Origin of the sequence: Stenotrophomonas sp. 57, from assembly GCF_030291075.1 — a bacterium.
Classification (GTDB): Bacteria; Pseudomonadota; Gammaproteobacteria; order Xanthomonadales; family Xanthomonadaceae; genus Stenotrophomonas.
Genome location: NZ_CP127407.1, coordinates 171,001 through 227,135, shown reverse-complemented (window position 1 = coordinate 227,135; position 56,135 = coordinate 171,001). Strand labels below are relative to the sequence as shown.

The following is a 56,135-nucleotide window of genomic DNA, read 5'->3' as shown; positions in this document are numbered from 1 at the left end:
CGTGCGCAGCCATCGTCGCGTGCAGCTGACACCCGCCGGCGAGCTGCTGCAGGAACGGGCGCGCGCCATCGTGCAGCAGGTGGAAACGGCGGTGGACGAGGTGCAGCGCGCGCAGCGCGGCGAGCAGGGTGAGCTGCACATCGGCCTGACCCGGGCCACGCCGCTGTCGCCGCAGATTCCGCGTTCGATCCTGCATTACCGCCAGCAGTATCCGCAGGTACGGCTGCAGCTGAGCGAGATGAACACCCTGCAGCAGATCGACGCGCTGCTCGACGGCTCGCTGGACGTGGGCATCATCCGCAAGCGCGCGCTGCCCCCGGAACTGGTAGCACACAGCCTGTTCGTCGATCCGCTGGCGTTGATCGTGCATGCCGACCACCCTGCCCTGCATCGGCTCTCGAAACAGGGCACGCTGTCGCTGCGCGACTTCGCGCAGGAGCCGTTCGTGGCGTTCCGGCGCAGTGCCGGCGCGGGCATCCATGACCACATGATCGCGTTGTGCGCGGCTGCCGGATTCACGCCACGCATCGTGCAGGAGGCGGGTGAAGCCTCGACGCTGATCAGTCTGGCCGCCGCGGGCCTGGGCGCAGCCATCCTGCCGTCGTCGTGCGATCACATCCGGGTGGAAGGATCGCGCTTCGTGGCACTGGCCGATGCTGGCGCGCATTCGGAAGTGCAGCTGGCGTGGCACCGCGAACGGGTAACGCCTCTGATCCGCAATTTCGCCACGCTGCTGCGCGGGGCGTTCGCCGATAGAGTCGACGGTTAGTCGACTATCGCGCGCAGCGCGGGGTTATCGCGATCTGATCGAAGAGCAGTCGACTGACAGTCGACGCTACCGTACGCGCTGGATCACGCCGTCACCGGCTGCGGCGCGCGCTGCTGCAGCGCCCAGACGATGCCGCCACCGATCAGGGTCAGCACGGCGGCGAACGCACACACGCCAGGCCAGTCCCAGGCGGCATAGGCCAGCCCACCCACGCCGCCCAGTACGCTGGAGCCGAGGTAGTAGGCGAACAGGTACAGCGCCGAGGCTTCCGCGCGCATCGCACCGGCACGGCTGCCAACCCAGCTGCTGGCCACCGAATGGCCGCCGAAGAAGCCGAACGTCACCAGGGCGATGCCCAGGGCCATCGTGCTCAGCCACGGCATCGCCAGCAGCGCGATGCCCGCGCCGATCAGCGCGAACGAGATCGAAAGGATGCGGCCGCGGCCATAGCGCGTGGCCTGCTGGCCCATCCACGCCGAACTGAAGGTGCCCACCAGATACACGCTGAAGATCAGCCCGACCACGGTCTGGCTGAGGTGGTACGGCGGCGCCAGCAGGTGATAGCCGAGGTAGTTGTACAGGGTGACGAACACGCCCATCAGCACGAACGAGGTGGCGAACAGCCACGGCAGGCCCGGGTCTGCGAACAGCATGCGCCAGCGCGAGGGCAGCTGGCGCAAGCCGCCGCGGCGGGCCTGGAAGTGCCGCGACGGCGGCAGCTGCAGCCACAGCAGCACGGTGCTGGCGATGGCGATGATCGAGACCACGCCGATGCCCCAGCGCCAGCCCCAGTGGTCGGCGATGATGCCGGCCAGCAGGCGTCCGCTCATGCCACCGATGGCGTTGCCGCCGATGTACAGGCCCATCGCCAGGCCCAGCGCGCGGCTGTCCATTTCCTCGACCAGGTAGGTCATCGCTACCGCCGGCACGCCGCTCAGCGCCAGGCCGAGCAGGGTGCGCAGCACCAGCAGCGTGGTCCAGTCATCCACCAGCGCGGTGCTCAGCGACAGGATGGCCGAGGCCAGCAGCGCGGCGATCATCAACGGGCGGCGGCCGACCGCATCGGAGAGCAGTCCCGCCAGCAGCATCGCCACCGCCAGCGTGCCGGTGGTCAGTGACAGCGACATCGCACTGCCGGCGGCGGACACGCCGAAGTGGCGGCTGAACTCGGGCAGCAGCGGCTGCACCGTATACAGCAGGCCGAAGGTGGAGAAGCCGGCCAGGAACAGCGCCAGCGCAGTGCGGCGGAAGGCCGGTGTGCCCTGCTGGATGCGGGTGTCGGAAGCGGGGTCAACAGCGGGGGGGCGCCGTTCGACGGCCGCGGCGGTTTCGCCTGTCATGGGATCGGTGGGCCGGTGGGGCGGCCGGGTGTGGGAGGGAACGGGCCCAGACTAGGCCCGTTCATCCAGTCGATCCATAACCCGATAAGTCAGGATTGATATGCCTGACGTATTGATTCAGCTTACAGGCGCTGCCACTCGAAGCCGTCGCCCCGGCGGTAATACACCGCCACCGCCCGGCCATAGACCTTGTCCGCATCGACGAAGCCGAAGAAGCGGCCATCGAAGCTGTTGCCACGGTGGTCGCCCAGCACCAGCAGCTTGCCAGCCGGCACCACCAGATCCGCAATGTCCGGGCCACCGCCCATGTCCAGGTCGAGCCGGGCACGGCGCTCACCGAAGGCTTCCACGTCCTGCAGGTCGGCGATCTGCAGTGGCTGCCCATTGATGCTCAGGTGGCCCTCGCGCATCTGCACATGGTCGCCGGCCACCGCCGCCACGCGCTTGATCAGGCGGGTGCCATCGGCCGGCGAATCGAACACCGCCACCTCGCCGCGCTGCGGGGTGCCGGTGGCCATCAGTTCCTTGGCGGTGAACGGCAGGCGCAGGCCATAGGCACGCATGTCCACCACCACCCGGTCGCCGGGCTGCAGGGTCGGCTGCATCGAGCCGCTGGGCACCACGTAATGGTTGGCCAGGGTATCGCGGGCGGCGGCGAGCAGGCCGAGCATCACCAGCAGCGGCAACGCCTCCTTCTTCAGCCAGGCCAGCGCGCGTTCGGAAAAGGGACGGCGGGCAACAGCATCCATGGCAGGCTCCGGGTGGGTGGTAGCTGCATCAGACCACATCCGGGCCGAAGAGGTTCCCGCGCCGGCGTGTTGTAGAGCCGAGCCCGCGCTCGGCGGCTCTTCGCGCGTCGGTGCACGCCAGCCGAGCGTAGGCTCGGCTCTACAGGAAGGGTTACGCAGGTTTTATGCGCGCACCCGGCCACAGGCATCGCACCTTTACGGCCAGCACGCGCATCGTGTGCCCACCGCGCCGCAGGGCGCATTCCGCAAGGTGTTGTATGACCCTCCTGGTGATCCGCCACGCGTCTTCGTCGGCGCCGCGCCCGCAGCTGCCGGCGCAGCTGGCCGGCCATCGCGTGCTGTGCAGCGACTGCGCCAGCCTGTCCGAAGTGCGCCAGTGCCTGTGCCAGCCGCAGGCGCGTTCGGCCGACTGGGTGCTGCTGGATGTCGGCGTGGCCGACGAGGCGCAATGGCAGGCCGAGGGTGGCGCACTGCAGGCGGCGCTGGAACGGCTGCCGGCGCAGTACATCGAGCTGCAGTCACCCAGCGAGCCCGACCTGGATGCGCGCCTGCGCCTGCAGCACGGCCCGGCCGCAGTGGTGGTCGACCAACGCAGCCAGCAGGCCGGCTATCCGCTGTCGCTGGCCATCGTCGGCCGTCGCCTGGCGCAGGAGGGCTGAGCCATGTCGATCTTCATCATTCGTGGCCCGGAAGCCGCCGGCGCGCTGATCCGCACCGCGATGCCGCTACCGGCGCCGGTACTGAAGACGCTGGTGCATCGGGCGATCGACGCCGGCACCAGCGTGGCGATCCGTGCCTGTGGCTCGGAACAGGAACTGCTGGATGCACTGCGCGTGGCGGACCACAGTCGCGGCGAGGTGACGCTGCTCGATCCGGGGTCATGTGCCAACAGCCTGCGCCTGCAGCGGTTGCTGCCCTATCTGCACAACGCGTACGTGGAAGTGCATGACGACGGCGCAGTGGCCGAGCCGTGCCTGCCGGCCGGTGTCGGCCAGCGCCTGGGCATTGCGGCCGGTTACGGTGCACAGAGCTATGTGCTGGCGCTGGATATCGCGCTGGACCACCTGGGGCTGGCCGAGCAGGCCAACCGGGTGCACGTGGGGACGTGATCTGCTTGTATAGAGCCGAGCCCATGCTCGGCTGCATTTCCAGGAAAAACCAGCCGAGCATGGGCTCGGCTCTACAGGGGCGGGAAAACCAGCCGAGCTTGGGCTCGGCTCTACACAAAGAAAAACGGCGGGGTTTCCCCCGCCGTTTTCTGTTTCTTATTTCAGCCCGCGGAACTTCAGCAGCGGTTCCACCGACGGGTCCTTGCCGCGGAAATCGCGGTACAGGGTCGACAGCTCCACGCTGTTGCCGCGCGAGAGGATCTTGTCGCGGAATTCCTGCCCGTTGGCCGCCGTCAGGCCACCGTGTTCGGTGAACCACTGGTAGGCGTCATGGTCCAGCACCTCGGCCCAGAAGTAGGCGTAGTAGCCGGCCGAGTAACCGCCACCCCAGATGTGGTCGAAGTAGGTGGTGCGGTAACGCGGCGGTACCTGCGGCAGGTCGACCTTGAACTTCTTCAGCGCGCTGGCTTCAAAGGCGCCGACATCCTGCAGCGGCGCATCGGCCTTCTGCGTGTGCCAGGCAAGGTCGAGCAGTGCGGCCGACAGGTACTCGGTGGTCGCATAGCCCTGGTTGAAGCTGCGTGCCTTGAGGATCTTGTCGACCAGTTCCTGCGGCATCGCCTCGCCGGTCTTGTAGTGCTTGGCGTAGTTGGCGAACACCTTCGGATCCAGCGCCCAGTGCTCGTTGAACTGCGAGGGGAACTCGACGAAATCGCGCGAGGTGGCGGTGCCGGCGATCGACGGGTACTTCACGTTCGAGAACATGCCATGCAGTGCGTGGCCGAACTCATGGAACATCGTGGTGACGTCGTCGAAGCTGATCAGCGCAGGCTGGCCGGCGGCCGGCTTGGTGAAGTTGCAGACGTTGTAGACCACCGGCTTGGCACCGGTCAGGCCGTCCTGTTCGACGAACACGTCCATCCAGGCGCCACCGGACTTGTTGTCACGCTTGAAGTAGTCGGTGTAGAACAGGGCCAGCGAGGTGCCGTCCTTGTCGAACACTTCGTACACCTTCATGTCCGGGTTGTAGGTCGGAATGTCGGTACGCGGCTTGAAGGTGATGCCGTACAGCTGGGTGGCGGCGTAGAAGACGCCGTTCTGCAGCACGTTGTCCAGTTCGAAGTACGGCTTGATCTGCGATTCGTCCAGATCGTACTTGGCCTTGCGCACCTGCTCGGCGTAGAAGTCCCAGTCCGAGGCGGCAACCTGGAAGCCACCCTTCTGCGCGTCGATCACCTTCTGGATCTCGCCGGCTTCGGCGCGGGCCTTGGCGGTGGCCGCCGGCACGGTGTCGGTCAGCAGCTTCAGCGCGGCGGCCGGGGTCTTGGCCATCTGGTCGCCCAGCTGGTAGTCGGCGAAGGTGTCAAAGCCCAGCAGCTTGGCCTTCTGCGCACGCAGCTGGGCCAGGCGTTGCACGGTCTGCCGGGTGTCGTTGGCATCGCCGCGCTCGGCGCGGGTTTCCGAAGCCTTCAGCACGGCGGCGCGCTGGTCGCGATCGCTCAGCGAACCGAGCACCGGCTGCTGGGTGGTGTTCTGCAGCGGCAGCAGGAACTTGCCATCCAGCTTGCGGTCCTTGGCGGCGGCCGCCGCGTTGTTGATCGCATCCTCGTCCAGGCCGGCCAGCTTGGCCTTGTCGTCGACGACCACGGCGGCCGCGGCGGTGGCTGCCACCAGGCGAGTGTGGAACTGGGTGGAGAGGGTGGTCTCTTCCACGTTGAGCTTGCGCAGCGAGGCCTTGTCGGCGTCGGACAGCTGTGCACCGGCGCGCACCAAGCCGTCGTAGTAATGCTCGACCAGGCGCTTCTGCACCGGATCCAGTTCCAGCGTATCGCGCTGGTCATAGATCGACTTCACGCGCGCGAACAGCTTCGGGTCGAGGTTGATCTCGTCCTGGTGCGCAGCCAGCTTCGGCGCCACCTCTTCCTGGATCTTCTGGCGCGCATCGTTGGTGTCGGCCTGGACCAGGCCGAAGAAGATGCGCGACACGCGGTTCAGCGTCTCGCCGCTGCGCTCCATCGCCACGATGGTGTTGTCGAACGTGGCCGGCTCGCTGCTGTCGGCGATCTTGCGCACGTCGGCCAGGTGCTGGCGCATGCCTTCTTCGAAGGCCGGCAGGTAGTCGCTGTCCTTGATCTTGTCGAACTGCGGCGCCTGGAACGGCAGCGTGCTGGCGCTCAGCAGCGGATTGGTGGAGGCTTCGGCCGGCTGCTGGGCCGGGGCTTTCTGGGCATCGGACACGGGGGTGGACTCCTTGCCGGAACAGGCCGCCAGCGCCAGGCTGATGGCGGCGGCCAGGACTACGGTACGCGACATGTAAAACGCTCCTTGGGCAGACGGTACGGAATACCAGCCCTCCACCCTACTCCTGTCGCGCTCGCCCGGCATGTGCCGGACGTGGCGTCTATGCGGCGACCTGTGGCCGGCTCAGACCGTGCCGCGGGTCTTGCCCATCCACGGCCGGTAGAACTCACGGATGGCCGCCATGTCGGCGGCGTCATCGCCGCTGGGCGTGAACAGCGGGCCGATGCCGATGGTCTTGTCCGGATAGTGGAAATACGCGGCCAGGACCGGCACGTCGGCCATCCGGGCGATCTTCAGGAAGCCGGCCTTCCAGTCCTTCACTGCCTTGCGGGTGCCCTCGGGGGTGATGGCGAACCACATCTTCTCGTTGTTGCGCAGCAGATCCACCGCCTGGCCGACCGTGCCCTGCGGCGAGCTGCGGTCCAGCGGGATCACGCCCAGCTTGTGCAGCAGCGGGCCCAGCGGCCACCAGAACAGCGAGGCCTTGCCCAGCACCTTCACCTTCATGCCCAGCGCGATCTTGGCCGCCATCCCCCACAAGCCGTCCCAGTTGGACGAATGCGGCGCGATGATGAACACCAGGCGGGGAATGTCAGGCAGGGTGCCGGTCACCTTCCAGCCGCCCATGCGCAGGGTGCAGCGCGCCAGCCAGCGCAGGAAGGCGTTGGGTTTGACCTGCGGCATCTGCGGCGGCACGGCCGGCAGCAACGAAGTCGGCTTGTTCAAGCAATCACTCCCAGTCACGTGATGAGCGCCCGCGCTTGATCTGCGCGCGCCCGCGTTTGGCGTCCAGACGACGCAGTTTCGACCCGAGGCTCGGCTTGGTCGCCTTGCGTGGTTTGGGCACGCTCAGCCCGGCCTGGATGAAGGCCGCCAGCCGCTCGCGCGCATCCTCGCGATTGCGATCCTGGGTCCGGAAACGTTGCGCGTCGATGACCAGCACGCCTTCGCTGGTCATGCGCCGGTCACGCCGCGCCAGCAGGCGCTCGCGCAACGGGTCGGGCAACGAGGGCGAGTTGGCCACGTCGAACCGCAGTTCCACCGCGGTGGAGACCTTGTTGACGTTCTGGCCACCGGCGCCACTGGCACGCACGAACCGCTCGACGATCTCGCCGTCGGGGATTTCAAGCTGCGCGCTGATGATGACCGGTCCACTGCCCATCCGCGCATTGTAGCGGCAGCCACGCGCCGGAGTGGGCATCGCGCACCGTATGCCGCCGATCAGGTGCCGAACACGCCGCCTTCGCCTCGGCTGCGGGTATGCTGGCCGTCCCATGTACCGCAGGAAGCTTCGCATGACCCGCTTCGCACCCGCCCTGCCGTCCCTGCTGCGCCGCGCCGCCCTGCTGCTGGCGCTGGCCGTGGCCAGTGTCCCGGCCCTGGCCGCCCCACCGACCGACGGCGACATCAACCGCCTGCTCTCGGCCTCGCGCGCGCAGAGCATGATCGACACCATGCTGCCGCAGATCGAGGCGATGCAGCAGCAGCAGTTCCAGCAGGTGGCCGCCCAGCGCCAGCTCAACGCCCAGCAGCAGGAACAGCTGAAGCGGATCCAGGCCCGGACCAGCCAGACCCTGCGCCAGGCGCTGTCGTGGCAGCAGCTGCGGCCGATGTACGTGGACCTGTACAAGAAGACCTTCAGCAAGGAAGACGTGCTGGCGATGGCCGAGTTCTACGAGAGCGCGGCCGGCCAGAGCCTGCTGGACAAGACCCCGGCGCTGATGCAGAACGTGATGGTGGCCATCCAGGCGCGCATGCAGCCGCTGTTCGCGGATCTGCAGAAGGATCTGGAAGCAATCGTCAACGAGCCGGAAAAGAAATAACGGGGTGCGCCGGGCCACGCCCGGCCGCTGGCTGTAGAGCCGAGCCCACGCTCGGCTACCGCAGCAGCATCAGGCGTCGTCCACCTGCCAGCCAAACAGGTCCAGCGCCTTCTGGAACTCGCGGTCCAGCGGCGCACGTACATCGACCACGCCGCCATCGGGATGCGGGAAACGCAGGCGCTCGGCGTGCAGCAGCATGCGGTGCACGCCCTGCATGCGGAAGATGCGGTTGTGGCGGCCATCACCGTGGCTGGTGTCACCGATCATGTGATGCGACAGGTGCTTGAGATGCCGGCGGATCTGCCGGAAGCGCCCGGTCTGTGGCTGGCAGCGCAGCAACGCATAACGCGAGCTGGTGAACTCGCCGACCGGCACCGACAGCTCGCCGGTGGCCAGGCGCTGGAAGTCGGTGACCGCCGGCTTCTTCACCGGCTTGCCGGGGCCACCATCCAGGTCATGATCGACCTGCCAGACGAGCTCGGCCGGCCAGCCTCGGCAGACGGTCAGGTAGTCCTTCAGCACCTCGCCGCCCATCAGGGCCTTGCCCAGTGCACTGGCGGTATCGCGGTCGAAGGCCAGCAACAGGCAGCCACTGGTGGCGCGGTCCAGCCGGTGGACCAGGAAGATCGGGCGGCCCAGCTGCTCGCGCAGGCGGTCGGCCAGGAAATCGTCTTCGCCACGGGCCAGCTTGCTGTCGTGGACCATCAGCCCGGCCGGCTTGTTGACCACCGCCAGGCGTTCATCCAGGTGCAGCAGCTGCAGGGGCGCGGTGTCGGTCTCGACCGCGGCGAGGGTATCGGGTTCGGTGCTCACCACGGGATTATAAAGGCCTGCCTTCTGTGGAGCCGAGCCCGCGCTCGGCTGCGCTGTGCGACCGGCAACGGCGTGCCAACCAAGGTTGGCACCTACCTGCAAAGCAGTCAGGCGTTGCGCAGGGCCAGCAGTTCGCCATTGCCCACCGGCACCAGGCTGGTGCTGAAGTCCGGATCAGCCTCCAGCAGCACCCGCAGCGGTTCCATCTGTTCTGCATGCGACGTGGCGTTGTCCACCACCAGCAGGCCACCGGGGCGCAGCACGCGGCGCAGCTGCGGCCACCAGCCGGCGTACTGTTCGCGATCCGAATCGAGGAAGAGCAGATCGATGCAGGCCTCCGCGGCCTGCGCCAGCCACGACCCGGCATCACCATGCACCAGTGTGATGTGCTCGCCCAGACCGCTGCGCGCGAAGTTCGCACGCGCCATCGTCGCCTTGTCTTCGGCGAACTCCAGCGTGGTCACATGGCCGTCGATGGCAGCGGCGGCCTCGGCCAGCCACAGCGTCGAGTAGCCGTTGGAGGTGCCGATTTCCAGCACCCGCCGCGCGTTGCCGAAGCGCACCAGCACCGAGAGGAACTCACCGGTATCCGGCGTGATGTTGAGCATGCGCCGGCCGCGCTCGCTTTCGCGGGCGTCGTTGTCGGCGCCGAAGCGGGCCAGTTCGTCCTTGAGCGCCTGCAGCATGGCGGTTACTTCCACCACGCGCGTGCCAGCGCAACGACACCTGCCGCGCCGGACAACCAGCTCCACATCGGCAGGTCGCCCCAGTACCAGCCCGGCGGCTGCAGCACATACATCAGCGCGGCAATGGCGAGCAGGCCGACACCGGTGATCGCACCCACCGCGCGCTTCTGCAGGCGCTGCAGGCTGGCATCGAGCGCAACCAGATCACGCGAACGCATCGCCAGTTCGTGGCGGCCTTCCACCTGCTGGGTCAGCCAGGCGTGTACCAGGCGTGGCATGTCCGGCGCATGGGTCATGATTTCCGGCAGGCGCTTGCCGAGCTCGCGCACCACCCGGCGCGGGCTGTAACGCTCGCGCAGGATCTTCGCCAGCACCGGCTTGGCCACCGCCCAGATGTCGATCTGGGGGTCCAGCTGGCGGCCGACGCCCTCGATGTTCAGCAGGGTCTTCTGCAGCAGGATCAGCTGCGGCTGCAACGTCAGCTGGTAACGCTGCGCCACGCGGAACAGCTTCATCAGCACTTCGGCCAGCGAGATCTGCGACAGCGGCCGGGTGAAGTACGGCTCGCATACCGAACGCACCGCCGCTTCCAGATCATCGATGCGCACGTGGTCCGGCATCCAGCGTGCCTGCACGTGCAGTTCGGCGATGCGGCGGTAATCGCGGTTGAAGATGGCCATGAAGTTCTCGGCCAGGTAGTACTGATCTTCCTGCGAGAGCTGTCCCATGATGCCGAAGTCCAGCGCGATGAAGCGCGGGTTGGCGCGGCGCGCCGGATCGGTATCGACCCAGATGTTGCCGGCGTGTGCATCGGCATGGAAGAAGTTGTCGCGGAACACCTGGGTGTAGAACACCCGCACGCCCTTGGCGGCCAGCGCCTTGCGGTCGATGCCGGCCTTGTCCAGCGCGGCGATGTCGTCAGACGGAATGCCCCAGACGCGCTCCAGCGTCAGTGCACGCTCGGCGGTGTGGCTCCAGATCACTTCCGGCACGTACAGGTCGTCGCTGTTCTCCCAGAAACGACGCAGCACGCTGGCATTGGCGCCCTCGCGCTGCAGGTCCAGTTCGGCCGCCAAGGTGTTCTCGACCTCGGCCACCACCTCGCGCGGGCGGATCTTGTCGGCGCGCGGGTGGGTGCGCTCGACCAGCGCGGCCAGCGAATTGAGCAGGGTGATGTCGGCGTCGATCTGTTTCTCGATGCCCGGACGCAGCACCTTGACCACCACCTGGCGGCCGTCGGCCAGCGTGGCCGCGTGGACCTGCGCGATCGAGGCCGAGGCCAGTGGTTCGGTATCAAAGCTGGCGAACGCTTCGCTGACCGGCAGGCCGAGCGCGTCCTCGACGATGCGGCGCGCGGTCTCGCCATCGAACGGCTTGACCCTGTCCTGCAGCAGGGTCAGTTCGTTGGCCACGTCCGGCGGCACCAGGTCGCGACGGGTGGACAGGATCTGGCCGAACTTGACGAAGATCGGGCCGAGGTCCTGCAGCGCCAGGCGCAGGCGGGCCCCGCGCGACTGCGAGGCGATGGCTGCGGAGGCGCGCGGAACGAATGGCTTGGCCAGGCGCAGCCAGCGCTCAGCGGGCGTGCCCTGCAGCAGGTCGTCGAGGCGGTAACGCAGGATCACCCGGCCAATGCGGCTTGCCCGCAGCACGGCCTTCATGCGGCACCCCGCAGGCGCTGCACGCGTGCGCCGAGACGCTCGACGTCGTCGCGCAGCACGTCGACGTCATCGTGGAAGGCATCCAGCTCGGCACGCGGTACCACGTCGCGCGACTCTTCGGTGATGAACTCGGCAGCGCTGTGAGCCAGGTCGATCGCCCCCTGGCGCGCATGCTGCAGCGCGCTGCGCAGGGTGTTGGCAACCTGCACGCCCAGTACTTCGCCGAACACGCTGACGAAGGGCTGCTGCCAGTCCGGGTCGAAGCCCTTGGCCAGCTGCTGCAGGCGGCGCGCCAGCTCGGCATCGCCGGCCACGCGCACGCGGCCCTTGCCGTTGTCGTTACCGCGGCGGGCATTGGCCAGCAGCGGCAGCTGGGCCAGAACGCCTGCCAAGCTGCTGCGTACGGCCAGGTCGGCTTCCTGCGCGTCCACCGGGCCGACCCGCAGCTGGTCGCCGTCGACGCTGATGCGCATGGCCAACGACGGTGCTTCCAGGGTCAGGTCGATGTGGCGGCCGTCGAGGCTGGCCAGGGCATGGCGGGTATCCGGATCCAGCGCCAGTGCGCGGTTCAGGGCGATCTGCAGGGCGCGGCCGGCGACCGGCTTGAGGGACTTGAGTAGGGAAAGAGCCATGTGCGCATTCTACCTGCGTGGGTGGGGGGCTTGGGCCGGGTTGCCGCCCGGCACCCGCAGAGGCAACGGCAACCGCAGTAGCCGAAGCAACAGCAAGAGCGGGCATTCCGTGGGGGGCGGGGCGGGTCCAGTGGCGGGGGACGCCGTAAACCCGTCCCTGGGGCTTGGCCGCGGCATCCATGCCGCGGACACCCCCGCCACCGGACCCACCCCGCCTTCGGCAGGTTCCCACGATCTGTCGGGACGGCGTTCTGCGCTGCTGTTGGTGGGTGTCGACCTTGGTCGACACCGTAGTTCCGTGCCGTGCGTGGACGGATTTCGGGTTCATCTGTGCCTCACGCGGAGGACCGATGAAGGTTCATGCTATGAGGCCACGCAACGCACAGGACATCGCATTCCCCATGGCACGGACCCGGGTCGGCATCATCTTCGGGGGCACGTCTTCCGAGCACGAAGTTTCACTGCAGTCGGCGAAGAACATCCTCGATGCGCTTGATCGCGAGCGCTTCGAGCCGGTGCTGGTCGGCATCGACAAGCAGGGCCAGTGGCACCTGAGCCAGCCCGCTACCTTCCTCATCAATGCCGATGATCCGTCGCGCATCGCGCTGCATCGGTCCGGGACATCGCTGGCAGTGCATCCCGGTGCCGAGCAGGCGCAGCTGCGCCCTTCCGACGCGGCGGCTGCGCTCGGCCAGATCGATGTCGTGCTGCCGATCGTGCACGGACCACTCGGCGAAGACGGTGCGCTGCAGGGCCTGCTGCGCATGGCCAACCTGCCCTTCGTCGGTTCGTCGGTGCTGGGTTCGGCGGTGGCGATGGACAAGGACGTGACCAAGCGACTGCTGCGCGACGCCGGTCTGCAGGTGGCACCGTGGTTGTGCATCCGGCGCCACCAGGCGGCGGACGTGGATGTCGACGCGGTCATCGCGCAGCTGGGCCTGCCGTTGTTCGTGAAGCCGGCCAACCAAGGCTCGTCGGTGGGCGTGAGCAAGGTCAAGGACACGGCCGGGTTCGCTGCTGCACTGGAACTCGCACTACGGTATGACCACAAGCTGCTGGTGGAATCGGCCATCATCGGCCGCGAGATCGAATGCGCGGTGCTGGGCAACGCGCACCCGCAGGCCAGCGTCTGCGGCGAGGTGGTGGTGCACGACGAGTTCTACGCCTACGACACCAAGTACATCAATGCCAATGGCGCTGACGTGGTGGTACCGGCCGACATCGACGCCGCTACCCAGGCGCGCATCCAGCAGGTCGCGCTGCAGGCCTACCAGGCGTTGGAGTGTGCGGGCATGGCACGCGTGGACGTATTCCTGACCGCAGACGGCGAGATCGTCATCAACGAGGTCAACACGCTTCCGGGCTTCACCCGCATCAGCATGTACCCGAAGTTGTGGGGCGCCAGCGGTGTCGACTACACCACGCTGATCACGCGCCTGATCGAACTGGCGTTGGAAAGCCATGCGGCGGATCGGGCACTTCTGTAGAGACGAGCCATGCTCGACCCTGCAGATGCAGCCGAGCATGGCTCGGCTCTACAGGAGGCGTGCCGACCAACGGTCGGCACCCACCGGGAAGCTACGTGCCGGCCGGTGACCGGCACGTCCTGCAGGTTCTATCCGCGCTTGCGGAACATCGAGATCACCGCAAGGATCAGGAACACCACGAACAGGATCCAGGCGATGTTCGTTGCGGCGCCGGCGATACCGGAGAAACCCAGAACGGCGGCGATGATGGCGATGACAAAGAAGATGATGGCGTAATGCAGCATGGCGCTCCTCGCGGGTGGTCGAGCCTTGGATGGCGTGGTTCCATCCTCCCGATCCTGCGGTGTGCAACCAGTGACGGCGATCTATGCAGCAGATGAAGCCTTCAGCCTGCGCAGTCCCTCTTCGATGCTGACCTGCGGCACGTAGCCGAAGTCACGGCGCGCCGGTTCCATGCTGTACCAGTGCGGCGTGCACAGCTGCTCGGCCAGGAAGCGGGTCAATGGCGGTTCGCCGCGCAGGCGCAGCAGCGGCCACAGGCGTTCGCAGACCGCACCGATTCGATAAGCGGTCTTGAAGCTGATTGCCTTGTCCACCGTCGGCGCACCCACGGCGGCCAGCAGCCTGTTGACCAGTTCGCGCATCGGCAGCGGTTCGCCGTTGGAGATGAAGTAGGCCCTGCCCGCACACGCGGCACCCGGTGCCAGTGCCTCGAAGGCGAGGAAGTGCGCGAGCGCGGCGTTGTCGATGTAAGTGGTATCCACCCTGTTGTTGCCATCGCCCACCAGGCGCAGGCGGCCTTGGCGCGCGCGTTCGGCCAGGCGCGGCACCAGCTGCTGGTCACCCGGGCCCCAGATCAGGCGCGGGCGCAGCGCCACCGTGGCCAGCGAGGCGTCATTGGCGGCCAGCACCCGCTGTTCGGCAATCGCCTTGGTCGCCGCATACGGGGCCTGGAAGTCCTCACCGTAGGGCACTTCATCCGCGCCCAGGCCTTCCACTGGATGGGTGGCACGGTGGGTCACGCTGGGCGTGGAGGTGTAGACCAGCCGGCTGATGCCGTGCGCGCGGCAGGCCGCGATGACGTTGTCGGTGCCGACCACATTGGCCTGGTGGTAGCTGTCATAGCTGCCCCACGCACCGGCCTTGGCACCGTTGTGGAACACCGCGTCGACGCCGGCCACCGCGTGCAGCACTGCCTGCGCATCGGCCAGGTCGCCACGGATCTGGCCCACGCCCATCGCCTGCAGTTCCGGATAATGGCTGCGGTTGAACGCCAGCACCTGGTGGCCACGCTCGACCAGCCCGCGGCACAGCGCCTGGCCGAGGAAACCACCACCACCGGTGACCAGGATCTTCATGCGCGCTTCTCCAGTTCGGCGCTGGCCCAGACGGCGAGCTTTTCGCGGCCGATCTTGGCGTTGTGACGGATATCGACGGGGAATGATGGATGCACCAGGAAGTGCTGCAGGCCGGCCTCGGGCACCCGTGCAGCGGCCTGTGCGCGCAGCGCCTCCTGAAGCGCCGGGCTGTCGGACTGGCCACGCTGCAGCTCCACGCACAGCACCGGCACCTGCGCACCGGCGACGCCGACGCCCACCAGCGCCGTGCGCGCCACGCCCGCCACGGTGTTGAACACCGGCTCGACCTGTTCGGTGTACAGCGGTCCGCGCGCGGTTTCCACGCGCTGGGTCTTGCGTCCACAGAACCACAGGCGACCCTGGGCGTCGAAATAGCCGACGTCGCCCATGCGATGGACCACGCGCGTGCTGCCATCGGCCAGCGTCTCGCGGATCTTCGCTGCCGCCGTCGCCTGCGGGCGGTTGAAGTAGGTGTCGGTGGCGGTCGGCCCCGCCACGGTGATCTCGCCGACCTCGCCGGTGGCCAGCACGCGCGCCTGCGACCAGTCCGGCAACGGTGCGTCATCGATGGCGATGATGCGCACTTCGTTCGGCGCCACCACGCTGCCCACGCAGGTCCCTGCGCCAGCCTCGGTGGCGGCGCGCGTACGCTCCAGCTCGCGGCCCTCGACCACGGCCACCGGCAGGCACTCGGTGGCGCCATACGGCGTCCAGAACTGCGCGTCGGCCGGCAGCAGGCTGCGGATGGTGGCGACCACGTCCGGCGGCACCGGCGCACCCGCCGAGGTCACCCGGGTGACCGTCGGCAGCGGCCGGCCATGCTTCGCCAGCACCCGCATCAGTGCCGGCGAGCCGAACAGCTGGGTGACGCCGAAACGCTGGATGGCGTCGTGCAGGCGCGCCGGGTCGGCCTGTGCCGGCCGCGTCGGGTCCATGTCCGGGATGACCGAGGTCAGGCCCAGCGCAGGATCGAACAGCGCGAACGGCGGGAAGGTGGGCAGGTCCACCCCGCCCGCTTCCATGCCGAAGGCACTGCCCAGCAGCTGGATCTGGCCGACGAAGTGGCGATGGCGGTAGACCACGCCCTTGGGCACGCCGGTGGAGCCACTCGTGAACAGGATCGCGGCCATGTCCTCGCCGTCAGTGGCGGCCAGCATCGGCCCACCGTTGGCACCGGCGCGCTCCAGCGCGGCCAGCGTGGTCCCGCCCCAGCCGAGGCGGCGGCCGACGGTCACCAGGCGGGTCGCCGACGGTGCCCAGCGCAGCGCCAGCCGCGCCACATGCGCCAGCGGAATGCCGATGAAGGCCTCTGGCTGCGCCTCGTCCAGGCACTGCTTCAGCGCGCGCTTGTCGATGCCCGGATCGACCAGCACCGGCACCGCGCCCAGCTTGAACAGGGCGAACATCAGCAGGAAAAACTCCGGGGACGGCCGCACCATCACCACCGTCCGCACCCCACGGCCGATCCCGTAGCCGGCCAGGCCGGCGGCCATGGCGTCGCTGCGGGCGTCCAGCTGGCGGTAATCCAGGGTGACGTCGTAGGCGGCCATGCCGTTGCCGGCGCCACGGCGGCCGGGGCAACGGATGGCGATCTGGTCGGGGCGTTCACGCGCCAGTTCAGGCAGGCGCGTGGCAATGTTGCAGGGTCGGTTCATCCGTTCATTGTCGCCGCTTACGGAATTTCTTGCGCGGCGGCCCACTTCGTGGAAAATCCGCACCCTCGTTCCTGATTCCGACTGCCGCCCGGGGCGGCTTGCCCATGCAACATCCCTGCATGACCTGCGGCGCCTGCTGCACCCAATACCGCGTGGCCTTCCACTGGATGGAATCGGACGAGGTCACTCCCGGCGGCGTACCGCACCAGCTCACCGAGGTGCTCGACCCGCATCGCCTGTGCATGCGCGGCACCCACTCCAAGCCGGTGCGCTGCGTGGCGCTGGATGCGCAGATCGGCGTGTATTCACGCTGCACCATCCACCCCAACCGGCCCAGCGTGTGCCGCGAGGTGGATGCATCGTGGGAGTACGGCAAGGCCAGCCCGCAATGCGACAAGGCGCGCATTGCCTACGGCTTGGATCCGCTGACGCTGGCCGACTGGCGCTGGCGCGATGACGCCGACAATGACGACGACCATCCGGACGACAACGGCAACAGCCCGTCCTCACCGCCGCAGGCGCCGATCGCCGCGTAGTCCGGTGTGCCGGCCAACGGTCGGCACACCTTTCAGAGAGGGTTGGCGTCCAGGAACGCGCGGATCTCCGGCACCAGCACCTCGTGCTTGTCTTCCAGCACGTAATGGCCGGCATCCTCGAAGGCATGCACCTGGGCCCGCGGCAGCGCGGCCTGGAAGCCCTTCAGGAAGTGATGGTCGAACACGAAGTCGCGCAGGCCCCAGCCGAGGAAGGCCGGGCGGTCGGCGAACGACGGCAGCGCCTTGCCGGCACGTTCCAGCAGCGACCACGCCTTGTCGGCCGGCGACAGCGGGATGTCCTGCATGAAGCGGATGGTGCTGATGCGGTTGGCGTAGCTGTTGTACGGCGACACATAGGCGCGGCGCACGTCGGCCGGCATCTTCCGCTCCACGCCCAGCCACGACGCGCCGGACGAGAACGCATTGAAGGTGCGGATGATCCACTCGCCGATCTTCCAGTGGCGACCCAGCGCGATCTGCCACGGCATCTTCTTGGCCGCCGGCATCGGGAAGGCGGCGGTGTTGAGCACCACCAGGCGCTTGACCTGGTCGTGGTGCGACAGCGCCCAGCCGAAGCCGATCATGCCGCCCCAGTCGTGCACGGCCAGGGTCACCGGGCCGGTGATGCCCAGGTGCTTGAGCAGCGCATCAAGATCGTCCACGCGCGACTGCAGCGTGTACTCATAGCGGCTGTCGTCCGGCTTGTCCGACAGGCCCATGCCGATGTGGTCCGGCACGATGCAGCGGTATCTGTCCGACAGGCCGGCCACCAGCGTGCGCCAGTAATAGCTCCACGACGGGTTGCCGTGCACCATCACCACCACTTCGCCGTCGCGCGGGCCTTCGTCGAGATAGTTCATCGACAGGCCCGGGCGCACTTCGAAGCGCTGCGGGTGGGCGGGGTAACCGGGAAGATCGCGCATGCGGAGCACCTTGGAAGAATCGCGGCGCGGCGTAGCGCCGAGCCATGCTCGGCGGCTCTCCGGTCAGGCCGCGGAAGAACCGCGCTGTGCGCGTGAGCCGAGCATGGGCTCGGCTCTACAGGAGGTCGGGCAGCGGGCGGCTTACCAGACCACTTCAGCCATCGAACAGTTCAGGCCGGAACCAATGCCCAGAAGCGCGATGCGATCGCCCTTCTTCAGCTTGCCCAGCTGCTTGAGCTTGCTCAGCACGATCGGCACCGAGGCCGGGCCGATGTTGCCGTGCTCGCCGAAGATGGTCATGACCTTCTTCGGGTCGATGCCGAAGTTCTTGATGAACGCGGCGGTGTGAGGCTGGCTGACCTGGTGGATCACGAACTGGTCCAGCTCTTCGACGGCCCAGCCCAGGGCGATCTTGGCGGCGGTGAAGGTCTTCTGCGCCAGCTTGATGCCTTCGATCAGCAACAGGCGGGTGTCGGTGACCATGCGATCCAGGTTGCCCAGGCAGAGCTGGTTCCACTCGGTGGCCGAGCGGGTCACGCCGCCCTTGTAGCGCGGGGCGTCCGGCACCAGCTCCGAGCGCGCCATCACCATCGCGGCGGCGCCCGAACCGGTGGTCAGCGCGGCCAGCTCGTTGCGGAAGTCGTCGGCGGTGACGTCCGGGGCAGTCATGCGCTCCAGGGTCTTCTCGTACACCAGGTTGGCGGTTTCGCCGTCCACCACCAGCGCGTAGTCGATGTCACCGCGCTCGATCATGCGCGCAGCGATATCCATGCCGTTGATGAAGGCCAGGCAGGCATTGGCGACGTCGAAGGTCATGCACTCGTCGCTGACGCCAAGGTTGCCCGAGACGATGGAGGCCGTGGAGGGCTCCAGGTAGTCGCGGCTGACCGAGGTGTTGACCAGCAGGCCGACCTGCGTCGCATTGATGCCTGCGTCTTCCAGTGCCTTGCGGCCCGCCATGGTCGCGGCATCGGATGCGAGCACGCCGTTGTCCCACAGGCGGCGGGCGTGGATGCCGGCGATGTCGCCGAGCACGTCGGTGCGGATGCCGAGACGGTCCAACGTCGGCTGCAGCCGCTCGTTGATTTCCTTGGTCGTCAGCGTATGCGGCGCGTCGACGTGTGCCAGGCCGGCGATCGAGACATTCTTGAAGAGCATCGAGGTTAGCGCCAAGGCTCAGGCAAAAGGGGGCGCTATTCTATAACCCCCGGGGCCTTCACCGCATCTTTACGAATTCAGCCTTGGCCGTATGGTGAAGCGTTCAGCGCGGCGGACACTGGAACGCGGCAAAGCGCTGGCTGCCATCGGCGGGGGCAGCAGCGGCCTGCACGGCGTTGGCACCGGCGCTCGGGGCCTCGTTGCGGGCCAGGGTTTCCAGCTCTTCCTGCACCCGCAGCGGGTTGCGGTTGTAGAAGCCGACCTTGCTCTTAACGGTCACCACCACTTCGCCCTTGGCGATGCAGCCGGACGGAACCGGGCCTGCCGGCAGCACGCGGGTCGCCTTGCCGGCCGGTTCGATCGGCACCCAGGTGCAGGCGGTGACGGTGAGCAGCAGGGAGGAAAGCAGCAGAACGCGCATGGGCAGATCCTGGAAGGGTATGGGGGGATTCTGCCTGAACAGCCTGAATCGAGGGTAGCCGGGGCCGGGGCCAGAGCCCCTGCGGGGGATCCGCCCCCACTTTCCGAACGCGGGGTTGCCGGCCAGCGGCCGGTACGACCGGGGGGAGGCCTGCCCGCCTTGGCGGGCAGGCACATACCTTATTTCTTCACCGGGTTGCCTTCGGCGTCGATCACCGTCACCTCGCCCAGGTTCAGCGCGCGCACGGCCGCTTCGGTCTGCTTGAGGTCACCCACCACCACCCAGGTCAGGGCCTGCGGCTTGATCTCGGCGGCGGCCTGCTGCACCTGCGCCGGGGTCATCGCTTCGATCTCGGCCTTGCGACGCAGTACGTAATCGTCCGGGCGCTTGAACTGCACGATCGAGCCGATGGTCGAGGCCACCGCGCTGGCGGTCTCGTAGGCACCGGGCAGGCTCAGGGTCTGGATGTTGCGGATGCGGCTGACCTCGGCGGCGGTGGCCGGCTTGCTGCCATCGGCAAACGCGGCGATCTCCTTGCGCATTTCCGCCATCGCCGGGCCGGTCTTGTCGATCTGCACCGGTGCGCTGGCCATCCACGGGCGCTGGCCCACCGAGTTGATCGCGCTGCTGCGCGCACCGTACGACCAGTGCTTGTCCTCGCGCAGGTTCATGTTCAGGCGCGAGGTGAAGTCACCACCGATCACGCCGTTGGCGATATCGAAGCGGGTCGAACTGGCGGCACTGGACGGCGCCACCACCTGGCCGGCGAACAGGTTCGCCTGCACTGCGCCCGGCTGGTCGATCAGGAACACGCGCGGGCCCTTCGGCAGCGCCACGTCGGTCGCCGCCTTCACCTGCGGGGCGTCGCCGCTGGCCTTCCAGTCGCCCAGCTGCTTGTCCAGCAGCGGCACGATCTCGGCCAGGGTGGTGTCGCCGACCACGATCAGGGTGCCGTTCTGCGGGCGCAGCCAGTCGTGATGGAAGTCGACCAGATCTTCGCGGGTCAGGCCGTTGATGGCCGCCTCGTCACCACTGCCGGTGAACGGGATGGCATACGGGTGGCCCTTGCCATACAGCAGCGGCGGCAGCACGCGCATCGCCACCGCACCCGGGTTGACCTTCTCCTGCTGGATGCCGGCGATCCAGCTCGCCTTGACCCGGTCGATCTCGCCCTGCTCGAAGCGCGGTTCGCGCAGCAGGTCGCGGTACAGCGCCAGCGACGGTGCCAGGTTCTCCTTCAGCGCCGACAGGTCCACGCTCATCGAATCCAGGCCAGCCGAGGCGTCCAGGCTGGCGCCCAGCGCGTCGGCGGCATCGGCGAAGGCCAGCGAGCCCAGCTTGCCGGCGCCTTCGGTCATCAGGCTCATGGTGAAGTTGGCGGTGCCCGGCTTGCGGCCCTGGTCGGCGCTGAAGCCGCCCGGGAACTGGTAGCTGAACTGCACCACCGGAATCTCATGGCGCTCGGCCAGGATCACCTGGGTACCGTTCTTCAGCGTGGCGCGCTGCAGGGCCGGGAACTTCAGCTGCGGGAACTCGCGGGTCTGCGGCACGCCGGCCTTGCGGTCGACCTGCTCCGGCAGGGTGCTGTACTTCGGGTCCACTGCCGGCACGTTGAACGGCTTCGGCGCCTGGCTCGGGTCTTCCTTCAGCGCCACCCGCTCACCCGGTGCGATCACCAGGGTATGGCTGCCCTTGTCCAGCCACTGTGCGCCCAACCGGCGCAGGTCGGCGGCACTGGCCTTCTCGATGTTGGCCAGCGAGGTGCGGAAGCAGCCCGGGTCGCCGGTGAACACCGCGCACTCGGCCAGCGCATCGGCCTTGCCGCCGAAGCCGCCGATGCGCTCGATGCCACGGATGAAGCCGGCGCGGGCACCGGTCTTGGCGCGCTCCAGCTCAGCCGCGGTCGGGCCCTGCTTGATCAGGCGGTCCAGTTCCTCGTCGATGATCTTCTCGACCTTGGCCGGGTCCTGGCCCTGCTTGACCGTGGCCATGATCAAGAAGTTGGAGCCCAGCTGCGACGTGGACACACCCGCAGCAATGCTGTCCACCAGCTTGTCCTGGTGCTGCAGGCGCTGGCTCAGGCGCGAGGACTTGGCACCGCCGAGCACCTGCGCGAACAGCTGCAGCTGATCAACCTCGGTGGTGCCGACCTGCGGCACGTTCCAGGCACGGTAGATGCGCGCCTGCGGCACCTTGTCGGTCATCGTCTCGCGGGTGTCGGCGCTGCGCTTGGCCACGTTCACGGCCGGCTGCGCCATGGTCGGGCCAGCCGGGATGCTGCCGAAGTACTTGCCGACCTTTTCCTTGGCGGTGGCCAGGTCGATGTCGCCGGCCAGCACCAGCACCGCATTGTTCGGGCCGTACCAGGTGCGGAACCAGGTCTTCACGTCATCCAGCGAAGCCGCATTGAGATCGTTCATCGAGCCGATCACGCCGTGGTGGTACGGGTGTCCGGCCGGATACATCGCCTTGTTGAGCTGGTCCCAGGCCTGGCCATAAGGCTGGTTCTCGCCCTGGCGCTTCTCGTTCTGCACCACCCCACGCTGCTCGTCCAGCGCCGCCTGGTCGATCGCACCCACCAGATGGCCCATGCGGTCCGATTCCATCCACAGCGCCATGTCCAGTGCGGTGGTCGGCACGTTCTCGAAATAGTTGGTGCGATCGGTATTGGTGGTGCCGTTCTGGTTGGTGGCACCGACCTGCTTGAACGGCTCGAAGTACTCGCCGTCGTGGTTCTCGCTGCTCTGGAACATCAGGTGTTCGAACAGGTGGGCGAAGCCGGTGCGGCCGGCCGGTTCGTCCTTGCTGCCCACGTGGTACCAGACGTTGACCGCCACGATCGGCGCCTTGCGATCGGTGTGCACGATCACGCGCAGGCCGTTGGGCAGGGTGAACTGCTCATACGGGATATCGACCTTGGCCGGTGTGGCCGGCTTGGCGGCAAGCGCGGCGGTGGGTGCGAGCGTGCCCAGGGCGGTGCTGAGGGCGACAGCCAGCAGCGCAGCGCGCGGGCGAAGGGCGAGAGACATATCCGGATCCTTGGTCACATAGGTGAACCCCGATCCTAGCGTGCACACGCAATGGCAGGAATCGGTCGCCAGTCACTGGGGGTGTTTGCCCCGATTCGCGATCCGGGCGCTCCTCCGCCCGTTCTGACACGTCACATGCGACGGCAGATCCCGTCCGGACAGTGTCCGCGACCCTTCGAATGGACAGGTGTCCGCCCACCGGACACTTTCTCTTGGTTAAAAAACCTTTTCAGATCAACAACTAAAAGTTGGCACGGGGATTGCTTGGTAATTCCTGCACCAGGAAGGGCTTCAGACAAAAGCTGACTGAAGACTGAACAAGGGCAGCAAATCGAAAATTTTCCTTGCATGCCCAGAATTGGTGTACTACCTTACTACCACACCACTGATCACCAACACTAAACAGGCCCCGTCATGAACGCCAAGACCATTGCCATCGCCATCGCCCTGATTGCCGGCACCGCGGTTGTTTCGTCGGTGCAGGCCTCCGAATCCATCAAGACCCTGTCCACCGTGCAGGTCCGCCCGGCCGCCGACCAGCTGGCCCAGCAGGCCTGGGAACAGGCCAGCGGCATCCCGACCCTGGCCACCGTGGAAGTGCGCCCGAGCGCCGACCAGCTGGCCGAACGCAGCGGCTACGTTGCTGCCCCGGTTGCGGCCGCGATGCCGATCACTACCCTGGCCTCGGTGGAAGTGCGCCCGAGCCTGGAACAGCGCGTCGCCCTGGCCGCCGAACTGGAAGCCCAGCGCTACGCGGCCACCCTGGCCGCCGCCGCCACCAGCGTCGCCAACCAGGTGATCGTCAACCTGCCGGCCCTGCAGGTGCGTCCGAGCGCTGCCGACCTGCAGGCCCTGGCCACCGAAACCGCCCAGGTCCTGCTGCGCCCGTAAGCGGTGCCGCCCTGCCCCGCGCAGGGCGTGCGCCGTAAAGGCGGCCGCCGCCGCAGGTACACTGCGCCGATGAATGCCGCGCCCCAGTTCCACGTGATCCTGTTCCAACCGGAAATCCCGCCCAACACGGGCAATGTGATCCGGCTCTGCGCCAACACCGGCGCGCAACTGCACCTGGTCGAGCCACTCGGCTTCGCACTGGAAGACAAGCAACTCAAGCGCGCCGGGCTGGACTACCACGAGTACTCGCGCCTGCAGGTGCACACCGACCTGGACACCGCGCTGGCGCGGATCGCGCCCAAGCGGGTATTCGCCCTGAGCACGCGGGCCAGCGTCCGCTACGACAGCGTGGCGTTCGAAGACGGTGACGCTTTCCTGTTCGGCCCGGAAAGCCGTGGCCTGCCGCAGGACGTACTCGATGCCCTGCCCGATGGCCGCCGCCTGCGCCTGCCGATGCGGCCGGACAACCGCAGCCTCAATCTTTCCAACACCGTGGCCGTGGTGATGTACGAGGCCTGGCGCCAGCACGGCTTCGCCGGCGGCGCGTGAAAGAAAGCAGCCGAGCATGGGCTCGGCTCTACACGTACGCTCCTGTAGAGCCGAGCCCGCGCTCGGCTTCCCCGTATCGCGTCCGGAAACCGGATAGCGTCAAAACGCGTTGATGCCGGTCAGTTCACGCCCGATCACCAGCTGGTGCACGGTCTCGGTGCCTTCATAGGTAATCACCGATTCCAGGTTCAGCGCATGGCGGATCGCCACGTGCTCGGTGGTGATGCCGGCCCCACCCAGCAGGTCGCGACACTCGCGGGCGATGTCGATGGCCATGCGGCAGTTGTTCCACTTGGCCAGGCTGACCTGCTGCGGCTGCAGCTGGCCGGCTTCCTTCAGGCGGCCCAGCTGCAGTGCCAGCAGCTGCGCGGTGGTGATGCGGCGGGCCATCTCGGCCAGCTTGATCTGCGCGCTCTGCGTGGCCGCCAGCGGACGACCGAACAACACGCGTTCCTTGGCATAGCCCAGCGCTTCATCCAGGCAGGCAATCGCCGCGCCGATCGGGCCCCAGCTGATGCCGTAACGGGCCTGGGTCAGGCAGCCCAGCGGCCCCTTCAGTCCCTTCACATTCGGCAGGCGGTGGCTGTCGGGCACGCGCACGTCGTCGAAGAACAGCGCACCGGTCAGCGACGCGCGCAGGCTCATCTTGTGCTTGATTTCCTGGGTGGTGAAGCCAGCCATGCCCTTTTCCAGCACGAAGCCCTGGATGCCGTCCTCGGTCTGCGCCCAGACGATGGCCAGATCGGCCACTGGGCCGCTGGTGATCCACATCTTGCTGCCACTGATGCGCCAGTCACTGCCATCGCGCACCGCGCGGGTCTTCATGCTGGCCGGGTCGGAACCGCCGTGCGCCTCGGTCAGGCCGAAGCAGCCGATCAGCTCGCCACGCGCCATCGCCGGCAGCCACTGCTGGCGCTGTTCCTCGCTGCCATAGGCGTAGATCGGGTACATGCACAGCGAGCTCTGCACCGACACGAAGCTGCGCAGGCCTGAATCGCCGCGCTCCAGCTCCTGGCAGATCAGGCCGTAGCTGACCGCACCGAGGCCACCGCCGCCGTACTCGGTCGGAAGGGTTGCACCGAGCAGGCCCAGCGAAGCGATTTCCGGCACCAGTTCGTCGGGGAAACGGGCCTGGTCAAAGGCATCGCCGATGATCGGCAGCACGCGTTCGTTGGTGAAGCGGGCGACGCTCTCCTGTACGGCGCGCTCTTCCTCATTGAGCAGGGAACGGACATCGAACAGATCGTACGGATGCAAAGCCATGGCACTCACACGCAGTCAGGACCCGGCCATTGTCGGTCATCCGGGCAGCACGTGCCGACCAGGATCGGCACCACCAGAGATGCACCGCTACGCTGCACCGCAGCAATCATGGCGTGAACATCGCCGATCTAGCTCGATCACGCGCGGCCCGGTACCCTGACACATTCAAACAACCGTTTCGCCCGTGGCCGCACGCGCGATTCCCAGGCACCGCCGGTGGCCCCGATGCCGGCCCTACCCACGAGTCATGCAATCGATGAGCGCTGAAGCCAACGCCCTGCCCCCGCGTGAAGTAATGGAATTCGACGTGGTGATCGTCGGCGCCGGCCCCGCCGGCCTGGCCACCGCGATCCGCCTGCGCCAGCGCGCGATCGAAGCCGGCCGCGAACTGTCGGTGTGCGTGCTGGAGAAGGGTTCCGAGCCGGGCGCGCACGTGCTGTCCGGTGCGGTGATGGACCCGCGCGCGCTGACCGAACTGTTCCCGGACTGGGCCGAGCGCGGCGCACCGCTGAAGCAGAAGGTCACCCGCGACGAATTCCTGTTCCTCAGCGAGACCGGTTCGCGCAGCACCCCCAACGCGCTGCTGCCGGAGTGCTTCCACAACGAAGGCAACTACATCATCAGCCTGGGTGAAGTGACCCGCTGGCTGGCGCAGCAGGCCGAGGCACTGGAAGTGGCGATCTTCCCGGGCTTCGCCGCCGCCGAAGTGCTGTATGGCGGCAACGGTGAAGTGATCGGCGTGGCCACCGGCGACATGGGCATCGAGAAGGACGGCAGCATCGGCCCGGCGTTCGAGCGCGGCATGGCCCTGCAGGCGAAGTACACGATCTTCGCCGAGGGCGCGCGCGGCCACCTGGGCCGCCAGCTGATCGCCCGCTACACGCTGGACGAGGGCAAGGACCCGCAGGCCTACGGCATCGGCATCAAGGAACTGTGGCAGATCGACCCGGCCAAGCATGAGCCGGGCCTGGTGGTGCATGCCGCCGGCTGGCCGCTGGACAGCGATACCTACGGCGGTGCGTTCCTGTACCACGCCGACGGCGGCAAGGTCGCCATCGGCTACGTGGTCGGCCTGGACTACAAGAATCCGTGGCTGAGCCCGTTCGAGGAATTCCAGCGCTTCAAGACCCACCCGGACATCCGCAAGCACCTGGAAGGCGGCACCCGCATCGGCTACGGCGCACGCGCGATCACCGCCGGTGGCCTGCTGTCGCTGCCGAAGACGGTGTTCCCGGGTGGCGCACTGGTCGGCTGCGAGGCCGGCTACCTCAACGCCAGCCGCATCAAGGGCAGCCACGCGGCGATCAAGACCGGCATGCTGTGCGCCGACGCCGCGTTCGATGCGCTGGCTGCTGACCGCCAGCACGATGAACTGAGCGCCTATCCGAAGGCGTTCGAAGCCAGCTGGCTGTTCACCGAACTGCAGCAGGCCAAGAACTTCAAGCAGTGGTTCAAGAAGGGCCAGACCGTGGCCACGCTGATGACCGGCGTGGAGCAGTGGCTGCTGCCCAAGCTGGGCGTGCGCAACCCGCCGTGGACCCTGCATCGCACCCAGCCGGACTACGCCTGCCTGGAACCGGCGTCCAAGCACACCCGCATCGCCTACCCCAAGCCCGATGGCGTGCTGACCTTCGATCGTCTCAGCTCGGTGTTCCTGAGCAGCACCAACCACGACGAGAACCAGCCCAGCCACCTGACGCTGAAGGATCCGAGCATTCCGGTGAAGGTGAACCTGGCCGAGTACGCCGGCCCGGAAGCGCGCTACTGCCCGGCCGGCGTGTACGAGTTCGTTGGCGAAGCCGACAACGCGCGGCTGCAGATCAACGCGCAGAACTGCGTGCACTGCAAGACCTGCGACATCAAGGACCCGACCCAGAACATCGTCTGGGTGACCCCGCAGGGTGGCGGCGGCCCGAACTACTCGGGCATGTGATCGCCACGGGCTGCGACCGCGCGTCGCAGCCCGCCGGTTGCCGCGCAGCGCTATCCTGCCCGCCCATGCGTGCTTCCCGCCTGCTCATCGCCGTTGCCGTGGCGCTGGTCGCCACGGCCTGCCAGCGCCCGCCTGCAGCACCCGCCACGCCGGAACAGGCGCGCCAGCGGGCCATGCAGCGTGCGTTCGAGCTGTGTGCCGGCTGCCACACCGTGCAGCCCGGTGGCATCCACCGCTTCGGGCCCAACCTGCACGGCGTGATCGGCCGTCGTGCCGGCAGCCTGCCCGATTACGGCTATTCCGACGGCATGCGCCGCGCCGACATCACCTGGACCGCGCAGACGCTGGATACCTTCCTGCAGTCGCCTACCCACCTGGTGCCGGGCACGCGCATGTACAACGCCTTCCCCAGCGCCGAACGCCGCGCCTTGGTGATCGCCTACCTGCAGCAGCAGTCGGCTCAGTGAGCCAGGCGCTGCAGCTGCTGCTGCAGGCGCGCCACGAACGCTGCCACCGCCGCGAACAACGGCACCAGGTCGGTCTCGGCGGCGTCCTGCAGGCGCTCGACCAGTGCATTGGCCTGCCCGGCCAGGGCCGTGGCCCCTACCGCGCCCAGTCCACCGGCCTGACGATGCAGGTGCAGCGCGGCTGCGGCGCGGTCGCCGGCCTGCAGCGCGCGTTGCACGGCGGCCAGGTCACCTTCACTGGCCTGCAGCAGGCTGTCACGCAGCTGCTCGGCCACGGCACGCGAGCCGAAGCGCTGCTGCAGCGCCGCCAGATCGGGCACGGCATCGGCATCGTCGGCCACGCTGTCCGGCAGTGGCGCCTCGAACGCCTGTCCCTGCGCCTGCGGCAACCAGCGCAGCAGTGCCGCGCGCAGCGTGGCCAGTGACAGCGGCTTGGCCAGCACTTCGTCCATCCCCGCTTCGCGGCAACGACGCGCATCGTCATCCAGCACGCTGGCGGTCAGCGCCAGCACGGTCAGCCGCGGCTGGCCGGTGCGCCCCTCGCGCTCGCGCAGCAGGCGGGCGAAGGCGAAGCCATCGAGCACCGGCATGCGGCAATCGGTAATGACCAGATCGAAGTGCTCCGATGCCAGCCGATCCAGCCCCTGCTGGCCATCGCCGACCAGCACATGCGGCACTCCCAGCTGCTGCAGGCGCCAGGCCATCATCGCCTGGTTGGTCGGATGGTCCTCGATCACCAGCACGCGCGCCTGGCGCAGCGACGCAGGCAGCAGGGCGGCCTGCTCCTGTTCGGCGGCCAGCGCTTCCACGTCACCGCTGCCGGCTTCCACCAGCGACAGCCTCGCCTCGGCGCGGGTGCCCTCGCCCAGCGTGCTGTGCAATACCAGTTCGCCATCCATCATCTGTACCAGGCGCTGGCTGATGCTCAGGCCCAGGCCGGTACCACCGTGGTCGCGCTGGATGTAGACACCGGCCTGGGTGAACGGCGCGAACAGGTGCTGCAGCTGTTCCGGCGCGATACCGATGCCGGTGTCGGTGACGCTCAGGCACAGGGGCTGCGCACCGTCCTCGCCGGTCGGCCCCGTCACCTCCAGCTGCAGGCGTACTTCACCCTGCGCGGTGAACTTGATGGCGTTGCTGAGCAGGTTGAAGACGATCTGGCGCAGGCGTACGCCGTCCACTTCGTGCGCAGGCGCCAGCGCCGGGTCGATCTGCACATGCAGGTCCAGGCCACGTGCGCTGGCCTGCGCCGACAGCAAGCGGCACACGCTTTCCAGCAGGGGCCGCAGCGGCTGGGGTACTGGCTCCAGGCGCATTGCGCCGGCCTCCAGCCGCGAGTAATCGAGGATGTCATCGAGGATCTGCCGCAACATCTGCGCCGAGTCCTCGATCACCCGCAGGATGCGCTGCTGCTCGGCATCCAGCGGCGAATGCGCCAGCACTTCCAGCATGCCCAGCACGCCGCTCATCGGCGTGCGGATCTCATGGCTCATGGTGGCCAGGAAGTGCGATTTCGCCTCTGCAGCCTGTTCGGCCTCGGCCTTTGCCAGGGTCAGGGCATCGGCCTGCGCGCGGGCCTCGCTCGCATCCACCCAGTAGCCACTCCAGGTCACCACCCCGGCCTCGGCAGCATAGGGCTGCGCCTGGGTACGCACCCAGCGCGGGCCTGCGCCGTCGCCACGCAGGCGGAATTCCAGCACGAGCGGTGCGAACTGGTGCGCAGCCTGTTCGACGGCCTGCAGGATCCGCGCGCGATCGTCCTCTTCAACGCGGTCCAGCAGCATCCTGGCGTCCTGCTCGGCCTGCTGCCGGGTGATCCCGAACAGGGCCTGCAGGTCACCGGCAATGAACGGGAAGCTGAGCGTTCCATCCACGTCGCGACGGGCCTGGTAGACCACGGCAGGCAGGTTGTCGGTCACTTCGGCCAGGCGCTGCTCCAGCTGGCGTCGCCCGGCCACCTCACGGCGCAGGCGCCAGTAGCCGATGGCATGCACCAGCAGCGCGGTCAGCAGCACAAGCAGCAGCGGCACACCCCAGCGCAGCGCTCGGCTCCAGTCGACACCATTGTGGTACTCCACCGCCAGCCAGTCGCTGCGCAGCGCCTCGCGCGTGCGCGGGGTCATCTGCAGCAGCAGCCGGTCGAAGGTGGTGGCCAGCGCGGCATGGCGGCGTTCGACCGCCAGCACCAGCTGGTCGTTGAAGCCCGCCGGCGCCGCCACCTGCAGGCGGCCGGGAAAACGGTCGCGCAGCAGATGATCGACCACGGCCAGATTGCCCACGTACGCGTCGGCCTCGCCATCGATCAGGCGTTGCAGCGCCTGCTCGGCGCTGCGCGCGGCAATGATCCTGGCCTGCGGTGCCTGCTGCAGCACATAGCCACGCACGCGCTCGGGATCGGAAAGCAGCACGCGCTTGCCCTGCAGGTCCGACAGGCCCAGCAGCGCCGGGGCATCCTGGCGGCTGACGATCACGTTGGGCACGCTGATGAAGGGCTGGCTGAACACCCACTCCGGGCCCAGGTAGGCCGAATCCGCCGGAATGCCCATCACCGCCTGCAGATCACCGCGGCGCGCCTTCTCGCGCACATCGAACCAGTCATGGCTGTTCTGCGGGTGCAGGTTGGCACCGGCCTGCATCAACCGCTGCAGGTACTCGCTGGCCAGGCCACTGGGCTTGCCTTCTTCGTCGGCGAACGACAGCGGCGCCGCATTCGGTGCGAAACCGATCGTCAGCGGCTGCTCCAGCACCCGCTGCTCGGCCTGGCTCAGGGCCAGCTGTGCCGAGGCCGACCACTGCGGCGGCGGCAGCCAGCGCCGCGCCAAGGCATCGCGCTCGGCCTGGCTGGTCGCGGCCAGGGCCACGTCCAGCGCTTCGGCCAGCGGCTGCTTGCCATTGGGCACGCCGAAATGGAGGCGCTCGGGCGGCAGATCGCTGGGTCTCAACAGCACCACGCCCTGCAGGCGTTCGCGCGCAATCAGTTCGTTGGCGACATAGGCGTTGCCGATATAGACGTCAGCTTTGTCGTCTCTGACCATCTGCAGGGCCGCAAGCGAGCTGTTTGCGACAAGCTGTCGGGCGCGCGGGAAACGCGCGCGCACCTGCGGGCCCGTGAGGAAATCCTGCTCGATCACCACCCGCAGGCCGTCCAGATCGGGGTTGTCGGAGGCACGCAGGTCATCCGGGCGGCCCACCAGGGCCAGTGGCGACTCGCCATAGGCAGCGGTGTAGACCATGCAGCCGGTGCGGTCGGCACTCAGAGCGACGTTCATCACTACGTCGATCTCGCCATGACATGCCGCATCCAGCACGGAAGTCCAATCAGGGTAGCGGCGGGCCTCAACCTTCACACCCAGCCGGCGAGCAAGAAGCGACAGGTAATCCGGGCCCAGCCCCACCTGCTGGCCATCACGCAGGGACTCAAACGGCGGCCAGCCACTGTCATACTGGCCCACGACGATGCTCGGATGGGCGGCGAGGTACTCGCGTTGCCGGGGGCTGAGTGACAGCGGCCCAGGAACGGCCTGCGCCAGGGCTGCCGGCAGCACCAGTGAGGCCAGCAGCAGGACCAGCCCGCGAACAGCCCAGCTACGCATCGGCGTCGATCTCCTAGAATCCTTGCCAAGGTCCGCGGTGGTCGCGGTCCGGCCTGCCCGGTGGCCATACTAGAGCATGAGCTTGCGCATCATCATCGCAGACGACCACCCGGTGGTCCGTATTGGTACCCGCGCCGTCATCGAGTCGAGCGGGGTCGGTCGCGTGGTGGGCGAGGCCGACAGCGCACAGGCGCTGATGGCCCTGCTCGGCAGCCAACCCTGCGACCTGCTGGTGACCGACTACTCCATGCCAGGCAGCCCTCAGGCCGACGGCTTCGCCATGATCGGCATGATCCGTCGCCGCTACCCCGACCTGCCGGTGCTGATGCTCAGCGTCTCCAACAACCTGGCGATCCTGCGCATGGTGCTCGACAGCGGTGTGCTCGGCCTGGTCGACAAGAGCTCGTCGATGGACGAACTGCCGCAGGCCATCCAGGCGGTCTACCGGGGCCAGCCCTACATCAGCCGCAGCCTGCGTGAGCGGGTGGAGGCCGCCGGCAGCTGGCGCATGCGCGAGGGCGACGGCAAGCCGTTGTCGCCGCGCGAGGTGGAGGTGCTGCGGCTGCTCGGCACCGGCATGACGGTGAAGGAGATCTCGCTGCAGCTGCACAAGAGCGTCAGCACCATCAGCCGGCAGAAGGGCGACGCCATGCTGAAGCTGGGCCTGAAGGGCGATGCCGAGCTGTTTGACTACCTGCGCGATGGCAATATCTGAGAACTGGTTCACATAATTTGACCGGTCTCAGACGCCTGCTTTGACCGGCCACGGTTCTGTGCAAAGATGGTGGGGCATGGGTTCTCAATGCGAGGTCGAAGGAATCGACCGGCTCATGTCCTCGCTCCCGTCCGTGGTGGATGGGGTGCGGCTTCCTGCCGGCCGTCTGGCCCGGCAACGCTGACCATGGAGAGGCGCATGCATCATCCCCCCGAGCTACGTTGGACCCTGCCGTTGCGGCCCCTGCGCGCATTCGCGGCGTGCCTGCTCGTCTCTCTTTCCGCTGCGGCCTGCAGCGCCGCCGATCCGGCCCCCTCGTCCTCCCAGCCTGCGCCTGCGCAGGCTGCCAAAGCGCCCCGACAGGATGTTGCCCCGATGCAGAACCCCTCTCCCGATGCCGCCGTCACCCCGCCCGACGCGCCGACCGTGATGTACTTCACCTACCAGGTGGACGGTGATGGCGCGACCTCCTACGAGGTCCAGAACGGCAGCGTGGCGACCTTCTGGTTCGGCCATACCTTCACCCTCGATGGCACCACGTACTACACCGGTTTCTCGTGGGATACCCGCGAGCATTACGGCACGCCGGGCGAACAGCAGCCGGCCGGCCCGGATGACCGCGCCAACCTCGCCGAGGCCACCTTCGTACTGGCCGGCAGCGACGCCAGGAAACCGTGGAAGTTCCGCGGCCAGGAATGGACCATCGGCGCCCTCGGTGCCTACGACAAAGCCGACGACGTCGATACCCGGCGCACGCCGCTTGAACATCGCACCGCCGATGGCCGCCTGCTGCTGGCCGTCCCTACCATCAGCTTCGACCGTGGCATCAGCAGCAGCGGCTACGCGCTGCTGCTGTTCAACCCCAAGCGCAGCGAAGACGACGTGGACAGCAAGGTCTGGCGCTATGTCGGCTCGGTGCGCACCGGCGAAGACAACAGCGCCGCCTGCGATGGAGGCAACGTGATGCCCTGCACCGACAGCGATGGCGAGCTGGCCTTCGTCGCCGATGGCAACGGCCTGCCGCGGCTGACCGTCACCTTCAAGGGAACCACCATCGACGCACCCGGCAAGACCCGTGCGCTGGGTACCGGTGACGCCGTGCACTACACCTTCAACAGCGCGACCCAGCAGTACGTCGCGCCCTGATTGCCACCCGCACACGCGGGTTACCTGTTGACCGACATGTTCTTGACTCATGGATGAGTCCGGTTGGCGAATCGCGGCATCGGCCGCTCCATCAACCCCGAGGAAGACGTCATGGCACAGCATGACTACAGCAGAAAGGAAGTCCTGGACATCGTCGAGCAGGTCGCCCGGCACAAGGGCATTCCCGTCGATGATTTCATGCGCTTCGCGCACATCGAGACCGGCGGCACTTTCAATGAGCGCGCCCACAACATCTCGTCCGGCGCCAAGGGCCTGTTCCAGTTCGTGCCCGGTTCCGCGCGCCAGTATCACCTGACCGGCCACGAGTTCGACCCGACCCGCAATACCGAAGCGGCCGCGCAGATGTACCAGGACAACCTGGACTCGATGGCACGCCGCAACGAGCGCACCGGCAACCCGTACCTGTCCGGCGGGGCGGCGCCGACCGGTCTGGACCTGTACCTGGCCCACCAGCAGGGCAGCGCCGGCTATGGCTCGGTGCAGACCGCGATCGCCACTGGCACCTTTGGCGTGGTGCGCAACGGCCATGGCGAAGAGATCAACATGCGCCGCAACGTGCTCAACCAGATCGGTTCCGATGCCAGGGCGCTGACCGGCCACACCCTGGCCGAGATGCGCGGCATGAATGATGGCGACCTGGCGCGCACCTTCTCCAGCTACTACATCCACAAGTACGCGGCGATCAGCATTCCGGAGAAGAACATCGCGCCACAGACGGTGACGTCGGGCCAGGCCCAGACTCCGGCAGCGGCCAGCGCCGCCGTGGCGGCCGGTGCTGCCACGCTGGCGGCGACCGCAACCGCTGCAGCCGCGCCGAAGCCGGGCATCGAACTGCAGGCGGCCTACGAGGCCGGCGTGAAGTATGACCACGTCAAGTACGCCATCAATATTCCGGGCCACGCGCTGTACGTACCGGGCAAGACCGGCAAGAACGTGGAGCAGGGCTACATCGACTGTTCCGGTTGGGTCGGCACCCTGCAGAACCGCACCATGGACGAGATCAACCAGAAGGCCGGGCATGCAGTGTTCAGCAAGGCCGACCGCATCGACCTGGGCAACCTGGGTTCCGGTGGCATCGTACGCAAGGCGTTCGACCAGTCCGGCGTGCTGCTTGACCGCGACGCGATCCTGAAGCCCGATGCGCTGAAGGAAGGCATGATCATCGGCCTGGATACGGCCAGGACCCGCCACGAGCACTGGAACGGCATCGACCACATCGTGATGGTGGTGCGCGACCCCAACACCGACAAGCTGCTGATCAGCCAGTCCACCGGCAGCAAGGGCGTGCACACGATGCCGGTGGAGGACTACCTCAAGCAGGTGAAGGAGCACCCGAACTGGAAGCTGTACGCCTCCGATCCGCTGTCCAAGGCGCGCGACCTGCTGGAAAACCGCACCCAGTCGCACGAGCAGACCCAGGGCACGCCTGCGGCCGAGCACAAGGCCGCTGCCACGCCGCACGCCGAACCGTACAAGCAGGGCGCGCACAGCGAGGGCGTGCGCACGGTCCAGGAGCAGCTGGGCCACCTCGGCTACGTCGGTGCCGACGGCAAGCCGCTGGTCGAGGATGGCCGCTTCGGCCGCAACACCGACGCGGCGGTGCGCCAGCTGCAGAAGGACAACGGGCTGGTCGCCGACGGCATCGTCGGCGCGAAGACCCTGGAGGCGATCCGCGAAGCCCGCGAGCGCCCACTGCTGAACGACGAACGGCACCCGCGCAATCCGATGTACCTGCAGGCCACCGAAGGGCTGGAGCGGCTGCCGGCCGGTACCTTCAGGGATCGCCACGCGCTGGAAAGCGCCGCAGCGGCCCTGACCAAGGAGGCGCATGCCGCCGGCCTGCAGCGCATCGACTCGGTGGTGCCCAGCCCGAACGGCGAGCGCCTGTTCGCCGTGCAGGGCACGATAGGCGATCCCGCAGCCAGCCGCGTGGCGGTGGAAACGCGCGCCGCCAGCGAGCAGAGCCTGGCCGTCAGCAGTGGCGCGGTGCAGGGCGCCCCGAACGTGCTGCACCAGCCGCAGGATGCCCAGCAGGAGCAGGCCCGGCAGGCGCAGAAGGCCATGGGGGTCTGACCTCGCCAATGCCTTGGGAGACAAGGGAGGGCCACGTCCGCGTGGCCTTTTCCCTATCTGCCAGCTGAGCGGCCGCGCCCGCTTTCAGCCTCGCTTCATGCCGCCTGCCGCTAGATGAATGCGCAAGCCGCCCGGTGGGCAAGGCAATGTTCCGGCAATGTTGGAACGTCAGCGTGGTCTCCACGGCAGCCGGGGCGCCCGCGCCCTCCCTGCCCAGCGTGGCATGCACCTCACAGGAGAACGAACATGCTCAGTACTTCCACACTCAGCTTCCGTGGTCTGGCGATGGCCCTGGCACTGGTGGCCGGTGTTGCCGTGGTCAGCGATGCCAGCGCGATGTCGAGGAAGGACAAGCGCACCCTGGTCGGCGCCGTCGTCGGCGGCGTGGCCGGCAACCTGCTCTCCAACGGCGACCCTGCAGCCACCGTCGGTGGTGCCGTGGCCGGTGGTGCGATCGGCAACCTGACCACCTCCGACCGCCGCGACCGTCGTTATTACGACAACCGCTACTACGACAACCGTTACGATCGCCGCTACGATCGCCGCTACTACCGCAGCGGCTATTACGACCGTGGTGACAACCGTCGCTGGCAGCGCGAGCGCTACTACGACAACCGCTACTACAACGACCGCGGCCGCCATCGCGGCTGGTAAGCGGCGCGGCGCCTTCGCCGATGCGGATGCACGGACGGGCGGGTCGATGGCCCGCCCGTTTGCGTTGGCCGCGGCCATGGCGTTGAATGCGCAGCCTTGGATGTGACTTTTCCCACTCGGGCTGCGGCATGACGTCTTCCTCTCACCGCGTGCAGGGCCTCAACAATGACGAGGTCGCTGCCGACTGGCCACCCATCAGCGCCGCGGACATCGCGTGGCTGAGCGCGCGATACCCGCAGCTGGGCGAGCACAGCCAACCCCGCTGGCACAGCCCGCGGCCGCTGTCGGCCGCCGCCATCGTCGACGGCGTGGACGGCGCGGTGTTCGTCAAGCGCCATCACCACAGTGTGCGCAGCGCGGCCTGCCTGGAAGAAGAGCATCGCTTCATCGCCCGTCTCGCCGCAGCGGGCGTGCCGGTGGTGCAGGTGCTGGCGGCGGTTGATGGCCACACTGCGGTCGAACACGGCGAATGGACGTTTGAACTGCACGATGTCGGCGTGGGCGACGACCTGTACCGCGACGCGGTGTCGTGGTCGTTGCTGACCGATGTCGCGCAGGCCCGCGAAGCCGGGCGCATGCTAGCGCGGCTGCACCGTGCCTCCGCCAGCTACCACGCGCCACAGCGCAGTACCCACCTGCTGGTCGCGCGCGATGATCTGATCCGTGCCGACGATCCGATCGAAGCAATCAAGGCCGACCTGCCCGCACGGCCGGGGCTGGCCCGTTACCTCGCACGCATCCCCTGGGAAGCGCAGCTGCAGCGCGACGTGCTGCCATGGCACGCCGGCCTGGCCGCGCGCCTGCGCGACGAACCCCAGTTGTGGGCGCACAACGACTGGCATGTGTCCAACCTGCTGTGGCGCGACGGGCAGGTCAGTACCGTGCTGGATTTCGGCCTGGCCTCGCCCACCAGCGCGCTGTTCGACCTCGCCACCGCGATCGAGCGCAACGCGGTGGCGTGGCTGGAACTGGAGCGCGGCAGGGATGCAGTGCGCATCGACATCGCGCTGGCGTTGCTTGATGGCTACCGCGAAGTGCTGCCGCTGTCGGGTACGCGCGTGCATCTGCTGGCCGACCTGCTGCCGATGGTCCATTTCGACTTCGCACTGTCCGAAGTGGAGTACTTCGAAGGCATCACTGGCTCCACCGCGAATGCGGACGTGGCCTGGCAGCCGTTCATGCTGGGGCATCCCGCATGGTTCCACAGCGCGCCGGGGCAGGCCCTGCTGCAGGCCCTGCACGCTGCAGCGTGACCCGGTTGACGCACCGTCGGGGTCAGAGCCCTTTCCTTCGGAAAGGGCTCTGACCCCGCAGCCTGAAGGGCACCGGCTCGCAAATCCGTACCATTTGTAGTGAAATGGTCACCTGAAGCGGGGGTGCCTGGATCTGCCAGGCTGAGAGAGTCCCTTGGAACCTGATCCGGTTTGCACCGGCGTAGGGAGCTTTGAGCCGCAGCCACACCCCCGTCATGGGCCGGTGCACCTGCGCGCCGTCGCTTCGTCTCCCTTGTTGTCCGAAGACGAACCGAATGAACCGCTGCCTGCGCCCCACCCTGCTCTCCCTCGCCCTCTGCGCCGCGCTGCCGCTGCACGCCAGCGAGGCCGAGGCGTCCCCCGATGCGGCTGCCACCGGCGCCGAACGCTCGCCGACCGAGCTGGCAGCAGTGCGCGTGCAGGCCGGCAAACCGAAGGCCGACACCTCGCGCGTGAACGCCTTCGGTGGCGGCAGCTGGAAGGACACGCCGGCGTCGGTGAACGTGCTCGAGCGCGATTACCTCGACCGTCGCCAGGTACGTTCGCTGTCCGAACTGGCCAGCAACGATGCCTCGCTGGGTGATGCGTATGCGCCGGTGGGCTACTACCAGAACATCGCCATCCGCGGCTTCGCACTGGACCCCGCCACCGGCTACCGCTTCAACGGGCTGTCCATCGCCGGCGAACAGCGCCTGGCGCTGGAGAACGTGCAGTCGGTGGAAATCCTCAAGGGTGAAGCCGGCCTGGCCGCAGGCGTGATGGCGCCTGGCGGCATCATCAACTACATCGGCAAGCGCCCGGCCGAAGTGCGCACCGCCACGCTCGGCACCGATTCGGAAGGCTCGCGCTATGTCGCCGTCGATGTCGGCCACTGGATCACCCCGCGCTTCGGCCTGCGCCTGAACGCCGCGTGGGATTCCAGCAACGCCTATGTCGAGCACGCCGATGGCCGCCGCAACGTCTACTCGCTGGCGGCCGACTGGCTGATCGGCGAGCACGGCAAGCTGGAAGTGGATGCCAACTACCAGACCAGCTCGCAGCGCTCGGTGTCGGGCTACCAGCTGCTGGGCGCGCGCGAACTGCCGCGTGGCGTCGACCGCGAGCACCTGCTGGGCTACCAGCCGTGGCAGCGCCCGGTGGATATCGCCAGCACCAACATCACCGCCCTGCACACCTACGATTTCAGCGACGCCTGGCAGTCGCGTGTCTCGGTCGGCCACAGCCGCTCGGTGATCGATGACAACGTCGCGTTCGCCTACGGCTGCTACTACGCCACGCAATGCGCCGATGGCAGCGTGCCGGGCAACTACTTCGCGCCCAACGGCGACTACGACATCTACGACTACCGCAGCCCGGATGACACCCGCCGCAACCAGCAGGCGCGCGCCGAACTGCGCGGCCGCTTCGAGACCGGCAGCGTCGGCCATCAGCTGACCATCGGTGCCGACTACTTCCGCCGCACCGTGGACAAGCGCCCCAGCGTCAACGAGTACGTCGGCACCAGCAACATCCACGAAGCACCGGTGCCGGTGTTCGAACCGTCGCCGAAGATGCCCGGCCCGTCCGCACGGCGTCTGGACAGCCGCCAGACCGCGTTCTTCGCGCTGGACCGGATGAGCTTCGGCGATGACTGGCAGTGGCTGGCCGGTGGCCGCTTCGTGCGCCTCGACGAGCGCGCCTACGACAAGCGTGGCGTCCCGCAGCGGCACAGCCGCCTTTCGCGCTTCCTGCCGCAGACTGCGGTGGTGTGGAAGGCCACCGACCAGCTCAATGCCTACGCCAGCTACGTGCGCGGCATTTCGCTGGGCCAGGAAGCACCGTTCTGGACCAGCAATGCCGACACCTTCCTGCCGTCGGTGCAGTCGCGGCAGCTGGAAGTGGGCGTGAAGTACGTGCCGGTCGAAGCGCTGACCCTGGGCGCGGCGGTGTTCCGCATTTCGCAGCCGTACCAGTACGCAAAGCCGGACAACAGCGACGTCGGCTACACCTTCGTCGAAGAAGGCACGCAGACCCACACCGGCCTGGAGCTGACCGCCAACGGCCAGCTGACGGACGCATTGCAGATCGTGGCCAGTGCCAGCGTGCTGCAGGCGCGCGCTCGCGATACCGGCACGCCCACCTATGAAGGCCATCAGCTGGTGAACGTGCCGAAGGTGCGGGCCAGTGTGCACGTGGCCTATGCGCTGCCGTTCGTGCAGGGCCTGGACGTGACCGGTGGCTGGCGCTATGCCGGTGCCAACGTGGCCCGCGCCGACGGCGGCGTGCGTGCACCGGACTACTCGGTGTTCGACGCCGGCCTGCGTTTCCAGCATCGCCTGCACGAGCGTGCGGTGACCTGGAACCTGTCGGTGGACAACGTGTTCAACCGCTTCTACTGGCGCGATACCGGCAGCAGCGGCGGTGACTACTACCTGTTCCCCGGCGCACCGCGACAGGCGCGCCTGTCGGTGACGTTCGCGCTGTGAGCGGCGTGATGCTCGAGTGGACCGCCGCGCTGTTCAGTGTGCTCGGCGTCTGGCTGATGGCCAGGCGCCGGCTGTCGGCATGGCCGGTGGGCCTGCTGTCGGTCACGCTGTACGGGTTGGTATTCGCCGAGGCCAAGCTGTACTCGGACACCCTGCTGCAGGTCGCCTTCGGTGGGTTCCTGGTCTACGGCTGGCTCAACTGGCGCCAGCACGCCGCCGATGAAGGCAGCATCCGCATCGTGCCGTTGGCACGCGGCACGCTGCTGCGCGACCTGGCCATCGGCCTGTGCGGTGGCGTGGCGCTGGGAGCCGGCATGCACACCTTCACCGACGCCGCGCTGCCGTGGCTGGACGCGATGCTGACCGCACTGAGCCTGGTTGGCCAGTGGTGGCAGGCGCGCCGCCACGTGGCCTGCTGGTGGGTGTGGATCGGGGTGGACGTGGTCTACGTGGGCGCGTATCTGTTCAAGTCGCTGCATGTGACCGCCGCGCTGTACGTGTTCTTCCTCGGGCTGGCCGTGTTCGGCCTGCGCGCATGGAGCGCGGCCGCACGCGAACCGCAGGTGGCGCCGGTGCGTTGATGCGGATGGCCGGGCTGGGCGCCGGCAGTCGCCAACCTGGGTTGGCGCGCGCCTGCTGACCAAGGTCGGCATCTACCAGGCATATCCACGCATGGCGTGGATCTACTGGGTTAGCACAAGGCCCAACCGCAGCGGCTGGCGCATGTCCGCCGGCGGTGCGGCCTGCAACGGCGCCGCCTGCAGGGTCGCGCGCAGGTCCGCATCCACCTGGCGGTCACCCAGGCTGTCGAACTCCAGCTTCGAAATGCGACCGTCCGCCGCAATCCACAGGCTCACCGGTAGCGGCGCAGGTGTATCCGGGTGTGCCCGCAGCCACTCCACCACGCGCTGCGCCTGCGGGTCCTGCTCCTGCTGCAGGCGCTGCTGCAGCTGGCCCCCTACCGCAGCGGCATAGGCCATCCAGTGCGCAGGCGCTTCCTGTGCGGACACCGAGGCACTCCCCAGTGCCAATGCGCCGAACAACGCGGCCAACGGCCGCCACCAGCGCCGCACGTTGGTCCCGTTCCCAGTCATGGCCGTCGCCTGCCTCCTGCACTCCCATCCAGCGCGCCATGGTCGGCGCCATAGATGACAGGCAGATGGCGGGCCGTGATGGCCCGGCGCGATCAATCGCCGAGGTCGGCCAGCACTTTGCGCGAGGGCGCGAAGAAGGTCACGCCGGTGGTGGCGGTGGAGAAATCGAGGATGCGGTCGTGCAGCGGCGCGGGATTGCCGATGAACATGCGCTCGAGCATCTTCTCGATCACCCACAGCCGGCGCGTGTAGCCGATGAAGTAGGTGCCGTACTCGCCGCGGCCCGGGTTGGCGAACGGCATGTTGTCACGCAGGATCTCGTGCTCGCCGTCGGCATCCTCGATGGTGCACAGCGTCTTGTGCGACTTCTGCGCATCGGCCGGCGCATCGTCCAGTTCGATGTTGTCGTGCTTGGTGCGGCCGATGATGGCTTCCTGCGCCTCGGTCTTCTGTGCGCGCCACGCACCAAGATTGTGCAGGTACTTCTGCACCACCACGTAGCTGCCGCCGGCGTGGTCCGGGTCCTCATCGCCCACGATGGTGGCTTCCGGCAACGACAGCCCTTCCGGATTGGCGGTGCCATCGACGAAGTCGAGCAGGTCGCGGCCATCGAAGTAGCGGAAACCGGCGACATCATCGACCGTTTCCACCGCGTCACCAAAGGCCATCAGCAGGTTGCGCTCGAACGCCACGATCAGGTCCATGGTGCGTGCACGGATGTGGTACAGCAGGTCACCCGGCGTGGACACGGCGGTGTGGGTGGCGCCCTTGATCTTGCGGAACGGGTGCAGTTCGCGCGGCGGCGTGGTGCCGACCAGCGGCTGCCACACGCGATGACCAATGGCCACGTTGCAGGTGAAGGTCCGCTCGATCTCGCGGATGGCGGTGTTCTTGATCAGGTCGTCGGTGCTGGCGAGCACCTCGCGTGCCTTCGCGATCGAGGCCTCGTCATCCTTCACCTTCAGCACCAGGAACGCCGCCGAATGGGTGAGCGGCGCGGTGATCTGCTGTGGCTCGTTGTCGAGCGTGTGGTTGAGGGCGGTGATCGGTGCGGGCTGGGAGTTCACGGCGGTTCCTGCTGGCTTGAGGCGGGCGCATCGCGCGTGGCGATGTGCGGGCGATCATAGCGGAACCACCTGACCGGCGACGGAGCGGTTCTCGTTCCGTCCACCGCTAGAAAGCGCGAAGGCGTCAGCCCGCATCACTCCAGACTGCCAGTTCGTAGCCATCCAGATCGCGGAAGTGGAAGCGGCGGCCACCGGGGAACGCAAACGCCGCCTGCACCATCTCGCCACCGGCGGCGAGCACGCGCTGCTGGGCATCGGCAAGGTCTGCGCAGTACAGGATCACCAACGGCCCCCCGTGTGCACGCACTGGTGCGTCAGACACGAAGCCGCCCTTCAGGCGACCATCGTCGAACTCGGTGTAGGCCGGCCCGTAGTCGGTGAAGTGCCAGCCGAACACCTCGCCGTAGAAGCGTTTGCTGCGCGCGATGTCAGCGACGTTGAATTCAATGTTGTCGATGCGGCGTTCGGCATCGTGGGGCGCGGCAGGATTCATGGCGTGGCTCCGTGGTGGGAGCCCCAGCTTCCATCAGCGCGGCATCGAGGTCTTGAACGAAACGGCCATCATTACCCCCATTCCAGGCGCAGTTCGCTGGCGGTCATGCCGGCCAGCTCGCGCGCCTCGCGGCTGAGATGGGCCTGGTCGGCATAGCCGGCCTCGGCAGCCAGCATCGCCAACGGATGCCGTGGCAACGCGCGACTCTGGCGCAGGAAACGTTGCAGGCGCAGGATCCGCTCCAGCGTCTTCGCCCCATACCCGAGCTGCGACTGGCTCAGGCGCCTCAGGCTGCGTGGGCTCAGGTTCAAGCGTGCCGGTAGCTCATCCAGCGTGGCATCACCTCGGGCAAGTGCCTGGAACAATGCATGCGCACGCTGCGCCGGGGTGTCGAGCGCGGCGGCTTCCATGTGCTGCTGCAGGCAGTGCGCCATCCGATGCAGGCGTTGTGCAGGCGCGGTATCGCCGATGGAGGCGGCAGCCTTCAGCGCCCACGTGCCTTTCAGATCCACCAGCGGCACGGCCTGGCCGATGATGTCGGCCAAGGGCAGGCCCAGCGCCGCCAGCGCCTGGCCAGGGCGGAAGCGCGCGCCGAGTACCTGCGCACCCGGTGCCAGCGCAGGATGCGCTGCAACGCGATCGGGGCCGACAACGAACAGCGCACCGTCGCGCCAGAGGATATCCACGCAACCATCAGGCAGCTCGGTGATGTGCCCGTCGGCATCGGCAGGAAGCTGGCTCTGCCACAGCTGGCCAAAATGGCCACGCAGCGGCGCAGGCGCCGGATGCTCCTGGTAGGCCGTGCCGGTACCTGCGAGAGAGGAAGGGTCGCCCATGCCGCATTGTGGCGCCACACGACCCATAAAAGTGAAGCCCGGCGCGAGGCCGGGCTTCGGTTGGCGTGTGGGAGAGAGAGAGAGAGAGTCACACGCCAGCACAACACGCACTAACGACAGGCGTTTGTTACCAGGTGAAGCGCGGGCCCACGAACCACTCGCGGTCGCCGGCCTTGGCCAGCTTCACTTCGCCACTCAGGCCCCAGTTCTGGTTGAACTTGGCGGTGGCGCCCACGCGGCCGTAGAACTCGCCGTCCGGGTTGTAGCCGTGCTTCTTGCTGAAATCTTCGTAGCCGGCCATCACGTAGCCTTCCACGTACGGGTTGAACGCGGTGCGCACGCCCACTTCGGTGGAGTAGCCGTTGAAGTCCAGGCCGCGCTTCTCGTCGTACTTCTGGTACGCAACACGGGCCACCAGGTCGGTGTTCGGTGCGATGCCGTAGTTGTAGCCGACACCCAGGCGCCACTGGTCGACGTCATTCTTGAACTTGTCGGTCTCCTGCGCGCTGTAGTCGCCGAAGATGTGGAAGTTCGGGTGCACCGCCACGGAACCCTTCACCTTCCAGCCGTCGGCGTCGCCGCCCTTGGCATCGGTGTTCACGTAGCCGCCTTCAACGTAGTTGTACGACAGGCCATCGGTCGCCGATGCAGCGAACGGCAGAGCAGCCAGAAGACCCAGGGCGAGCAGCGAATTCTTGTTCATCGGGACACACCTTTAATTATTTTGGTTTCGTCAACCGCCTCCCGGGAGGGGGAGAGAGAGGAGGCGGTCGACAGGTGTGAATTATCCGTTAGGGGGTCTAATCGATCCTGAATATTGAACTGACTGGTATGTAAATAAGGCTCCCGTTCAGGGAACTCCCTATCCCACCGCTAGTAGCCACGTGCTCATAGTTGGTCACTTGTGCCCGAACTATGGGAACTGTGAGTATTGAGATGCCATAGGTTCGACAGAGCTCGCCTAAGGCTGACTTCAGATCAGTGCCTCGATCGATGACGATCACGTGTGGAAGCTGCGCATGCTTGCGCACATAGTTTCTCAGCAGGATTAGAGGCCCTTCGCGCCGAGCAGGACCGAAGACAAAGGCATGGGCCATAACCTTGGACGACGCTTCGTCACGGCCGCAGTAGAGTATCGGGCAGTGGTCTTGCTGCCCTTCGTCTTCGTGTGTGAAGACTCTATTGTCGACCTTGGTTGCATCGATGTGCAGGACAGAATGTACGGAAAGCGCCTGGCCTGACCTAAACCGAGCATCGGAACGCGGCCTGTTTGCTTGATAGTTTCGCTTTCCGCCAACAGCAAGGTCGCGTTGCTCCCTTGAAACGGATCTCACTCTTCTGACGAGCGCCTTCCGACCAGGCACAGGAACGCCAGCACACTTGCACTGCAGTGCTAGCTCTCGATGCAGATCGGCTAGCGTCGCAACCTTGCCTTTTAGCCAATGTGAGCCTATGACTCCACTTACAAGCTCTGATTGCGCGCGAGTGAGACGACTCGATCGGTTCCCGGACTTTGCGTAGTTGGTGATGAGATCATCTAAAGGATTGCGACCCTCTGCGCGCGCTAGTCTCACCCGCTCCTCCAACTTCCTCATCTTGGGTGTCGCTCGCTTTCCTTCACGAGCAATGCATTCAAGTTTCTTCAGTCTTGCAATTGCCTTTTCCACATCAACTGAACTTGCGAGCGAAGCTGGGCCACTAGCTTCGGCATACAAGTTGTCGATGTTCTTGCTGCACTCGGCCGCAATTGCTTCCGCCTGCTCTTGACTTAGGCTTAAGAGAAAGTTGCGTGTGTCGGTAATCGGTATGTGCTCTATGGGCCCGTGGACTAGCCTATCTGCCAAGAGTCCTGCGGCGACCCCAGTGTTGAACCAAGGGATCTTCTCCATAAGGAACGCGATGCTTTTTGGCCCCATGGAGAGCTGCTTTTCCACTGCAGCAAAGCCCTCTCGGCGTACCATTGAGAGATCTTCATCCCAGTTCTGGTAGATGAACTGCAAGTTCCTGTGGTATCGACTGATGTTGCTTGGCGAGGCCCAGATCTTGTAGTCGATTCCATGGGATGCAGCCCATCGTTCATACACCAGGTTGCGATGTTTCCCATCGTCCAGTATCCACTCATCGGGCTTTCTCTCCACTAGCGTCCTGAGTTTAGAGATGGACTTGCACTCGACGATTTCCACGGAGGACCGTCGAACCACAAAGAAGTCCGCATGGGCGGTGCACACATGATTGCCGCGCCTTATGCCATAGCAAGTCACCTGGCAAACGTATGAGATGACGTCAGGATCAAGCTCTAGCTCAAATGCAAATGTTTGCTCGACTGTGTGACTCTCCAGCCTGCGCACATCGCGACACTTTCGTGAATAGAAGTCGACGATCACATTGTCCAGCGCATATGCGCCAACGCTGCGCCCTGGGTCCTGGCCGAAGAGCTCGAGTGCGAAGGACCTATCTTCTGCTGACAGATCTAGCGTTCTTAGATGATCCCTTAACTGGTCTGGAGTCATTGCCATCTCCCTCATGGCGGGAGATGGCCGCACGGCCCGGAACCGGACCGACGGCGTGGGTCGGGGATATCACGTATGTCCCCACCCGTCAGGGATGGCTGCATCTGGCCGTGGTCATCAGCGTCCAGACCCGGCAGGTGCTGGGCTACAGCGTTTCCAAGCGCCTGACTGAAGAGCTGGTGGTGAAAGCATTTGCCAATGCTTGGGCTCTGCATCCACAACGACCCGGCCTGATCTTCCATTCAGATCGTGGTGGGCAGTACTGGGGGAACCAGTTTCGCCAGCTGCTGCAGTCCCATGACGTGGTCCAAAGCATGAGCCGGCCTGGCAATTGCTGGGACAACGCGGTGGCCGAGAGCTTCTTTGCGACGCTCAAGACAGAAGAGGCTGCCGAGCCTTACGCCAGTAGGGAACAAGCCAGCCAATCCATCGCTGCTTACATCCACGGCTTCTATAATCCAGCCCGGCTACACTCGGCGCTGGGCTATCGCTCGCCTAACAACTACGCCCGGCAGCTCCCGGCTGTCGCATGAAACGGCTTCATGGCGTCCGTTTTCAGGGGGCCAGATCAGATCTTCTTTAGGCAAAGCTTCTCTTGGATAGTCGACACTTTTCTGGACACGAATTGCCCCAAGTACGAGCTGAGGGGCAGAACTCACTGAGATGGCGTGGTAAAACTCATCCGAACTCACCCCTAGGCACTAGCCGTATGAAGATCCCTGCCAACCTGATAGGCGCTCTCGCCGGCCCCACCGCCAGCCTTACAGCGGATGTGGCCTCGGCAGTATGGGAAGCGGCGCTAGACGAGAACGTCCTGGGTAAGGTACCCGTAGTGTCCATTGTGCTTGCCGTACGTCAGGGAGCGGCGGCGATAAGTGATCGTCTGTACGCCGCAAAAGTAGCCCGGTTCCTGGTCGGCGCTGAGAACCTATCGGCCAGCGAACGAGCCCGTGTCGTCGACGAACTCGCTGGAACAGAAGCAAAGCGAGAGCGGTTAGGCGAGTTGCTGCTGGACAAGCTCAACCGCGCGGACCCACTACATAAACCAAAGATGCTGGCCGATCTGTTCGTCGCTGTTGGAAGGCGCAAGATTCCGGCCTCAGACTTTGATCGCCTTTCAGACATGGTGCTCAGCGTATTCCTCGGCGACCTGAGGGATCTCGCCGAGAGGGGAAGCATAGAAGATGTCACTGAAAGCCGCCGCTTCGCACTTCAAGCCTCCGGCTTCCTCGCGTGGGAGGTTGACACGGTGTACGCAGGTGCAGGAGCAAGCTTGAAATGGTCAATCACCGCTGACGGCAGCACTATTCTTAATCACTGCCCACTAGGCGATAGTTGAATGTCTGCACGCTCGCATCAGCGGGCATATCAGCGCTGAACAAGCTGCGCCTGCAGTGCGTACTGGTACTCCCGCCACGCCTTTTGAGCGGGAAGCACACCACTGGCAGCCCCGCAAAAAGTGTGGACAAACGCGGATAATTTCGAGGCGAGTTCTGCACTTGGAACAGTTGGCACTGGCTACCGGTGGCAACGGATGGAGTTTCGCCCTCGCGTGGCAGAGCATTGGTCGGTGTCCGCTTCTGGCCGATAGCGGACATGACAAGCAATGTGCCCCTATTGGTTGAGCTCGGTACTGGGTCCCATTGCCTGGTGCAAGGCGGCTGGCTGCGGGGGCCGCCAGCCTACGCACGCGGAAGTGGACCTGCCCGATGCCCTGGAGGCAGTAGGCGACCGACAACGCCACGATCTCTTTGCCGGATCCGTAGCGCCGACGCGGTAGGCCACCAGGCAGGGGCCCTCGCTCTAGCCGAACTACTTCAGCCCATTGGCGTGCCTGCTCAGATGTGAGGCGCCATTAGATGTAAAGCAAGGCTGCTAGCTGTAACTGAAAATCCCATGCTCTACTAATCAATCTAAGCCATGCTGATTTGTTCTGTGGCCTCCCTATCTGCTGGTCGCGGAGGTACGATCTCTTGGCAGATTGCCCCATTCTCCATCACTATGATGCGATCGGCGCTAGCAATCGTTTCTGGGCGGTGTGCGATGATCAATCTTGTTAGTGAAAGCTTTTTTATGGAGTCATTTACTAGTTTTTCACGAACAATATCCAGGTGGCTCGTTGCTTCGTCGAGTAGCAGGATCTTTGGCTGTCGATATAGAGCCCTGGCGAGAAGGATTCTTTGCTTCTGTCCGCCGGAGAGGGAACTTCCCATGTCACCAATTAAGCTGAAATAGCCCATGGGCATGGCCTCGATATCCTCGCTGACGGATGCCAGTCCTGCCGATTGATGGACAAGATCCTGGTCAACTGGGCTGGTAAAGAAGGAAATGTTGTCCGATATGCTGCCAGCAAATAGCTGGTCTTCCTGCATCACGGCGGCCATATGCGAACGCGCGTTTTCCGGATTGGTTGAATTGACCCCAGCTTCACCAATAAATATCTCTCCTTCCGTGGGCTTCAAGAGTCCCAGGATGAGCTTTAGAAGAGTGCTTTTGCCACAGCCGGAGGCGCCGACAATGGCTAGAGAATCCCCCTCCTCAATTACAAATGAGCAGTTTCTAACCACCCATGGCTCTCCATCGCCATAGCGAAAAGATACATTTCGGACATCAATCTTTCCTGCTGGGGGGGGGGTGTTAATGGCGTCGACAATAGAATCTGGAGGGGTTAGGGCGATATCAGCTAGTCGCTCGCCATGGAGGCGAAGCATTTTGAACTCAACCAGGCGATCAATCAGGGATCCCGTCCGCTGCGCGAACTGATCTCTGTATGCAAGATAAGCTACAAGCATGCCAACAGAAAAAATATTATCCAGCGCGAAAATTGCCCCAAGCCAGATAACAGCGATTCTCTCGAACCCAAAGATCCCTTGGCTGCTGGCTGCGAATAAAATCCCAAGCTTTGCTAAGCCAGCCTCTCTATTGACCGAATCAACAACTAAGTTGTTGTAAACGGCGGTCCTTGATGCTTCCTGGCCTGCAATCTTAAGGCTCTGTATGCCTCTGATTGACTCAAGGAGGTGACCCTGTTGTCGCGCTGAAGAGATCAACTGGCGTTCAGTATCGCTCCGAACTCTACTGAAGGCGGCTGCACGGCATGCAAGATAGATACACATCGCTGCGCAGGAAATCGCTGCCAACTTCCAGCTGTATGCGAGCATAAGCCCGACTGTCACGGCGGCCATCAAGCCATCTATTATCGCTTCAACAAATGACGTGGTCATTGTCCGTTGGATGGACTGTACTGATGCCGCTCGCGAAGTAATGTCTCCGAGATTCCTTTTCTCAAAGAATTCCAATGGCAACCTAACTAGATGGGCAAAAATATTTCCCATCCACTGAATGCTTAGCTGGGACGAGAGGTGAACAACCGCGGCCCCCCGAACCAGATTAATCACAACCTGCACGGCAAGTGACAGTCCGAATCCTAGCGCCAGGATGGTCAGGAGATCTCGGTCAGCTGACACCAACGCCTGATCGATCGTCCACTGAAGGAAGAATGGGGCGGTTACAACGAAGACTTGAAGTGCAAGCGAAAGGCCAAGGACGGAAATCAGGCTTTTCCAAAGCCCGCTAACCTTGCCGGTTAGTTGCTTAATCGAAATGGAGGGGGCTGATTTTCTGGCGAGGAAGTCGCTATTCGGTGTGAGCTCGAGAGCGATCCCCGTAAAATGCTTTGAGGCACTTTCGAGGCTGACGAATTTTTCCCCGAAGGCGGGATCGGCAATAAATATTCCCGACTTTGATGCCTTCTTTAATACCACAAAATGATTTAGGTCCCAGTGCAGTATGCAGGGTGTCCTCAGTTCGCCAAGGTTCTCGATTTCAAGGCGAAGGGCCCTCCCCGAGAGGCCAAGGTGCTGCGCCGCTTCGATTATTTGAGAAAGCCTCGCCCCCTTGAGTGAAAAAGAAAAGCGCTGCCTCATCTCCATTAGGCTAACCGAATGACCATGGGCATCGGCGATCATGGCTAGTGCCACTAAGCCGCACTCGGCGGCCTCAGATTGAAGAAGAATGCGCATTCAATTTACCTTTAGCGCCTAGGTCGATCAATCTGGCGCCACCTGGGAGTTCTGTTCTGGTCAAGCGGCAAAATAGTCAGTCTTTCCGATTTTCTGAAAGCTTAGATACGCCGTACGCGACAATAACGGAGGCGGAGCCGGCGATCATCAGCAAGAGACTTGATTTTTCATATCCAGATTTTAGTGCGATTGCTCCGATGGCTAGAATGTATGCGGAGTACGCGTGCTTGGCTTTCAACACGGGGATTTACCTTTTTGCAGGTGGGTGCGCGACTCCCCCGGCTAGCAGGGGGAGTCACGCTGGATCAATCAGAAGGCGTCGTAGAAGCCTTGCAGGAAGCCGCTGACGAAATCACTAATCACTCGGCCTGCCTCAATGTACTCGTTGCCAGAGACTGGCGGAGCGCCTGCCGTGCCTGCGCCGCCGGAAATCATGTCGATCTCATAAACGTTAAGTTCTTTCATGTTTTTCTCCTTGAATTCAGGACGTGGCTACGGCGGTGTAAATGGCGATGGCAACGGCCAGTGCGATGGACGTCTTGCCCACGAAATTACCGACGGCGTAGCCGGCGTCGTAGGCTTCGGATCCGCCGGAGACTTCGGCGATCTCGGAGATCGTGATTTCACGCATTTCTATTATTCCTTGTCTTAGTTGATAGTCGTTAAACATTAAATCGAAATATCGACTTCTTAGCTTCTACTTCCTTTCTCAACTTCAACCATTGGACTTACCCCTAAGCGAGTACAATGGCTCCAACACCCATTCAATCAGGCGTCGTTTTTCGCCCATGACATCAGCATCTGTGAGCATGCCGGGCTTTAATTGCTCTTCATTTCCGTAAGCGACAACGGTTTGCCTAGACAGGCGAACTGTTACTCGATACAGCGGCTCCCCCCCCTTTGCGCCAGGGCTCTCGGATGTCTCTTGGGTTCCTACCGGGCTCCTGCTTATCTGGCTTACGACACCATGTTGATGTCCGAACTTTTGATAAGGGAAGGCTTGGTATCTCAGGTAGACCTGATCTCCAACTTTGATAAATCCGATTGCTCTGGACGGTGCCAGGAGGTCGGCCTCCAGCTTCGAATCCTGTTGCACGACGGTGAATAGCGGATCACCACTTTGAACGGATTGTCCCGCCTTAACTAGTTGCGTTGCGATTGTTCCGCTTACCGGAGATCTGACGATTAGCGCGTCTTGGGCTTCGGACTGGATTCGCTCTTGCTCAAGTTGGGCCAAGTCTTTCCTGAAATTGGCTGACGCTGCATCCAGCCGAGCAGGGAGCTCCTGCGCAGATTGCGATAATTGTTCGATTGTTCGCCTAATCACAGATGCTTGGCGACCAAGTGATTGCGCTTGTCCTTGATACTCAAGCGCGGTGGTACGTTGCTGGTCGACCTGAATCCGACTCACGAATTGGGAGCCTTCGACGCTGACAAGTCTTTCCAGAGTCGAGAAGGCGATCTTGGCTTGAGCTTCTCTCGTAGCTATCTCTTTCTCAATTTGCGCCAACTCGGCCCTTGCTGATGCCAGTTGCTGTGCTGTTCCCTCGGCCTGGGCCTTCAGCTGGTCGCGTTGAGCTTGATCAGCCGCCTCCAAGCCTGCGCGGCGTTGAGATAGCTGAAGCTGCATCTGAAGCTGGGTGCTCCCTAAGCGCTCAGTGAATCTTGGGGTTGAGATGGCGGTGAGCTTGTCACCGGCAGAGACTGCATCTCCCTCTTCGCCGAAGACGGCATCTATGTTCCCTGTCAGAGGCGCTACGACTACTGAGAATCCACTCGTAGGGATCAGACGGCCCGAGACGGTGGTCCGGTGCGTATATGTGCACAGGAATAGGAATGCTAGAACGGCTGATGCCGAACCGACAGAAAGCAACGTCAAGACATGCGCTCTGATGGGTTGAGCCAAGACCACCGAGCCTAGCCAATTGTCCCGCTTTGCCTCCAACACCTCTTTGCGAAAAAGCGTCCTGCTCATCCCAGAAATCCGTTTCCGCGCCGCTCCGATGAATCGAATATAAATCGCAATGAACACGCAGTGCAATGCTCATTTCATAGATTTCTTCCGCCAATATTTTGACGATCAGGTGCGGCGAAGTCTGCAATCGGCAAGCGGTTAGGTGGTTGGTCGCTGCACGGCTGAATCACGGTCAGAGAAGTACACCGTGGCCAATTTGAATCACGCGCGACCTATGCCCGTGTTGATCATTGCGTGGACCCGATGGAACACGACGATGTCTTGGTCGCGTGGCGCTGTCATCGTATAGCGGTGGCGCCCCACCTATGGAACAGCTCGGATACAACCACTCCCGCCTCCTTTCCGATGGTTCAGGCAGCAACTGCGTCTGTTCGCTCCAAGTGGGGGCGATGGAACATGCGACGGGTAGCAAAGGTCGCCTAGCCCTCAACATGGTGTCCACGCCACTAATGGAGCAACGGTTGGTGGTAGGCCTGGATTGAGAGTCACAGCGCTTGGTGGGGTAGCCCGGGGACTGAGGTTGGCGGTCGTGCTGGATGTGCCTGTCCTCAACGAGCTTGGCGCGGCCTAGGTCGTCATGGCCACCAAGAATGAGACGGCCCTTGCACCTAGGTGGAGTGGATCCTCGCTGAGCAGGCCATTGGTCGGCGGTGAAGTAGCCGGCGCGGATGTGCGGCAGATCGGCGCTCGCTCTGCCGTTACGTGAAGCTGTTCTGGACTTTGGTCCATGGATATAGGGCAGAGCCCAACTCCTGGCGAGAAGGCGCGGCGGCAATCATTGCGACCTTTCTCCAGCGATTTGCTGTCCTGCACGAACTCGCTAGTTCATCCTACCCACACCGCACCCATGATCGAGGCACACACCGTCGCAGCGGCAAGGCCATGCTTCTTCATTCGTCACCCCGCACAAAAGCAGAACGTCACGTCCACAAGCGCGTCCTCAGCCCTGTGGCCGAACCCGCTCGTGGATGAAAGCGGTAAGTGCCAGGTCGGCCATCACCAGCCCCTCCATCACCCGGTCGCCCACGTACTGCTCCGGCTCGCCGTTCTGCCGCGTGCGTTCGGCGGCCAGCAGGATCTCCTGCACGATGCGCTGGCCGGTGAGCGCGCAGTCGGCGTCGGACAACGCCATCTGCCGGCTGCGTAGATGGTGCCGCTCGGGCCAGGGCTGGCCGTCGGCCGAAGCGCCCGCGCCGATGGCGTGCAGGATGGCGATGAGGCTGTTGGGGTCCGGGGCCGGGGCGGCCGAGGGCGCTTCCTGGATCGGGCGCGGGGGCGGGGAGTGCGGCGTGGTCATGGCGGGCTCCGTGCATGCAGGCGGACGCCGCCACCGATAAAGGTGGCGGGCAGAGCGTGGCTCGAAAACCGGTGTGTGATGATCGCCGGTGGGCACGAGGCCCCCACGCCCCGCCCGCCATAGCCGGCAGACGGATTGCCAGCCGGCACCACGCAAGGTGATGCCGGCTGGCAAGCGCAAACTTCATCACAACAACGGGTTTTCGAGTCCCGACCACCGATGCACGGTGGCGCAGTAACGATTACCTGCTGTTGTGCGGAATGCCAAGGCGATGCTCTTTGGCCCAGTGAGCAGTTGCTTCTGCACGTCATTGAATCCTTCACGACGGATGAGGCTAAGTTCCTCGTCCCAGTGATGAACCATGAACTGGAGATTTCGATGATGCGTGCCGTTGACCCTTGGTGATGTCCATACCCTGTAGGTTTTCGATACAGGCCATCTTCCACAATCCATTCGTTGGGCTTTGCCTGAACGAGCTTTTCCAGCTTGGAGGCCGGCTTGCATTCCACCACCTCCACTGATTGACGACGGATGACGAGGAAGTCCGCGTGGGCATTTGACACATGTCGGCCTCTTCGGACGCCACGGCATGTGACTTGACAGATGTAGGCGACGACGTCCGGATCCAGCTCAAGCTGAAATCCAACCACCCGGCTGACGATGATGGAGGCTCGCCTGGGGCAGGGGACGTTCCGTCGTGAAATGCTGAGGTTGTGGGATCACCGCTGTGCGGTCACGGACTGCACTGTACGGGCCCTGATCCGAGCATCGCATGCCCAGCCATGGGCGCATGAAGTCACTGAGGACCAGTGGCTCCCGGGAGGCCAAGATCCAAGACTGGATCCGCACAACGGCCTGCCGCTGGTCGGCACTCTTGACCTGCTGTTCGACGCCGGACTGATGACCTTCGACGACGATGGTGATGCCATCTTTGCGGACAAGCAGGTCAGGAAGCAGTTGGCGGACGCCGGTCTGATTCCAGAGAACATCTGTCTGCGCAAAGCACCGGGAGATCGCCTGAAGCACTACCTGGCCATCCACCGCGGCAGGGTGTTCAAGGGCAAGCTGCCCCGCAGCCGGACACGCTGACATCCTTGGCGGATGCCAGAGCCTCACTTGATGATCAGCCACAGTGCACAGCTGACCATCGGCGTCATGGTGCCTGATTCATAAACCGAGGCCTCGCGCTGCCTTTCGATCAACGAGCGGTACCGTCCAACATGGCCAATAGCGCCAGATGGGTTCAAAGCCATCGCCATACTGCTGGTTGTGCGCCCCGCACTGCCGCAACGGTACTTAAGGCGGTGGGACGGCAACCTGCGCGCGGCGGCGGAAAAGCCCTCGCTATGACATCGGCTTCATACTCATGAATTGGCAGTCTTGAGTAAGCGCAAGGCGATCGGCCGGGCTGCATCAGCTCGTCCTATCCCGCTTGTTAAGGTTTATTGATGGGGGGCTTTCACAGCTCATCCACGTACTCAAATTCCAGCTGAAAGCGTTTGTCAGCAGCGGGAACAAACGCCGCTATATTCCAGCTTCCCCAGACGAAGGAGGGAGTGCAATGAACCTGAACCCGCAACACATGAAGACGGCCCGCGCACTTGCTGTAGCGCTCATCGCCACCGTCAGCCTTGGCGCCTGCGCCTCTTACAAGAACGAGTTTGCAACCATCAACTCGCGTCTCGATCAGCTCGACGTAAAGGTGCAGGGTGCTGCGCAGAGTGCGGAGTCCGCCAACCAGTCCGCACAGCAGGCCAACCAGCGCCTGGACCAGATCGAAGGTCGCGTGCAGCAGCTTGAAAGGGCGCCGGCCGGCCGCAAGCCGCGCGGGTAACCGCTCCCTCACTGATTGAGTTGATCCACCTCTGTATAGGGAACCAGTGGCCTTCGCCGGCCACTGGCGTCCTTCCAACCAAGAATGCATTGCAAGGAGCTGTCCCATTCGTACTTCCTCCTCCCCTGCACGCCGCGCCCTCCATGCCGCACTGGCCATGGCACTGGTCGTTGCATGCAGCGGCGTAGCCAACGCCAGGGACAAGGACGCACCTGCACCACCGGTGACCGCCGTTGATGAACTTCCGCCCGACCAGAGCGTGTCCGAAACGGTGATCGAGCTGGCCGGCTGGGTGGTCGCCAGCAAGGACAACCAGGGCTATCCGTTTGCGGTCATGGACAAGGCGGCGGCGCAGGTTCTGATCTTCAGCGGCGATGGCAAGCTGCGCGGCGCGGCACCGGCGCTGTTCGGTTCGGCCATCGGCGATCATTCCGCACCCGGCGTCGCCAAGCTCGCGCTGAGCGCGATTCCCGGCCACGACCGGACCACGCCGGCCGGCCGCTTCATCGGTGGCTACGGCCCGTCCGACGATGCCGGGCGCGTGCTGTGGGTGGACTACGATTCCGCCGTATCGATGCACCCGCTGCCGCCGGGCAGCCCAAAGGAAAAGCGCGCCGAGCGGTTGGCATCGCCCACGCCGGACGACAACCGCGTCACCCACGGTTGCATCAACGTCTCGCCCGCGTTCTATGCGCAGATCGTGCAGCCCATGTTCGAGAAGGGCGGCGTGTTCTACATCCTGCCGGACAAGGATTCGATCGCGAAGACCTTCCCGGAATTCGCGCAGAGCCGCGGCGATGCAAAGGACGAGGACGAAAAAGGCGCGCGGCGCGCAAGCAAGTAATGCGCCCATCCGCGGATCAGGAGTTCAGGAGGCCGCAGCTCCTGCGGCCCGCGCCAATGCCGCGGCGTGCGCGTCGCCCTTCCGCTCACTGTAGCGGTCCACCAGGTAGTCCGACCGGCCTCGCGTCAGCAGCGTGAACTTCACCAGTTCCTCCATCACGTCCACCACGCGGTCGTAGTACGGCGAGGGCTTCATTCGGCCGTCGTCATCGAATTCCTGCCAGGCCTTGGCCACCGATGACTGATTGGGGATGGTCAGCATGCGCATCCAACGTCCAAGTACGCGCAGCGTGTTGACCGTGTTGAACGACTGCGAGCCACCGCTCACCTGCATCACCGCCAGCGTCCTGCCCTGCGTGGGTCGCACGCTGCCATCTTCCAGCGGCAACCAGTCGATCTGGTTCTTGAACACGCCGGTGACCGTGCCATGCCGCTCGGGGCTGACCCAGACCTGGCCTTCCGACCACTGCGACCAGGCGCGCAGCCGCTGCACGTCGGGATGACTCGAATCCACGCTGTCCAGCATCGGCAGCGCATGCGGATCGAACACGCGGGTCTCGCACCCCAGGTGACGCAGCAGCCGTTCGGCTTCCAGCGCCAGCTTGCGGCTGAAGGATTGCGGCCGAAGCGATCCGTAAAGCAGCAGGATGCGGGGCGGCCCCAGATCTGCCGCAGCGAGCTGGTGATGATC

At 65.4% G+C, this 56,135-nt stretch carries 52 protein-coding genes and 1 riboswitch (2 of these 53 only partly in view); of the genes, 22 read left to right on the top strand and 30 right to left on the bottom strand.

Translation table 11 applies throughout. The features are described 5' to 3' along the window. On the top strand, window positions 1-769 hold the 3' portion of the coding sequence (locus QP512_RS00985; protein ID WP_286070605.1) for a LysR family transcriptional regulator. Its footprint begins 149 nt before the window's first position; the window shows 769 of its 918 coding nt (coding positions 150-918); its start codon lies beyond the left edge, outside the window; the stop codon is at window positions 767-769. Window positions 770-852: 83 nt separating this feature from the next. Here QP512_RS00985 and QP512_RS00980 read toward each other — a convergent pair whose 3' ends face one another. Together QP512_RS00980 and lepB are read right to left on the bottom strand one after the other, a co-directional pair. After that, window positions 853-2,109, bottom strand: a complete 1,257-nt coding sequence (locus QP512_RS00980) for an MFS transporter (RefSeq protein ID WP_286070604.1) — start codon at window positions 2,107-2,109, stop codon at window positions 853-855. Window positions 2,110-2,231: 122 nt separating this feature from the next. Next, complete coding sequence (lepB, locus tag QP512_RS00975; protein WP_286070603.1) at window positions 2,232-2,858, bottom strand: signal peptidase I; 627 nt, start codon at window positions 2,856-2,858, stop codon at window positions 2,232-2,234. Window positions 2,859-3,115: 257 nt separating this feature from the next. Here lepB and QP512_RS00970 point away from each other — a divergent pair, with 257 nt between their 5' ends. After that, window positions 3,116-3,517, top strand: coding sequence for a hypothetical protein (locus QP512_RS00970; protein ID WP_286070602.1), 402 nt, complete (start codon window positions 3,116-3,118; stop codon window positions 3,515-3,517). Window positions 3,518-3,520: 3 nt separating this feature from the next. After that, window positions 3,521-3,967: a 3-dehydroquinate dehydratase gene (locus QP512_RS00965; protein ID WP_286070601.1), complete on the top strand. Its 447-nt coding sequence runs from the start codon at window positions 3,521-3,523 to the stop codon at window positions 3,965-3,967. Between the two features lie 156 nt (window positions 3,968-4,123). Here QP512_RS00965 and dcp read toward each other — a convergent pair whose 3' ends face one another. The 3 genes from dcp to arfB all read right to left on the bottom strand — a co-directional run bounded on the left by dcp (window position 4,124) and on the right by arfB (window position 7,430). Then, window positions 4,124-6,280 (bottom strand): peptidyl-dipeptidase Dcp, encoded by a 2,157-nt coding sequence (gene dcp / locus QP512_RS00960; protein WP_286070600.1) that lies wholly within the window; start codon window positions 6,278-6,280, stop codon window positions 4,124-4,126. 111 nt (window positions 6,281-6,391) lie between these two features. Then, complete coding sequence (locus QP512_RS00955) at window positions 6,392-6,994, bottom strand: lysophospholipid acyltransferase family protein (protein ID WP_286070599.1); 603 nt, start codon at window positions 6,992-6,994, stop codon at window positions 6,392-6,394. A gap of 4 nt (window positions 6,995-6,998) precedes the next feature. Beyond that, entirely contained in the window at window positions 6,999-7,430 is a 432-nt protein-coding gene (gene arfB, locus QP512_RS00950) for an alternative ribosome rescue aminoacyl-tRNA hydrolase ArfB (RefSeq protein ID WP_286071976.1), read from the bottom strand. A gap of 133 nt (window positions 7,431-7,563) precedes the next feature. On the opposite strand from arfB, the gene QP512_RS00945 reads away from it, so the two are divergent. Beyond that, window positions 7,564-8,091: a DUF2059 domain-containing protein gene (locus QP512_RS00945; RefSeq protein WP_286070598.1), complete on the top strand. Its 528-nt coding sequence runs from the start codon at window positions 7,564-7,566 to the stop codon at window positions 8,089-8,091. Window positions 8,092-8,160: 69 nt separating this feature from the next. Here the strand turns inward: QP512_RS00945 and QP512_RS00940 are convergent, their stop codons facing one another. The 4 genes from QP512_RS00940 to QP512_RS00925 all read right to left on the bottom strand — a co-directional run bounded on the left by QP512_RS00940 (window position 8,161) and on the right by QP512_RS00925 (window position 11,883). Beyond that, window positions 8,161-8,904: a pseudouridine synthase gene (locus QP512_RS00940; RefSeq protein ID WP_286070597.1), complete on the bottom strand. Its 744-nt coding sequence runs from the start codon at window positions 8,902-8,904 to the stop codon at window positions 8,161-8,163. A gap of 107 nt (window positions 8,905-9,011) precedes the next feature. Beyond that, window positions 9,012-9,590: an O-methyltransferase gene (locus QP512_RS00935; RefSeq protein ID WP_286071975.1), complete on the bottom strand. Its 579-nt coding sequence runs from the start codon at window positions 9,588-9,590 to the stop codon at window positions 9,012-9,014. Window positions 9,591-9,595: 5 nt separating this feature from the next. Then, complete coding sequence (ubiB, locus tag QP512_RS00930; RefSeq protein WP_286070596.1) at window positions 9,596-11,251, bottom strand: ubiquinone biosynthesis regulatory protein kinase UbiB; 1,656 nt, start codon at window positions 11,249-11,251, stop codon at window positions 9,596-9,598. Next, entirely contained in the window at window positions 11,248-11,883 is a 636-nt protein-coding gene (locus QP512_RS00925; protein ID WP_286070595.1) for an SCP2 sterol-binding domain-containing protein, read from the bottom strand. Before QP512_RS00925 ends, ubiB begins: the two co-directional genes overlap by 4 nt. A gap of 401 nt (window positions 11,884-12,284) precedes the next feature. On the opposite strand from QP512_RS00925, the gene ddlA reads away from it, so the two are divergent. Then, window positions 12,285-13,370, top strand: a complete 1,086-nt coding sequence (gene ddlA, locus QP512_RS00920; RefSeq protein WP_286070594.1) for a D-alanine--D-alanine ligase — start codon at window positions 12,285-12,287, stop codon at window positions 13,368-13,370. A 128-nt stretch (window positions 13,371-13,498) separates the two neighbouring features. On the opposite strand, the gene QP512_RS00915 is transcribed toward ddlA, so the two are convergent. The 3 genes from QP512_RS00915 to oleC form a co-directional block, all read right to left on the bottom strand. Next, the gene (locus QP512_RS00915; RefSeq protein ID WP_005407633.1) at window positions 13,499-13,654 is read right to left on the bottom strand and encodes a DUF1328 domain-containing protein; all 156 of its coding nucleotides are present in this window, start codon (window positions 13,652-13,654) and stop codon (window positions 13,499-13,501) included. An 81-nt stretch (window positions 13,655-13,735) separates the two neighbouring features. Beyond that, window positions 13,736-14,728, bottom strand: a complete 993-nt coding sequence (gene oleD / locus QP512_RS00910) for a 2-alkyl-3-oxoalkanoate reductase (protein WP_286070593.1) — start codon at window positions 14,726-14,728, stop codon at window positions 13,736-13,738. After that, entirely contained in the window at window positions 14,725-16,383 is a 1,659-nt protein-coding gene (gene oleC, locus QP512_RS00905; RefSeq protein ID WP_286070592.1) for an olefin beta-lactone synthetase, read from the bottom strand. Before oleC ends, oleD begins: the two co-directional genes overlap by 4 nt. A 104-nt stretch (window positions 16,384-16,487) precedes the next feature. Here oleC and QP512_RS00900 point away from each other — a divergent pair, with 104 nt between their 5' ends. Beyond that, window positions 16,488-16,919, top strand: coding sequence for a YkgJ family cysteine cluster protein (locus QP512_RS00900; protein WP_019338515.1), 432 nt, complete (start codon window positions 16,488-16,490; stop codon window positions 16,917-16,919). Window positions 16,920-16,951: 32 nt separating this feature from the next. Here QP512_RS00900 and QP512_RS00895 read toward each other — a convergent pair whose 3' ends face one another. The 4 genes from QP512_RS00895 to QP512_RS00880 form a co-directional block, all read right to left on the bottom strand. Next, window positions 16,952-17,842 carry an alpha/beta fold hydrolase gene (locus QP512_RS00895; protein WP_286070591.1) on the bottom strand — a complete coding sequence of 297 codons (891 nt, stop codon included), beginning with the start codon at window positions 17,840-17,842 and terminating at the stop codon, window positions 16,952-16,954. A 141-nt stretch (window positions 17,843-17,983) separates the two neighbouring features. Continuing rightward, window positions 17,984-19,000, bottom strand: coding sequence for a 3-oxoacyl-ACP synthase III (locus QP512_RS00890; protein ID WP_004135358.1), 1,017 nt, complete (start codon window positions 18,998-19,000; stop codon window positions 17,984-17,986). A 103-nt stretch (window positions 19,001-19,103) separates the two neighbouring features. Continuing rightward, complete coding sequence (locus QP512_RS00885; protein ID WP_286070590.1) at window positions 19,104-19,421, bottom strand: DUF4156 domain-containing protein; 318 nt, start codon at window positions 19,419-19,421, stop codon at window positions 19,104-19,106. A gap of 179 nt (window positions 19,422-19,600) precedes the next feature. After that, a complete protein-coding gene (locus QP512_RS00880; protein WP_286070589.1) occupies window positions 19,601-22,450 on the bottom strand; it encodes a pitrilysin family protein in 2,850 nt (949 codons plus the stop codon). Between the two features lie 414 nt (window positions 22,451-22,864). Between QP512_RS00880 and QP512_RS00875 the strand changes: the two genes are divergently transcribed. Together QP512_RS00875 and QP512_RS00870 are read left to right on the top strand one after the other, a co-directional pair. After that, a complete protein-coding gene (locus QP512_RS00875) occupies window positions 22,865-23,341 on the top strand; it encodes a hypothetical protein (RefSeq protein ID WP_005407626.1) in 477 nt (158 codons plus the stop codon). 69 nt (window positions 23,342-23,410) lie between these two features. Beyond that, a complete protein-coding gene (locus tag QP512_RS00870; RefSeq protein WP_286070588.1) occupies window positions 23,411-23,890 on the top strand; it encodes a tRNA (cytidine(34)-2'-O)-methyltransferase in 480 nt (159 codons plus the stop codon). A gap of 99 nt (window positions 23,891-23,989) precedes the next feature. Here the strand turns inward: QP512_RS00870 and QP512_RS00865 are convergent, their stop codons facing one another. Continuing rightward, the gene (locus QP512_RS00865; protein WP_024956299.1) at window positions 23,990-25,153 is read right to left on the bottom strand and encodes an acyl-CoA dehydrogenase family protein; all 1,164 of its coding nucleotides are present in this window, start codon (window positions 25,151-25,153) and stop codon (window positions 23,990-23,992) included. Window positions 25,154-25,409: 256 nt separating this feature from the next. Between QP512_RS00865 and QP512_RS00860 the strand changes: the two genes are divergently transcribed. Further along, a complete protein-coding gene (locus QP512_RS00860) occupies window positions 25,410-27,086 on the top strand; it encodes an electron transfer flavoprotein-ubiquinone oxidoreductase (protein WP_286070587.1) in 1,677 nt (558 codons plus the stop codon). Between the two features lie 65 nt (window positions 27,087-27,151). Further along, complete coding sequence (locus tag QP512_RS00855; RefSeq protein WP_286070586.1) at window positions 27,152-27,553, top strand: c-type cytochrome; 402 nt, start codon at window positions 27,152-27,154, stop codon at window positions 27,551-27,553. On the opposite strand, the gene QP512_RS00850 is transcribed toward QP512_RS00855, so the two are convergent. Next, the gene (locus tag QP512_RS00850; RefSeq protein ID WP_286070585.1) at window positions 27,547-31,146 is read right to left on the bottom strand and encodes a transporter substrate-binding domain-containing protein; all 3,600 of its coding nucleotides are present in this window, start codon (window positions 31,144-31,146) and stop codon (window positions 27,547-27,549) included. The genes QP512_RS00855 and QP512_RS00850 overlap by 7 nt on opposite strands. A 76-nt stretch (window positions 31,147-31,222) precedes the next feature. Between QP512_RS00850 and QP512_RS00845 the strand changes: the two genes are divergently transcribed. The 7 genes from QP512_RS00845 to pnuC all read left to right on the top strand — a co-directional run bounded on the left by QP512_RS00845 (window position 31,223) and on the right by pnuC (window position 40,054). Continuing rightward, on the top strand, window positions 31,223-31,861 hold the full coding sequence (locus QP512_RS00845) for a response regulator transcription factor (RefSeq protein ID WP_286070584.1): 639 nt from the start codon (window positions 31,223-31,225) through the stop codon (window positions 31,859-31,861). A gap of 375 nt (window positions 31,862-32,236) precedes the next feature. Beyond that, the gene (locus QP512_RS00840) at window positions 32,237-33,007 is read left to right on the top strand and encodes a hypothetical protein (RefSeq protein ID WP_286070583.1); all 771 of its coding nucleotides are present in this window, start codon (window positions 32,237-32,239) and stop codon (window positions 33,005-33,007) included. Between the two features lie 111 nt (window positions 33,008-33,118). Beyond that, on the top strand, window positions 33,119-35,101 hold the full coding sequence (locus QP512_RS00835) for a peptidoglycan-binding protein (protein WP_286070582.1): 1,983 nt from the start codon (window positions 33,119-33,121) through the stop codon (window positions 35,099-35,101). Between the two features lie 246 nt (window positions 35,102-35,347). After that, on the top strand, window positions 35,348-35,755 hold the full coding sequence (locus QP512_RS00830; RefSeq protein WP_286070581.1) for a glycine zipper 2TM domain-containing protein: 408 nt from the start codon (window positions 35,348-35,350) through the stop codon (window positions 35,753-35,755). A gap of 128 nt (window positions 35,756-35,883) precedes the next feature. Next, the gene (locus QP512_RS00825) at window positions 35,884-37,008 is read left to right on the top strand and encodes a phosphotransferase (RefSeq protein ID WP_286070580.1); all 1,125 of its coding nucleotides are present in this window, start codon (window positions 35,884-35,886) and stop codon (window positions 37,006-37,008) included. 109 nt (window positions 37,009-37,117) lie between these two features. Beyond that, window positions 37,118-37,213, top strand: a riboswitch (TPP riboswitch). 70 nt (window positions 37,214-37,283) lie between these two features. Continuing rightward, window positions 37,284-39,473, top strand: coding sequence for a TonB-dependent siderophore receptor (locus QP512_RS00820; RefSeq protein ID WP_286070579.1), 2,190 nt, complete (start codon window positions 37,284-37,286; stop codon window positions 39,471-39,473). 8 nt (window positions 39,474-39,481) lie between these two features. Next, on the top strand, window positions 39,482-40,054 hold the full coding sequence (pnuC, locus tag QP512_RS00815; RefSeq protein WP_286070578.1) for a nicotinamide riboside transporter PnuC: 573 nt from the start codon (window positions 39,482-39,484) through the stop codon (window positions 40,052-40,054). A gap of 102 nt (window positions 40,055-40,156) precedes the next feature. On the opposite strand, the gene QP512_RS00810 is transcribed toward pnuC, so the two are convergent. From QP512_RS00810 to QP512_RS00785, 6 genes are all read right to left on the bottom strand, one after another. Continuing rightward, on the bottom strand, window positions 40,157-40,567 hold the full coding sequence (locus tag QP512_RS00810) for a hypothetical protein (RefSeq protein ID WP_286070577.1): 411 nt from the start codon (window positions 40,565-40,567) through the stop codon (window positions 40,157-40,159). Between the two features lie 92 nt (window positions 40,568-40,659). Further along, the gene (locus QP512_RS00805; protein WP_286070576.1) at window positions 40,660-41,634 is read right to left on the bottom strand and encodes a Dyp-type peroxidase; all 975 of its coding nucleotides are present in this window, start codon (window positions 41,632-41,634) and stop codon (window positions 40,660-40,662) included. Between the two features lie 124 nt (window positions 41,635-41,758). Beyond that, on the bottom strand, window positions 41,759-42,127 hold the full coding sequence (locus QP512_RS00800; RefSeq protein ID WP_286070575.1) for a VOC family protein: 369 nt from the start codon (window positions 42,125-42,127) through the stop codon (window positions 41,759-41,761). A 71-nt stretch (window positions 42,128-42,198) separates the two neighbouring features. Beyond that, window positions 42,199-42,963 carry a helix-turn-helix domain-containing protein gene (locus tag QP512_RS00795; protein ID WP_286070574.1) on the bottom strand — a complete coding sequence of 255 codons (765 nt, stop codon included), beginning with the start codon at window positions 42,961-42,963 and terminating at the stop codon, window positions 42,199-42,201. 127 nt (window positions 42,964-43,090) lie between these two features. Beyond that, window positions 43,091-43,666: an Ax21 family protein gene (locus QP512_RS00790; protein ID WP_004153562.1), complete on the bottom strand. Its 576-nt coding sequence runs from the start codon at window positions 43,664-43,666 to the stop codon at window positions 43,091-43,093. Window positions 43,667-43,763: 97 nt separating this feature from the next. Beyond that, window positions 43,764-45,473, bottom strand: a complete 1,710-nt coding sequence (locus QP512_RS00785; RefSeq protein WP_286070573.1) for a hypothetical protein — start codon at window positions 45,471-45,473, stop codon at window positions 43,764-43,766. Between the two features lie 110 nt (window positions 45,474-45,583). Here QP512_RS00785 and QP512_RS00780 point away from each other — a divergent pair, with 110 nt between their 5' ends. Then, window positions 45,584-46,006 carry an integrase core domain-containing protein gene (locus QP512_RS00780; RefSeq protein ID WP_286070572.1) on the top strand — a complete coding sequence of 141 codons (423 nt, stop codon included), beginning with the start codon at window positions 45,584-45,586 and terminating at the stop codon, window positions 46,004-46,006. 299 nt (window positions 46,007-46,305) lie between these two features. After that, window positions 46,306-46,812: a hypothetical protein gene (locus QP512_RS00775; protein ID WP_286070571.1), complete on the top strand. Its 507-nt coding sequence runs from the start codon at window positions 46,306-46,308 to the stop codon at window positions 46,810-46,812. A 574-nt stretch (window positions 46,813-47,386) separates the two neighbouring features. On the opposite strand, the gene QP512_RS00770 is transcribed toward QP512_RS00775, so the two are convergent. From QP512_RS00770 to QP512_RS00750, 5 genes are all read right to left on the bottom strand, one after another. Beyond that, window positions 47,387-49,495 carry a peptidase domain-containing ABC transporter gene (locus QP512_RS00770; RefSeq protein ID WP_286070570.1) on the bottom strand — a complete coding sequence of 703 codons (2,109 nt, stop codon included), beginning with the start codon at window positions 49,493-49,495 and terminating at the stop codon, window positions 47,387-47,389. 309 nt (window positions 49,496-49,804) lie between these two features. Continuing rightward, window positions 49,805-49,960, bottom strand: a complete 156-nt coding sequence (locus QP512_RS00765) for a hypothetical protein (protein ID WP_286070569.1) — start codon at window positions 49,958-49,960, stop codon at window positions 49,805-49,807. Between the two features lie 16 nt (window positions 49,961-49,976). Beyond that, entirely contained in the window at window positions 49,977-50,126 is a 150-nt protein-coding gene (locus QP512_RS00760; RefSeq protein WP_286070568.1) for a hypothetical protein, read from the bottom strand. 84 nt (window positions 50,127-50,210) lie between these two features. Beyond that, on the bottom strand, window positions 50,211-51,470 hold the full coding sequence (locus QP512_RS00755) for an HlyD family efflux transporter periplasmic adaptor subunit (protein WP_286070567.1): 1,260 nt from the start codon (window positions 51,468-51,470) through the stop codon (window positions 50,211-50,213). Window positions 51,471-52,410: 940 nt separating this feature from the next. Continuing rightward, a complete protein-coding gene (locus tag QP512_RS00750; RefSeq protein ID WP_286070566.1) occupies window positions 52,411-52,767 on the bottom strand; it encodes a hypothetical protein in 357 nt (118 codons plus the stop codon). 663 nt (window positions 52,768-53,430) lie between these two features. Here QP512_RS00750 and QP512_RS00745 point away from each other — a divergent pair. The 3 genes from QP512_RS00745 (at window position 53,431) to QP512_RS00735 (ending at window position 55,445) form a co-directional block, all read left to right on the top strand. Next, window positions 53,431-53,856, top strand: coding sequence for an HNH endonuclease signature motif containing protein (locus QP512_RS00745; RefSeq protein WP_286070565.1), 426 nt, complete (start codon window positions 53,431-53,433; stop codon window positions 53,854-53,856). 472 nt (window positions 53,857-54,328) lie between these two features. Next, complete coding sequence (locus QP512_RS00740) at window positions 54,329-54,601, top strand: hypothetical protein (protein ID WP_010487149.1); 273 nt, start codon at window positions 54,329-54,331, stop codon at window positions 54,599-54,601. A 157-nt stretch (window positions 54,602-54,758) separates the two neighbouring features. Next, window positions 54,759-55,445: a hypothetical protein gene (locus QP512_RS00735; RefSeq protein ID WP_286070564.1), complete on the top strand. Its 687-nt coding sequence runs from the start codon at window positions 54,759-54,761 to the stop codon at window positions 55,443-55,445. Window positions 55,446-55,469: 24 nt separating this feature from the next. On the opposite strand, the gene arsH is transcribed toward QP512_RS00735, so the two are convergent. Further along, window positions 55,470-56,135: the 3' portion of an arsenical resistance protein ArsH gene (gene arsH / locus QP512_RS00730; RefSeq protein WP_286070563.1), read on the bottom strand. The gene runs 63 nt beyond the window's last position; 666 of the gene's 729 nt are visible here — the last part of the coding sequence; the start codon falls outside the window, past its right edge; the stop codon is at window positions 55,470-55,472.

What these genes read in the sequence shown, in the direction of transcription:
- QP512_RS00980 (WP_286070604.1), bottom strand. Translation starts at nt 2,109, where the DNA reads ATGACAGGCGAAACCGCCGCGGCCGTCGAACGGCGCCCCCCCGCTGTT.
- lepB (WP_286070603.1), bottom strand. Translation starts at nt 2,858, where the DNA reads ATGGATGCTGTTGCCCGCCGTCCCTTTTCCGAACGCGCGCTGGCCTGG.
- QP512_RS00970 (WP_286070602.1), top strand. Translation starts at nt 3,116, where the DNA reads ATGACCCTCCTGGTGATCCGCCACGCGTCTTCGTCGGCGCCGCGCCCG.
- QP512_RS00965 (WP_286070601.1), top strand. Translation starts at nt 3,521, where the DNA reads ATGTCGATCTTCATCATTCGTGGCCCGGAAGCCGCCGGCGCGCTGATC.
- dcp (WP_286070600.1), bottom strand. Translation starts at nt 6,280, where the DNA reads ATGTCGCGTACCGTAGTCCTGGCCGCCGCCATCAGCCTGGCGCTGGCG.
- arfB (WP_286071976.1), bottom strand. Translation starts at nt 7,430, where the DNA reads ATGGGCAGTGGACCGGTCATCATCAGCGCGCAGCTTGAAATCCCCGAC.
- QP512_RS00945 (WP_286070598.1), top strand. Translation starts at nt 7,564, where the DNA reads ATGACCCGCTTCGCACCCGCCCTGCCGTCCCTGCTGCGCCGCGCCGCC.
- QP512_RS00935 (WP_286071975.1), bottom strand. Translation starts at nt 9,590, where the DNA reads ATGCTGCAGGCGCTCAAGGACGAACTGGCCCGCTTCGGCGCCGACAAC.
- ubiB (WP_286070596.1), bottom strand. Translation starts at nt 11,251, where the DNA reads ATGAAGGCCGTGCTGCGGGCAAGCCGCATTGGCCGGGTGATCCTGCGT.
- QP512_RS00925 (WP_286070595.1), bottom strand. Translation starts at nt 11,883, where the DNA reads ATGGCTCTTTCCCTACTCAAGTCCCTCAAGCCGGTCGCCGGCCGCGCC.
- ddlA (WP_286070594.1), top strand. Translation starts at nt 12,285, where the DNA reads ATGGCACGGACCCGGGTCGGCATCATCTTCGGGGGCACGTCTTCCGAG.
- QP512_RS00915 (WP_005407633.1), bottom strand. Translation starts at nt 13,654, where the DNA reads ATGCTGCATTACGCCATCATCTTCTTTGTCATCGCCATCATCGCCGCC.
- oleD (WP_286070593.1), bottom strand. Translation starts at nt 14,728, where the DNA reads ATGAAGATCCTGGTCACCGGTGGTGGTGGTTTCCTCGGCCAGGCGCTG.
- oleC (WP_286070592.1), bottom strand. Translation starts at nt 16,383, where the DNA reads ATGAACCGACCCTGCAACATTGCCACGCGCCTGCCTGAACTGGCGCGT.
- QP512_RS00900 (WP_019338515.1), top strand. Translation starts at nt 16,488, where the DNA reads ATGCAACATCCCTGCATGACCTGCGGCGCCTGCTGCACCCAATACCGC.
- QP512_RS00895 (WP_286070591.1), bottom strand. Translation starts at nt 17,842, where the DNA reads ATGCGCGATCTTCCCGGTTACCCCGCCCACCCGCAGCGCTTCGAAGTG.
- QP512_RS00890 (WP_004135358.1), bottom strand. Translation starts at nt 19,000, where the DNA reads ATGCTCTTCAAGAATGTCTCGATCGCCGGCCTGGCACACGTCGACGCG.
- QP512_RS00885 (WP_286070590.1), bottom strand. Translation starts at nt 19,421, where the DNA reads ATGCGCGTTCTGCTGCTTTCCTCCCTGCTGCTCACCGTCACCGCCTGC.
- QP512_RS00880 (WP_286070589.1), bottom strand. Translation starts at nt 22,450, where the DNA reads ATGTCTCTCGCCCTTCGCCCGCGCGCTGCGCTGCTGGCTGTCGCCCTC.
- QP512_RS00875 (WP_005407626.1), top strand. Translation starts at nt 22,865, where the DNA reads ATGAACGCCAAGACCATTGCCATCGCCATCGCCCTGATTGCCGGCACC.
- QP512_RS00870 (WP_286070588.1), top strand. Translation starts at nt 23,411, where the DNA reads ATGAATGCCGCGCCCCAGTTCCACGTGATCCTGTTCCAACCGGAAATC.
- QP512_RS00865 (WP_024956299.1), bottom strand. Translation starts at nt 25,153, where the DNA reads ATGGCTTTGCATCCGTACGATCTGTTCGATGTCCGTTCCCTGCTCAAT.
- QP512_RS00860 (WP_286070587.1), top strand. Translation starts at nt 25,410, where the DNA reads ATGAGCGCTGAAGCCAACGCCCTGCCCCCGCGTGAAGTAATGGAATTC.
- QP512_RS00855 (WP_286070586.1), top strand. Translation starts at nt 27,152, where the DNA reads ATGCGTGCTTCCCGCCTGCTCATCGCCGTTGCCGTGGCGCTGGTCGCC.
- QP512_RS00850 (WP_286070585.1), bottom strand. Translation starts at nt 31,146, where the DNA reads ATGCGTAGCTGGGCTGTTCGCGGGCTGGTCCTGCTGCTGGCCTCACTG.
- QP512_RS00845 (WP_286070584.1), top strand. Translation starts at nt 31,223, where the DNA reads ATGAGCTTGCGCATCATCATCGCAGACGACCACCCGGTGGTCCGTATT.
- QP512_RS00840 (WP_286070583.1), top strand. Translation starts at nt 32,237, where the DNA reads ATGCAGAACCCCTCTCCCGATGCCGCCGTCACCCCGCCCGACGCGCCG.
- QP512_RS00835 (WP_286070582.1), top strand. Translation starts at nt 33,119, where the DNA reads ATGGCACAGCATGACTACAGCAGAAAGGAAGTCCTGGACATCGTCGAG.
- QP512_RS00830 (WP_286070581.1), top strand. Translation starts at nt 35,348, where the DNA reads ATGCTCAGTACTTCCACACTCAGCTTCCGTGGTCTGGCGATGGCCCTG.
- QP512_RS00825 (WP_286070580.1), top strand. Translation starts at nt 35,884, where the DNA reads ATGACGTCTTCCTCTCACCGCGTGCAGGGCCTCAACAATGACGAGGTC.
- QP512_RS00820 (WP_286070579.1), top strand. Translation starts at nt 37,284, where the DNA reads ATGAACCGCTGCCTGCGCCCCACCCTGCTCTCCCTCGCCCTCTGCGCC.
- pnuC (WP_286070578.1), top strand. Translation starts at nt 39,482, where the DNA reads ATGCTCGAGTGGACCGCCGCGCTGTTCAGTGTGCTCGGCGTCTGGCTG.
- QP512_RS00810 (WP_286070577.1), bottom strand. Translation starts at nt 40,567, where the DNA reads ATGACTGGGAACGGGACCAACGTGCGGCGCTGGTGGCGGCCGTTGGCC.
- QP512_RS00800 (WP_286070575.1), bottom strand. Translation starts at nt 42,127, where the DNA reads ATGAATCCTGCCGCGCCCCACGATGCCGAACGCCGCATCGACAACATT.
- QP512_RS00795 (WP_286070574.1), bottom strand. Translation starts at nt 42,963, where the DNA reads ATGGGCGACCCTTCCTCTCTCGCAGGTACCGGCACGGCCTACCAGGAG.
- QP512_RS00790 (WP_004153562.1), bottom strand. Translation starts at nt 43,666, where the DNA reads ATGAACAAGAATTCGCTGCTCGCCCTGGGTCTTCTGGCTGCTCTGCCG.
- QP512_RS00785 (WP_286070573.1), bottom strand. Translation starts at nt 45,473, where the DNA reads ATGACTCCAGACCAGTTAAGGGATCATCTAAGAACGCTAGATCTGTCA.
- QP512_RS00770 (WP_286070570.1), bottom strand. Translation starts at nt 49,495, where the DNA reads ATGCGCATTCTTCTTCAATCTGAGGCCGCCGAGTGCGGCTTAGTGGCA.
- QP512_RS00765 (WP_286070569.1), bottom strand. Translation starts at nt 49,960, where the DNA reads ATGAAAGAACTTAACGTTTATGAGATCGACATGATTTCCGGCGGCGCA.
- QP512_RS00760 (WP_286070568.1), bottom strand. Translation starts at nt 50,126, where the DNA reads ATGCGTGAAATCACGATCTCCGAGATCGCCGAAGTCTCCGGCGGATCC.
- QP512_RS00755 (WP_286070567.1), bottom strand. Translation starts at nt 51,470, where the DNA reads ATGAGCAGGACGCTTTTTCGCAAAGAGGTGTTGGAGGCAAAGCGGGAC.
- QP512_RS00750 (WP_286070566.1), bottom strand. Translation starts at nt 52,767, where the DNA reads ATGACCACGCCGCACTCCCCGCCCCCGCGCCCGATCCAGGAAGCGCCC.
- QP512_RS00745 (WP_286070565.1), top strand. Translation starts at nt 53,431, where the DNA reads ATGGAGGCTCGCCTGGGGCAGGGGACGTTCCGTCGTGAAATGCTGAGG.
- QP512_RS00740 (WP_010487149.1), top strand. Translation starts at nt 54,329, where the DNA reads ATGAACCTGAACCCGCAACACATGAAGACGGCCCGCGCACTTGCTGTA.
- QP512_RS00735 (WP_286070564.1), top strand. Translation starts at nt 54,759, where the DNA reads ATGGCACTGGTCGTTGCATGCAGCGGCGTAGCCAACGCCAGGGACAAG.